Annotated in this window: 55 protein-coding genes (1 of these 55 only partly in view); 25 read left to right on the top strand and 30 right to left on the bottom strand. The window is 72.9% G+C overall.

The genetic code is table 11. The features are described 5' to 3' along the window. Positions 1-1,037 carry the 5' portion of an LLM class flavin-dependent oxidoreductase gene (locus AB0K17_RS00275; RefSeq protein WP_365965198.1) on the bottom strand. 1 nt of this gene lie to the left of the window's left edge, so 1,037 of the gene's 1,038 nt are visible here — the first part of the coding sequence; it begins with the start codon at positions 1,035-1,037; only part of the stop codon is in view: it crosses the left edge, with 2 bases visible at positions 1-2. A gap of 207 nt (positions 1,038-1,244) precedes the next feature. Here AB0K17_RS00275 and AB0K17_RS00270 point away from each other — a divergent pair, with 207 nt between their 5' ends. Next, positions 1,245-1,577, top strand: a complete 333-nt coding sequence (locus tag AB0K17_RS00270) for an ATP/GTP-binding protein (protein ID WP_365965197.1) — start codon at positions 1,245-1,247, stop codon at positions 1,575-1,577. Position 1,578: 1 nt separating this feature from the next. On the opposite strand, the gene AB0K17_RS00265 is transcribed toward AB0K17_RS00270, so the two are convergent. The 7 genes from AB0K17_RS00265 to mce all read right to left on the bottom strand — a co-directional run bounded on the left by AB0K17_RS00265 (position 1,579) and on the right by mce (position 12,562). Continuing rightward, positions 1,579-2,832 carry an ABC transporter permease gene (locus AB0K17_RS00265; RefSeq protein WP_365981653.1) on the bottom strand — a complete coding sequence of 418 codons (1,254 nt, stop codon included), beginning with the start codon at positions 2,830-2,832 and terminating at the stop codon, positions 1,579-1,581. Next, on the bottom strand, positions 2,829-4,034 hold the full coding sequence (locus AB0K17_RS00260; RefSeq protein ID WP_365981652.1) for an ABC transporter ATP-binding protein: 1,206 nt from the start codon (positions 4,032-4,034) through the stop codon (positions 2,829-2,831). The genes AB0K17_RS00265 and AB0K17_RS00260 overlap by 4 nt, the downstream gene beginning before the upstream one ends. Positions 4,035-4,144: 110 nt before the next feature. After that, entirely contained in the window at positions 4,145-4,915 is a 771-nt protein-coding gene (locus tag AB0K17_RS00255) for an ABC transporter permease (protein ID WP_365965353.1), read from the bottom strand. Between the two features lie 2 nt (positions 4,916-4,917). Further along, complete coding sequence (locus AB0K17_RS00250) at positions 4,918-5,898, bottom strand: ATP-binding cassette domain-containing protein (RefSeq protein ID WP_365981650.1); 981 nt, start codon at positions 5,896-5,898, stop codon at positions 4,918-4,920. A gap of 101 nt (positions 5,899-5,999) precedes the next feature. After that, positions 6,000-6,938: a cellulose-binding protein gene (locus AB0K17_RS00245; protein WP_344437353.1), complete on the bottom strand. Its 939-nt coding sequence runs from the start codon at positions 6,936-6,938 to the stop codon at positions 6,000-6,002. A 123-nt stretch (positions 6,939-7,061) separates the two neighbouring features. Then, a complete protein-coding gene (scy, locus tag AB0K17_RS00240; RefSeq protein WP_365981649.1) occupies positions 7,062-11,960 on the bottom strand; it encodes a polarized growth protein Scy in 4,899 nt (1,632 codons plus the stop codon). Between the two features lie 161 nt (positions 11,961-12,121). Next, entirely contained in the window at positions 12,122-12,562 is a 441-nt protein-coding gene (mce, locus tag AB0K17_RS00235; protein ID WP_365965192.1) for a methylmalonyl-CoA epimerase, read from the bottom strand. A 139-nt stretch (positions 12,563-12,701) separates the two neighbouring features. Here mce and AB0K17_RS00230 point away from each other — a divergent pair, with 139 nt between their 5' ends. Continuing rightward, positions 12,702-13,913, top strand: a complete 1,212-nt coding sequence (locus tag AB0K17_RS00230; protein WP_365965191.1) for an acetyl-CoA C-acetyltransferase — start codon at positions 12,702-12,704, stop codon at positions 13,911-13,913. A 23-nt stretch (positions 13,914-13,936) separates the two neighbouring features. Continuing rightward, on the top strand, positions 13,937-14,896 hold the full coding sequence (gene meaB, locus AB0K17_RS00225; protein WP_365965190.1) for a methylmalonyl Co-A mutase-associated GTPase MeaB: 960 nt from the start codon (positions 13,937-13,939) through the stop codon (positions 14,894-14,896). Between the two features lie 102 nt (positions 14,897-14,998). Here the strand turns inward: meaB and AB0K17_RS00220 are convergent, their stop codons facing one another. Continuing rightward, a complete protein-coding gene (locus AB0K17_RS00220) occupies positions 14,999-15,484 on the bottom strand; it encodes a ricin-type beta-trefoil lectin domain protein (protein WP_365965189.1) in 486 nt (161 codons plus the stop codon). Positions 15,485-15,923: 439 nt separating this feature from the next. Here AB0K17_RS00220 and AB0K17_RS00215 point away from each other — a divergent pair, with 439 nt between their 5' ends. From AB0K17_RS00215 to AB0K17_RS00205, 3 genes are all read left to right on the top strand, one after another. Next, positions 15,924-16,835, top strand: a complete 912-nt coding sequence (locus AB0K17_RS00215) for a hypothetical protein (protein WP_365981648.1) — start codon at positions 15,924-15,926, stop codon at positions 16,833-16,835. 147 nt (positions 16,836-16,982) lie between these two features. Next, positions 16,983-17,279, top strand: a complete 297-nt coding sequence (locus AB0K17_RS00210) for a hypothetical protein (RefSeq protein WP_365965186.1) — start codon at positions 16,983-16,985, stop codon at positions 17,277-17,279. A gap of 151 nt (positions 17,280-17,430) precedes the next feature. Continuing rightward, positions 17,431-17,799 (top strand): helix-turn-helix transcriptional regulator, encoded by a 369-nt coding sequence (locus AB0K17_RS00205; protein WP_365981646.1) that lies wholly within the window; start codon positions 17,431-17,433, stop codon positions 17,797-17,799. A 549-nt stretch (positions 17,800-18,348) separates the two neighbouring features. On the opposite strand, the gene AB0K17_RS00200 is transcribed toward AB0K17_RS00205, so the two are convergent. The 3 genes from AB0K17_RS00200 to AB0K17_RS00190 all read right to left on the bottom strand — a co-directional run bounded on the left by AB0K17_RS00200 (position 18,349) and on the right by AB0K17_RS00190 (position 20,112). Continuing rightward, positions 18,349-18,618: a DUF397 domain-containing protein gene (locus AB0K17_RS00200; protein WP_365981644.1), complete on the bottom strand. Its 270-nt coding sequence runs from the start codon at positions 18,616-18,618 to the stop codon at positions 18,349-18,351. After that, positions 18,615-19,427 carry a helix-turn-helix transcriptional regulator gene (locus AB0K17_RS00195; RefSeq protein ID WP_365981643.1) on the bottom strand — a complete coding sequence of 271 codons (813 nt, stop codon included), beginning with the start codon at positions 19,425-19,427 and terminating at the stop codon, positions 18,615-18,617. Before AB0K17_RS00195 ends, AB0K17_RS00200 begins: the two co-directional genes overlap by 4 nt. 124 nt (positions 19,428-19,551) lie before the next feature. Continuing rightward, positions 19,552-20,112 carry a helix-turn-helix domain-containing protein gene (locus AB0K17_RS00190; protein WP_365981642.1) on the bottom strand — a complete coding sequence of 187 codons (561 nt, stop codon included), beginning with the start codon at positions 20,110-20,112 and terminating at the stop codon, positions 19,552-19,554. 58 nt (positions 20,113-20,170) lie between these two features. Between AB0K17_RS00190 and AB0K17_RS00185 the strand changes: the two genes are divergently transcribed. After that, positions 20,171-20,656, top strand: a complete 486-nt coding sequence (locus tag AB0K17_RS00185) for an SRPBCC family protein (protein ID WP_365981641.1) — start codon at positions 20,171-20,173, stop codon at positions 20,654-20,656. A 57-nt stretch (positions 20,657-20,713) separates the two neighbouring features. Here AB0K17_RS00185 and AB0K17_RS00180 read toward each other — a convergent pair whose 3' ends face one another. From AB0K17_RS00180 to AB0K17_RS00165, 4 genes are all read right to left on the bottom strand, one after another. Continuing rightward, entirely contained in the window at positions 20,714-21,187 is a 474-nt protein-coding gene (locus AB0K17_RS00180; protein WP_365965179.1) for a MarR family transcriptional regulator, read from the bottom strand. A gap of 85 nt (positions 21,188-21,272) precedes the next feature. Beyond that, a complete protein-coding gene (locus AB0K17_RS00175) occupies positions 21,273-22,040 on the bottom strand; it encodes an AIM24 family protein (RefSeq protein WP_365965178.1) in 768 nt (255 codons plus the stop codon). Beyond that, entirely contained in the window at positions 22,040-22,690 is a 651-nt protein-coding gene (locus AB0K17_RS00170) for an AIM24 family protein (RefSeq protein ID WP_344437372.1), read from the bottom strand. The genes AB0K17_RS00175 and AB0K17_RS00170 overlap by 1 nt, the downstream gene beginning before the upstream one ends. Next, positions 22,690-23,283, bottom strand: coding sequence for an AIM24 family protein (locus AB0K17_RS00165; protein ID WP_365965352.1), 594 nt, complete (start codon positions 23,281-23,283; stop codon positions 22,690-22,692). Before AB0K17_RS00165 ends, AB0K17_RS00170 begins: the two co-directional genes overlap by 1 nt. Before the next feature lie 225 nt (positions 23,284-23,508). Here AB0K17_RS00165 and AB0K17_RS00160 point away from each other — a divergent pair, with 225 nt between their 5' ends. The 3 genes from AB0K17_RS00160 (at position 23,509) to AB0K17_RS00150 (ending at position 25,169) form a co-directional block, all read left to right on the top strand. Next, positions 23,509-23,853, top strand: coding sequence for a DUF3817 domain-containing protein (locus tag AB0K17_RS00160; RefSeq protein ID WP_365965177.1), 345 nt, complete (start codon positions 23,509-23,511; stop codon positions 23,851-23,853). Beyond that, the gene (locus AB0K17_RS00155) at positions 23,850-24,146 is read left to right on the top strand and encodes an MTH1187 family thiamine-binding protein (protein ID WP_365965176.1); all 297 of its coding nucleotides are present in this window, start codon (positions 23,850-23,852) and stop codon (positions 24,144-24,146) included. Before AB0K17_RS00160 ends, AB0K17_RS00155 begins: the two co-directional genes overlap by 4 nt. A gap of 354 nt (positions 24,147-24,500) precedes the next feature. Continuing rightward, a complete protein-coding gene (locus tag AB0K17_RS00150) occupies positions 24,501-25,169 on the top strand; it encodes a hypothetical protein (RefSeq protein WP_365981640.1) in 669 nt (222 codons plus the stop codon). Here AB0K17_RS00150 and AB0K17_RS00145 read toward each other — a convergent pair. Both AB0K17_RS00145 and AB0K17_RS00140 read right to left on the bottom strand, forming a co-directional pair. Next, on the bottom strand, positions 25,154-27,979 hold the full coding sequence (locus AB0K17_RS00145) for a tetratricopeptide repeat protein (protein WP_365981639.1): 2,826 nt from the start codon (positions 27,977-27,979) through the stop codon (positions 25,154-25,156). The two genes, AB0K17_RS00150 and AB0K17_RS00145, sit on opposite strands and share 16 nt — an antisense overlap. After that, the gene (locus AB0K17_RS00140; RefSeq protein ID WP_365981638.1) at positions 27,976-28,395 is read right to left on the bottom strand and encodes a hypothetical protein; all 420 of its coding nucleotides are present in this window, start codon (positions 28,393-28,395) and stop codon (positions 27,976-27,978) included. The genes AB0K17_RS00145 and AB0K17_RS00140 overlap by 4 nt, the downstream gene beginning before the upstream one ends. Before the next feature lie 143 nt (positions 28,396-28,538). Here AB0K17_RS00140 and AB0K17_RS00135 point away from each other — a divergent pair, with 143 nt between their 5' ends. From AB0K17_RS00135 to AB0K17_RS00115, 5 genes are all read left to right on the top strand, one after another. Beyond that, positions 28,539-29,759 carry an MFS transporter gene (locus AB0K17_RS00135; RefSeq protein ID WP_365981637.1) on the top strand — a complete coding sequence of 407 codons (1,221 nt, stop codon included), beginning with the start codon at positions 28,539-28,541 and terminating at the stop codon, positions 29,757-29,759. A gap of 28 nt (positions 29,760-29,787) precedes the next feature. Then, complete coding sequence (locus tag AB0K17_RS00130) at positions 29,788-30,123, top strand: hypothetical protein (protein WP_365969751.1); 336 nt, start codon at positions 29,788-29,790, stop codon at positions 30,121-30,123. Positions 30,124-30,178: 55 nt separating this feature from the next. Beyond that, complete coding sequence (locus tag AB0K17_RS00125; RefSeq protein WP_365981636.1) at positions 30,179-30,694, top strand: MarR family transcriptional regulator; 516 nt, start codon at positions 30,179-30,181, stop codon at positions 30,692-30,694. Between the two features lie 43 nt (positions 30,695-30,737). Next, positions 30,738-31,073, top strand: a complete 336-nt coding sequence (locus AB0K17_RS00120) for a DUF3817 domain-containing protein (protein ID WP_365969752.1) — start codon at positions 30,738-30,740, stop codon at positions 31,071-31,073. A gap of 128 nt (positions 31,074-31,201) precedes the next feature. Next, complete coding sequence (locus AB0K17_RS00115; protein ID WP_365969753.1) at positions 31,202-32,902, top strand: methylmalonyl-CoA mutase family protein; 1,701 nt, start codon at positions 31,202-31,204, stop codon at positions 32,900-32,902. A gap of 106 nt (positions 32,903-33,008) precedes the next feature. On the opposite strand, the gene AB0K17_RS00110 is transcribed toward AB0K17_RS00115, so the two are convergent. Further along, complete coding sequence (locus AB0K17_RS00110; RefSeq protein WP_365969754.1) at positions 33,009-33,656, bottom strand: TetR/AcrR family transcriptional regulator; 648 nt, start codon at positions 33,654-33,656, stop codon at positions 33,009-33,011. Between the two features lie 235 nt (positions 33,657-33,891). Between AB0K17_RS00110 and AB0K17_RS00105 the strand changes: the two genes are divergently transcribed. From AB0K17_RS00105 to AB0K17_RS00090, 4 genes are all read left to right on the top strand, one after another. Next, a complete protein-coding gene (locus AB0K17_RS00105; RefSeq protein WP_365969755.1) occupies positions 33,892-34,863 on the top strand; it encodes a tetratricopeptide repeat protein in 972 nt (323 codons plus the stop codon). A 575-nt stretch (positions 34,864-35,438) separates the two neighbouring features. After that, positions 35,439-36,083 carry a DUF6230 family protein gene (locus AB0K17_RS00100; RefSeq protein WP_365981635.1) on the top strand — a complete coding sequence of 215 codons (645 nt, stop codon included), beginning with the start codon at positions 35,439-35,441 and terminating at the stop codon, positions 36,081-36,083. A 110-nt stretch (positions 36,084-36,193) separates the two neighbouring features. After that, complete coding sequence (locus AB0K17_RS00095) at positions 36,194-36,649, top strand: DUF6114 domain-containing protein (RefSeq protein ID WP_365969757.1); 456 nt, start codon at positions 36,194-36,196, stop codon at positions 36,647-36,649. After that, the gene (locus AB0K17_RS00090) at positions 36,639-37,883 is read left to right on the top strand and encodes a hypothetical protein (protein WP_365981634.1); all 1,245 of its coding nucleotides are present in this window, start codon (positions 36,639-36,641) and stop codon (positions 37,881-37,883) included. The genes AB0K17_RS00095 and AB0K17_RS00090 overlap by 11 nt, the downstream gene beginning before the upstream one ends. A 56-nt stretch (positions 37,884-37,939) precedes the next feature. Here the strand turns inward: AB0K17_RS00090 and pyk are convergent, their stop codons facing one another. The 3 genes from pyk to pta all read right to left on the bottom strand — a co-directional run bounded on the left by pyk (position 37,940) and on the right by pta (position 42,843). Next, positions 37,940-39,367 (bottom strand): pyruvate kinase, encoded by a 1,428-nt coding sequence (gene pyk, locus AB0K17_RS00085; RefSeq protein ID WP_344435688.1) that lies wholly within the window; start codon positions 39,365-39,367, stop codon positions 37,940-37,942. A gap of 84 nt (positions 39,368-39,451) precedes the next feature. Beyond that, on the bottom strand, positions 39,452-40,663 hold the full coding sequence (locus AB0K17_RS00080) for an acetate kinase (RefSeq protein ID WP_365969759.1): 1,212 nt from the start codon (positions 40,661-40,663) through the stop codon (positions 39,452-39,454). An 83-nt stretch (positions 40,664-40,746) separates the two neighbouring features. Further along, positions 40,747-42,843, bottom strand: a complete 2,097-nt coding sequence (gene pta / locus AB0K17_RS00075; protein WP_365981633.1) for a phosphate acetyltransferase — start codon at positions 42,841-42,843, stop codon at positions 40,747-40,749. A gap of 221 nt (positions 42,844-43,064) precedes the next feature. Between pta and AB0K17_RS00070 the strand changes: the two genes are divergently transcribed. Then, positions 43,065-44,090, top strand: coding sequence for an ATP-dependent 6-phosphofructokinase (locus tag AB0K17_RS00070; protein WP_365969761.1), 1,026 nt, complete (start codon positions 43,065-43,067; stop codon positions 44,088-44,090). A 228-nt stretch (positions 44,091-44,318) separates the two neighbouring features. Here AB0K17_RS00070 and AB0K17_RS00065 read toward each other — a convergent pair whose 3' ends face one another. From AB0K17_RS00065 to AB0K17_RS00040, 6 genes are all read right to left on the bottom strand, one after another. Then, positions 44,319-46,853, bottom strand: coding sequence for an FtsX-like permease family protein (locus AB0K17_RS00065; RefSeq protein ID WP_365981632.1), 2,535 nt, complete (start codon positions 46,851-46,853; stop codon positions 44,319-44,321). Between the two features lie 40 nt (positions 46,854-46,893). Further along, positions 46,894-47,676, bottom strand: coding sequence for an ABC transporter ATP-binding protein (locus tag AB0K17_RS00060; protein WP_365969763.1), 783 nt, complete (start codon positions 47,674-47,676; stop codon positions 46,894-46,896). A gap of 194 nt (positions 47,677-47,870) precedes the next feature. Then, positions 47,871-48,725: a carbohydrate ABC transporter permease gene (locus tag AB0K17_RS00055; RefSeq protein ID WP_365981631.1), complete on the bottom strand. Its 855-nt coding sequence runs from the start codon at positions 48,723-48,725 to the stop codon at positions 47,871-47,873. Positions 48,726-48,797: 72 nt separating this feature from the next. Continuing rightward, positions 48,798-49,589, bottom strand: coding sequence for a hypothetical protein (locus tag AB0K17_RS00050; RefSeq protein ID WP_365981630.1), 792 nt, complete (start codon positions 49,587-49,589; stop codon positions 48,798-48,800). Positions 49,590-49,633: 44 nt separating this feature from the next. After that, complete coding sequence (locus AB0K17_RS00045; RefSeq protein WP_365969766.1) at positions 49,634-50,053, bottom strand: CBS domain-containing protein; 420 nt, start codon at positions 50,051-50,053, stop codon at positions 49,634-49,636. Position 50,054: 1 nt separating this feature from the next. Next, the gene (locus AB0K17_RS00040) at positions 50,055-50,477 is read right to left on the bottom strand and encodes a CBS domain-containing protein (RefSeq protein ID WP_365969767.1); all 423 of its coding nucleotides are present in this window, start codon (positions 50,475-50,477) and stop codon (positions 50,055-50,057) included. A 196-nt stretch (positions 50,478-50,673) separates the two neighbouring features. Here AB0K17_RS00040 and AB0K17_RS00035 point away from each other — a divergent pair, with 196 nt between their 5' ends. Continuing rightward, on the top strand, positions 50,674-51,462 hold the full coding sequence (locus AB0K17_RS00035; protein WP_365969768.1) for a VOC family protein: 789 nt from the start codon (positions 50,674-50,676) through the stop codon (positions 51,460-51,462). A gap of 9 nt (positions 51,463-51,471) precedes the next feature. Here the strand turns inward: AB0K17_RS00035 and AB0K17_RS00030 are convergent, their stop codons facing one another. Together AB0K17_RS00030 and AB0K17_RS00025 are read right to left on the bottom strand one after the other, a co-directional pair. Further along, the gene (locus AB0K17_RS00030; RefSeq protein WP_365981629.1) at positions 51,472-51,675 is read right to left on the bottom strand and encodes a hypothetical protein; all 204 of its coding nucleotides are present in this window, start codon (positions 51,673-51,675) and stop codon (positions 51,472-51,474) included. Then, on the bottom strand, positions 51,675-52,490 hold the full coding sequence (locus AB0K17_RS00025; RefSeq protein ID WP_365981628.1) for a MerR family transcriptional regulator: 816 nt from the start codon (positions 52,488-52,490) through the stop codon (positions 51,675-51,677). Before AB0K17_RS00025 ends, AB0K17_RS00030 begins: the two co-directional genes overlap by 1 nt. Positions 52,491-52,516: 26 nt before the next feature. Between AB0K17_RS00025 and AB0K17_RS00020 the strand changes: the two genes are divergently transcribed. From AB0K17_RS00020 to AB0K17_RS00005, 4 genes are all read left to right on the top strand, one after another. After that, complete coding sequence (locus tag AB0K17_RS00020; protein WP_365981627.1) at positions 52,517-52,795, top strand: hypothetical protein; 279 nt, start codon at positions 52,517-52,519, stop codon at positions 52,793-52,795. An 88-nt stretch (positions 52,796-52,883) separates the two neighbouring features. After that, positions 52,884-53,201, top strand: coding sequence for a hypothetical protein (locus AB0K17_RS00015; RefSeq protein WP_365969772.1), 318 nt, complete (start codon positions 52,884-52,886; stop codon positions 53,199-53,201). 283 nt (positions 53,202-53,484) lie between these two features. Then, the gene (locus AB0K17_RS00010) at positions 53,485-53,964 is read left to right on the top strand and encodes a GNAT family N-acetyltransferase (RefSeq protein WP_365981626.1); all 480 of its coding nucleotides are present in this window, start codon (positions 53,485-53,487) and stop codon (positions 53,962-53,964) included. 37 nt (positions 53,965-54,001) lie between these two features. Next, positions 54,002-54,547, top strand: a complete 546-nt coding sequence (locus tag AB0K17_RS00005) for an HXXEE domain-containing protein (protein ID WP_365981625.1) — start codon at positions 54,002-54,004, stop codon at positions 54,545-54,547. Positions 54,548-54,666 lie beyond the last annotated feature (119 nt).

Genomic DNA, 54,666 nt, shown 5'->3' with positions numbered 1-54,666 from the left:
CAGCCGAGCAGGGGCAGCACCTCGGCGCCGAGCCGGCGCAGGTTTTCCTCGGTGGCCGTGAGGTCGCCCGAGCCCTCGGCGAGCAGGGCGAACCGGTTGATGCCCGTGCGCTCGGCGGTCGCCGCCAGCCGGTCCGCGCACATCCGGGGGGAGCCGACGGGGTGCAGGTCGCAGAGCAGCTCCGTGTAGGCGTGGGGATCGCGCATCCGGCGCTCCCTGCCGTCGACCGTCACATGGGCCGCGAGACCCTGCTGCAGCCACCCCGGCATCGCCTTCATCAGCGTCTCGGCCGCCTCCTGCCGCCGGTCCGCGATCTGCACCACCCCGGCCGCCACATGGCCGGCCGTCGCCACCTCCTGCGGTGAACGGCCCGCCTCCCGTGCACACTTGCGCCACAGGGCCACCATCTCGCCCTTCTCCTCGTCCGTGCTGTGCATGCCGAGCAGCATCGGCAGCCCGTGCCGGGCGGCCAGCCGGACGCTCCCGGGGGAGGTGCAGGCGACGACCAGACCGGGGCGCACGGGCTCGCCGGCCGCGTCCAGCAGGTCGTCGGGGCGCGGCACGACGGGCACCTCGCGGAAGGCGAACCGCTCGCCGGAGCCGCCGACACGCGGCTCCCGCAGCCAGCGCATCAGCAATTCGAGGGATTCCGGGAAGCCCTCCTCGAACGCCTCCAGGCCCGCGTTGAACACCTCCAGATCCACCCACGGGCCGCCGCGCCCCACCCCCAGGGTGAACCTGCCGCCCGACATCAGGTGCAGCAGCGCCGCCTGTTCGCCCAGCGCCACCGGGTGCGTCGTGGTCAGCACGCTCACGGCCGTCCCGACGTGCAACGTCCGGGTGCGGCCGAGCAGCAGCGCCGCCAGCGTCACCGCCGACGGGCACACCCCGTACGGCACGAAGTGGTGCTCCGCCAGCCAGACCGCGTCCAGCCCGGCCTCCTCGGCGACCTCCGCCGTGCGCACCGCCCGGTGCAGGGCCTCCGCATGCCCCTGCCCCGGGAACTGTGCCGCCAGGACGAAAGCTCCAACGCGCATCGCTCTTGTCCCTCCTGGCGACCGACGCGGGGATGAGTCCCCCCGAGGCAATAACGGCCGACACGTGCCAAAGGTACGGGTGCGCATGAAGTTTTCATGATGATCGGACGGTAAGCGTCATACCGGCGGGAGGAAGCCGGAAGGAGCGGTGCGGCCCGCCGCGTAGGCTGGTCCCGACCCCCGGTCCCGACCCTTCGAGGTGCCCCTGTGTCCCCGCGCCGAAACCGCCCGCGAGGCGGTGCCGACAAGCAAGCCGCCCTGCCGCGCGACCTCGACGGCGAGCGCTACGGCCTGGAGCGCACCGAGAGCTGGCAGGGCGAGGAGTGGGCCGTGCGCACCATCGGCGGCGGCGCGGCCGCCAAGCACTACCGCTGCCCCGGCTGCGACCAGGAGATCCCGCCCGGAGTGCCGCACCTGGTGATCTGGCCGCGCTTCGGCGGCGGCGTCGAGGACCGGCGGCACTGGCACAAGTCCTGCTGGAACGCACGAGACCGCCGGAGCGCCAGGCTCCAGCGGTCTCGCAACGCCCCTCGCTACTGACTCAGGCGTCCCGCTTGAGCAGCGCGGCGTAGGCGCCGCCCAGCGAGACCGCGGCCGCGATGGCCACGATGAGCACCGGCATCCAGCCGATGGGACCGTCCGCGGTGAAGTCCTGCGGACCGGAGTCCGGCACGTACAGGCCGATCAACTGCACCGGCACCGAGTACTCGATGAGCGCCTCGCGCACGTCCATCAGGCTCTCGCTGTACATGAACATCGCCATGACGTACGGCAGCAGGATCACGCCCAGCATGCTCGTGATCGCCCCCGCGGAGTGCCGCACGAGCGCACCGATGCCCAACGCCACGAGGCCGAGCGCCGCCATGAACAGGCTCACCCCGACCGTCGCACGCAACCAGTCGGCCACCGTGGGCTGCACCTCGATGCGGTCCGAGAGCACCGCCGAGTGGAGCGCGGCCACGACGGACGTGCTGACGAGGGTCACCACGAACGTGAGCGAGGCGAAGACGATCGCCTTGGCCGTCAGCACCCGCGCCCGGTCCGGGCAGGCGGTCAGCGTCGTACGGATCAGGCCCGTGCCGTACTCGACGGAGATCGCGAACACGCCGAGCGTGATCACACAGATCGTCGCCAGCAGCACGCCGTACATGCCGAACAGCGGCAGCGGCGTCCGGCTGACGGAGGTGTCGGCACCGCCGAGGACGGTGGCGATGAGCCCACCGATGCCGATGATCAGCGCGATCATGACGCCCAGCGTCCACATCGTCGACCGCACGGACCGGATCTTCGTCCACTCGGCGAGCAGCGCGTCGGCGAGCGTCGCCTTCCGCACGGGAATGGGCGACACGTAGCCGCCTCCGGCGGCGGGAGCCTGACCGGGCCAGTAGCCCGGGGCGGCGGCCCCTTGGGCCGGGTGCCCGTAGCCGGCCGGCGCCGGCACCGGCGCCTGCGGCACGGCCGCCGCGGGGGCCTGCGGCGCGGCTCCCGCCGGGGCCTGCGGCGCGGCTCCTGCCGGTGCGTTCGTGGCCGCCGCGGGGGCCTGCGCGGCGGGGCCGGCGGCAGCCCGGGCGTGGGCGGGCACCCCGGCGTCCGGCGCGGCCGCCTGCGGCGGGGCCAGCGGGTACTCGGGGGCGTCTGCCGGCTGAGCCGGGGACTGCGGCTGCGCCGCTGCTCCCGCCGGCGGGTTCGCGGGCGCCTGCGGCGCCGTCGCCGGTGGGGTGGCCGTCGGCCGGTCCTCGGGCGGCGTGGGGTTCGGCTGGCCCTGCGGGACGGGCTGCGGGGGCGGGGTGGTCATCGTGCGTCCTCGCTGTCGCGCTTGGTCAGGTCGGGGGCGGGCGCCGCCGGGGCCGGAGCGGCCGCGGCCGCGGCCGGGGCGCCCGGTGCCGCCGGCGCTCCGTACGGCGCCGCCGCGCCCGCCGGGGTGCCGTACGCCGCCTGTGCCGCGCCCTGCGCGTACGGGTTCGGGCGTTCGCCCGGCAGGACCGGGTAGGCCGTTTCCGCCCAGCCCGCTTGGACGGGGGTCGGGGGCTGCCAGGCCCCCGGGGCGGGGGGCGGGGGCAGGAAGCCCGAGCGCTGGTCCGTCGTCGAGCGGTAGTCGACCGCGCCCTGCGTCATGCGCATGTACGCCTCCTCCAGGGAGGCCTGGTGCGGGGAGAGCTCCCACAGCCGGACGTCCGCCCCGTGGGCGACGTCGCTGATGCGCGGCAGGGGCAGGCCGGTGACGCGTAGGGCGCCGTCCGGCTCGGGCAGGACGTGCGCGCCGGCCTCGACGAGGGCACCGGTGAGCTTGTCGCGGGCCTGCGGCTCGTCGTCGGGCGTGCGGACGCGCGCGAAGTCGGCGGAGTTCGCGGAGATGAAGTCCTTGACGCTCATGTCGGCCATGAGCTGGCCGCGCCCGATGACGATGAGGTGGTCGGCGGTCAGCGCCATCTCGCTCATCAGGTGGGAGGAGACGAAGACGGTGCGGCCCTCGGCGGCGAGCCGCTTCATGAGGTTGCGCACCCACAGGATGCCCTCGGGGTCGAGTCCGTTGACGGGCTCGTCGAAGAGCAGCACCTGGGGGTCGCCGAGCAGGGCGGCGGCGATGCCCAGGCGCTGGCCCATGCCGAGGGAGAAGCCCTTGGTGCGGCGCTTGGCGACGTCCTGCAGGCCGACCACGCCGAGGACCTCGTCGACGCGGCGGGCGGGGATGCCGGAGAGCTGGGCGAGGGAGAGCAGGTGGTGGCGGGCGCTGCGGCCGCCGTGGACGGCCTTGGCGTCGAGGAGGGCGCCGACCTGGCGGGGCGCGTTGGGCAGCTTGTGGAAGGGGTGGCCACTGATGGTGACGCGGCCCGCGGTGGGGTTGTCCAGGCCCAGGATCATGCGCATGGTCGTCGACTTGCCGGACCCGTTGGGGCCCAGGAAGCCGGTGACCGCGCCTGGCCGTACCTGGAAGGTCAGGTTGTGCACGGCCGTCTTGGCGCCGTAGCGCTTCGTCAGGCCGACTGCCTCGATCATCTCCGCCCCTCGCGAGCTTCGAGCGTACGTGCGTGGAGGAGGCAAAAAGCCCCTAAAGGTTAGGAGGGTAGTCGAGAGGTTGACGGTTCCCGGTGCGGGTGGGGCGGGGGTCACGCGTCGCGGGTGCGCAGGACCGCGTACCCGCCGGCCAGTGCGGCCACCACCCACAGCACCATGATCGTGAAGCCGCCCCAGGGCCCGTAGGGCGCGTCGCTGCCGGTGGTGACGACCTGCATGACCTTCTGGCCGGCCTGGTCGGGCAGGTACTGGCCGACCTTCCGGGTGGCGGAGACGTTGCCGAGGATCGCCGAGATGAGGAAGAAGAAGGGCATGAGGATGCCCAGGGCCAGCATGGGGCTGCGCAGCATGGTGGCGACGCCCATGGAGAAGACGGCGATGAGGGTCATGTAGAGGCCGCCGCCGATGACGGCGCGCAGGACGCCCGCCTCTCCGAGGGAGGTGCTGTGTGCGCCGAGCATCGCCTGGCCTGCGAAGAATGCGGCGAAACTCGTGATCATTGCGATGACCAGGGCCAGCAGCCCGGCAATAACGATCTTGCAGAAGAGGAAAATGCCCCGCTGGGGCACGGCGGCCAGCGACGGGCGGATCATTCCGGTGCTGTATTCGTTGGAAACGACCAGCACCCCGAAAACGATCAATGCGAGCTGGCCGAGTCCCATGCCGGCGAAACTCGTGAACGTCGGATCGAAACGGATCTTGTCGCGGACCGGCATGTCCTCGAAGTTCCGGTTGGTCAATGCGCTGATGAGCAGGGAAAGGGCGACGGTGACCACGATCGCGACGCCCAGGGTCCACACCGTCGACCGCACCGATTTGATCTTCGTCCATTCCGAGCGGAGGACCCGGCCCACGACCGCCATGGTCACGATCCCTTCCTGCGCCAGTCCGCGCCCCATGCGTCCGGCCGCGGTGCATCGCCCGGCGCCGCCGCCCGGTGGTTCTCGTGGGCGTGGTACTCCACCGCCTGCGCCGTCAGCCGCATGAACGCCTCCTCCAGGGAGGCCGACTGGGAGCTGAGCTCGTGCAGCACGATCTGGTGGCGCGCGGCCAGCTCGCCCAGGTGCGCCGCGTCCTCGCCCTCGACCTCCAGCACGCCGTCGGCCGCCGGGACGTGGTCGATGCCCGCCCCGTGCAGCACCTCCCGCAGCCGCTCGTGGTCCGGGGAGCGCATGCGCACGTACGACCGGGAGTTCTCCCGGATGAAGCCGGTCATGCTGGTGTCGGCCAGCAGCTTCCCCTGGCCGATGACGATGAGGTGCTCGGCGGTCAGCGCCATCTCGCTCATCAGGTGCGAGGAGACGAAGACCGTACGGCCCTGGCCCGCCAGGTCCTTCATCAGGTTGCGGATCCAGTGGATGCCCTCGGGGTCGAGCCCGTTGACCGGCTCGTCGAACATCAGGATCCGCGGATCGCCCAGCAGCGCGGCGGCGATGCCCAGGCGCTGGCCCATGCCCAGCGAGAAGCCCTTGGTGCGCTTGCGCGCCACCGACGTCAGGCCCACGGTGTCGAGCACCTCGGCCACCCGGGCCCGCGGGATGCCGTTGGACTGCGCCAGGCACAGCAGGTGGTTGCGCGCGCTGCGACCGCCGTGCACGGCCTTGGCGTCGAGCAGGGAGCCCACCGTCTTCAGCGGGTCGTGCAGCTGCCGGTAGTGCCGGCCGTCGATGCGGACCGTTCCACCGGTCGGGTGGTCCAGGCCGAGCATCATCCGCATCGTCGTGGACTTGCCGGCACCGTTGGGCCCCAGGAAGCCGGTGACGACGCCCGGGCGCACGGTGAACGTGAGCCGGTCCACGGCGCGCACATCGCCGTAGTCCTTCGTCAGCCCCTCGACCTCGATCACTCGGCCACGGTAAGGGCGCCCGCGATGTCCCGCCACCGGGCGAAAAACCGCGGAACGCCCACCACCGGTTCCCCGGTCGAGCGACCGACCGGACATGCCCTCTAGCGGCTCTGCTGGGCCGGGACGCCGCGCGTGATCGGCTCGTCGTCGCCCGGCACCCCGGCCGCGGCCACCGCCGCGCCGGTCAGCGTGGCCAGCATCTCGCGGACGTTGGTCAGCTGGGCGTTGATGCTGTCGCGGCGGTTGGTCAGCGCCGCCAGCTCCCGCTCGGACTCGCTGCGGATGCGGTCCGCCTTGGCATTGGCGTCGGCCACGATGTCCTCGGCCTGGCGCTGGGCCGTCTCCACCGTCTGGCGGGCCCGCCGCTCGGCGTCCGTGCGCAGCTTCTCCGCCTCCAGGCGCAGCTGCTCGGCACGGTGCTCGATCTCCGCCAGCCGCTTCTCGGCCTTGGCCTGGCGGGAGGCGAGGTCGCGCTCGGACTGCTCACGGCGCTTGGCGAGGTTGGTCTCGAAGTCCGCGGCGGCCTGCGCGGCCTTGGCGCGGGTCTCCTCGAAGAGGGCGTCGGCCTCCTCGCGCTTGGACTGGGCGTCCTTCTGCGCCTCGGCCCGCAGCGTGGCCGCGTCGCCCTTGGCCTTCTCGATGATCCGGGCGCCCTCGTCCTCCGCCTTGGCCTTGCGGTCGGCGGCGAAGGCCTCGGCGTCGTTGCGCACCTGCTGGGCGGCCGACTCGGCCAGCTCCCGGTGCTGCTCGGCGGCCCGCCGGGCCTCCTCGCGCAGGTCCTTGGCCTCCTCCTCGGCCAGCCGGAGGATCTTCTCGACCCGGGCGCCGAGCCCCGCGTACGACGGCTCCGCGTCATTGATCTGCGCCTGGGCGTTCTGCGTTTCGAGGTGGAGCTCCTCGATGCGCTTTTCCAGGGAGGTGATCCGGGCCAGCGCGCTGTCACGGTCCGCTACGAGCTTGGCAATGCGGTCGTCCACCTGGCCGCGGTCGTATCCACGCCGCACCAACTCGAAGCCGAAGGGAGAGGAAGTGTCGCTCATGGGGTTCCTGTCATTGGAGACCGGTGAGGTGTTGAGGAAATCCTAGGGGCGTGAGCGGCGCGTCATGGAGCAGATGGATAAGGACAGTTGGGGAATCTGGAAAATGACCCCTCGATTGAGTGGCTACTTCCGATCGTGCTTGCCACCCGAACGAGTTGCGCCGGCACCCACGGCCGCCTTCACCCCGCCGTCCTTCGAGCCGCCCGCCCCCGGGGACTCAAATGATTCCAACGCCTCCAACACCTCCTGGACACGGGAAATCTCCGCCTGAATGTCCTCGCGCCGGCGAACCAGCACCTCCAACTCCCGCTTGGCTTCCTCCAGAAGCCGGTCCGCCTCCGCCTGAGCCTCGGTGCGCAGGCGATCGGCCTCGCGTACGGCGGCGGACTTCTTCTGCTCCGCCTCCTTGATCAGCCCGTCCGCCTTCTTCACGGCGGTGATCCGCACCTTGCTGGCCTCGCTGTTGGCGTCCGAGATCAGCTTCTCGGCCTTCGCCTCCGCCTCCGCCAGCTGCTCGGTGGCCGCCGCGACGAGCTTGTCGCAGCGCTCACCGGCCGACGCCATCGCCTCGGCCGCCTCCGCCCGGGCCCGCTCGTGCAGCTCCTCCACATCGGTCTCGATGCGCGAGCGCAGCTCCTCGGCCCGCTCCCTTATCGCGGTGGCGTCCCCACGCGCCTCGGCCAGCAGCGTGTCGGCGTCCGTACGCGCCTGCTCCACCAGCTCGTTGCCGCGGCCGGTGGCCTCCTGGACGATCCGCTCGGCCTCCTTGCGGGCCGCGCCCACCATGGCGTCGGCCTGCTCCTCGGCCGCCGCGGCGGCCCGCACGGCCTCCTCCTGGGCCCGGGCGACCAGCGCGTCCGCCTGCTCGGCGGCCTCCGCCCGGCGCTGCGCCGCGGCGTCCCGCGCGGCGTCGAGCGTCGCCTCGCCCTCGGCCCGCGCCTCCGCGCGCAGCCGCTCGGCCTCCAGCACCGCATCGGCCTTGATCTTCGCCGAGTCGGCGCGCGTGCTGTTGGCGTTCTCCTGCGCCTCCGCGAGCGCCTGCGCCGCCTCCGTGGCCATCCGCTCGGCCTCGGCCGCGGCCTCGGCCACCAGGGCGTCCGCCTGCTCGGCGGCCTCCGCCCGGCGGGCACCGGCCGCCTCCCGCGCCTCGTCGAGCACCCGGTTCGCCTCGGCCCGGGCGCCCTCCAGCGCCGCCTCGGCGTCCGCGCGCAGCCGCTCGGCCTGCTCGGTCGCCTCGGTCAGGGCACGCTCGGCCTGCTCGGCGGCCTCCGCCCGGTGCGCCTCGGCGGCCCGGCGGGCCTCCTCGGCCGCCGCGGCGGCCTGCTCGGCCATCCGCTCCGCCTCGGCCGTGGCCTCGGCGACGAGCTCGTCCGCCTGCTCGGCGGCCTCCGCCCGGCGGGCGTTCGCCGCCTCGCGGGCCTTGTCGAGGATGCGGTCGGCGTCGTCCTGCGCGGACGAGGTCAGTTCCGCCGCCTCGTTGATGATGCGCTCGGCCTCGGCCCGGCCCTCGGAACGGATCCTGTTGGCGTCGTCGCGGGCCTCCGCCCGGGTGCGCGCCGCGTCCTGCTCCGCCGACGCCAGCGCGTCGGAGGCGTCCGTGCGCATCTGCTGCGCCCGCGCGGACGCGTCCGCGACCAGCCGCTCCGCCTCCGCGGTCGCCTTCGCGACCAGCGCGTCGGCCTTCTCCTCCGCCTTCGTCTTCTTCTCGGCCGCCTCCGCCGTCAGCCGCTCCGCCTCCGCGGCGGCACCGGCGATCAGGGCGTCCGCCTGCTCGGCGGCCTCCGCCCGGCGGGCACCCGCGGCCTCGCGGGCCTCGTCGACCGTACGGGCCGCCTCGAGACGCAGCCGCTCGGCATCCGCCTCGGCCTCCGCCCGGTGGGCCTCGGCCGCCCGGCGGGCCTCCTCCTCGAAGCGCGCCGCCTCCTGGCGGGCCGCCTCGACCATCTCGGCCGCATCCGCGATCAGCCGGTCCGCGTCCGCCGACGCCTCGGCCCGGTGCGCCTCGGCCGCCTCGCGGGCCTCCTCGACGTTGCGGGCGGCCTGCTCGGCCATCCGCTCGGCCTCGCTCGTCGCCTCGGCGATGAGCTCGTCCGCCTGCTGGGCCGCCTCCGTACGCCGGGCGTTGGCCGCCTCGCGGGCCTCGTCGACCGTACGGGCCGCATCGAGACGCAGCCGCTCGGCCTCCGCCTCCGCCTCGGCACGGTGCGCCGCGGCGGCCTCCTTGGCCTGCTCCTCGAAGCGGGCCGCCTCCGCCTTCGCGGTCTCCGTCAGCTCCGTCGCCTCCGCGACGATGCGCTCGGCCTCGCCCGTCGCCTCGGCGATGAGCTCGTCCGCCTGCTGGGCCGCCTCCGAACGGCGCGCATTGGCCGCCTCCCGGGCCTCCTGGAGCGCCCGAGCGGCCTCGTCGGAGAGCCGCTCGGCCTCGGCCCGCGCCTCGGCGACCGTACGCTCCGCCAGCTCACGGGCCTCGTCGAGGGCCGCCGTGGCCTCCGAACGCGTCCGGGCGGCGTCCTCGTCGGCCCGCTCGCGCTCCGCGTACGCCTCGGCCCGCACCCGGTCCGCCTCGATCTGGGCGTCGGTGACGGTGCGTTCGGCATTGTGCTCGGCCGCCGACCGCAGGCCCGCGATCTCCTCCTCGGCCTCCTCGCGCAGCCCGGCCACCGACTCGCGCACCTGCTGCGCGGTCTGCTCGGCGGCAGCCACGAGCTCGCTCGCCCGCGCCTCCGCCTCCTCGACCAGGCGCCGGCCCTCCTCCTGCGCCTCGGCGACCCGCTTGCGCGCCGACGCCAGCAGCTCCTCGCTCTGCTCGTGCGCCGCCGCACGCTCCGCCTGCGCCTGCGCCCGGGCACCGGACAGCAGCTCCTCGGCCTCCCGGCGGCGCCGGGCGGCCTCCTCCTGGGCGGCGGTCAGCGCCTCCGCGGCCTCGGCGGCCGTGCGCTCGGCAACGGCGTTCGCCTCCGCGCGCACCCGGTCGGCGCTCTCCTGCGCCTCCGTGCGCAGCCGCTCGGCCTCGGCCTCGGCCTCCTCGCGCAGCCGCGTACCGGCGGCCTCGCCCTCGGTCCGCGCCCGCGCCGCCTCCTCGGCCGCCTCGGTGCGCAGCCGCTCCGCCTCGTCCTCCGCCTGCGCCTGCAGGGTGCGCGCCCGCTCGGCGGCCTCCGTGCGCAGCCGCTCGCTCTCCTCGGCCGCCTCCTTGCGCAGCCGCTCGGCCTCCGCACGGGCCTCGCGCAGCGCCGTCTCGGCCGCCTCCACGCGCTCCGCGGCCTCGGTGCGCAGCCGCTCCAGCTCCGCCGCGGCCTCCTCGGCGCGCGCCTGCGCGGCCCGCTCGGCCTCCTCGCGCAGCGCCCGCGCGGCCTCCTCGGCCTCCGTCCGTACGCGCTCGGCGTCGCCGGCGGCCTCGGTGGCCGTCTCCTCGGCCTCCGTACGCGCCCGCTCCAGGGCCTCCTCCGCCTGCTTGCGCAAGGCGGCGGCCCGCTCGGCGGCCTCGGTGCGCACCCGCTCGGACTCGGCCGTGGCCCCCGAGCGGGTCTCCTCCGCGTCCGCCTTTGCCTTGACCAGCAGCTCCTCGGCGGTCTTCGCCGCCTCCTCGATCTGCTGCAGCGCCTCGCGCCGCGCCTCCTCACGGATGCGCTCGCCCTCGGCCACCGCCTCGGCCCGCAGCTGCTCGGCCTCGCCGCGCAGCCGGCGCGCCTCCTCCTGCAGCTCGACGGTGCGCGCCCGGTACTCGGCGGTGTCGTCCTTCGCCTCGCCCTTGAGCTGCTCGGCGGTGTCGGCGGCCTCGGCCCGCAGCCGCTCGGCCTCGGCCTCGGCCTCCTTGCGGATGCGCTCGGACTCCTCGGCCGCCGCCTTGCGCGCCGCCCGGGCGTCCTCCGTGGCCTTCGCCAGCACCTCCTCGGCCGTGCGGGCGGCCTGCGCCAGGGCGGCCGCCGAATCCTCGGCGGCGGCGCTGCGCGCCTTCTCGGCGGCCTCGGCCACCAGGCGCTCGGCCTCCGCGGCGGCGTCCGCCCGCAGCTGCTCGGCCTCGGCCTTGAGGGCCTCGGCCTCCTTGGTGGCCTCGCTCACCAGGCGGGCGATCTCCGCCCGCGCCGTACGGGTGCGCTGCTCGTTGTCCGTCTCGGCGGCCGCAAGGCGCCGGGTCGCGGCCTCCTTGGCCTCCGTGACCAGCTTCTCGGCTTCCGCGCGCGCCTCGCGCAGGGCGGTGTCCGCCTCCTGCATGCGCGTCTCGGCCGCCCGCGTCAGCTCCGTCGCCGTGCTGCGGGCCTGTTCGGTCTCCGTCGTGGTGGCCATCCGCAGCCGCTCGGCGTGGTCGGTGGCCTCCTGCGCCTGCGCGGAGGCGGCCGCCAGCAGCCGCTCGGCATCCGTACGGGCCCGGCGCAGGATCGCTTCGGCTTCCGTCCGGGCCTCCTCCGCGGCGGCCCCCAGCCGGCTGCTGGCCTGCTCGGTCAGCCGCTGTGCCTCCGCCCGGGCGGCCGCGAGGGCGGCCTCGGACTCGGCGCGGGACTCCTCCAGCAGCCGCCGGGCCTGCGCCTCGGTGCGCGCCCGCAGCTGCTCGGCCCAGGCGACGTTCTCGTTGACGTGCGACTCGACGGTGCGGCGGCGCTCGTTGAGCTCCTCGTCCAGGCGCTGGCGCCGGGCGACCGCCTCGGCGTGCAGCTCGGCCTCCATGCGGGCCTGCCGCTCGGCCTGCTCCTGCAGCAACCGCTGCGTCTGCGCCCGCGCCTCGCGCAGCTCGCGCTCGGCGTCGCTGCGCAGCTGCTCGGCCTGGATCTGCGCATTGCGCAGCAGCTGCTCGGCCTGGTAACCGATGTCCGCCGAGTCGTAGGCGGGACGGTGGGCGAGCTGACGGCGCGCCTCGTGGAGCTTGGCGCGCAGGACCTCGACCTGGTAGCCGAGGTCATCGGCATGCTGGACCGCCTTCTCCCGCTCCGTCTTCAGCCGCTCCATCTCGGCCTCGAACTGCGAGAGATGGTCGAGTTCAGCCCGTTGACTCTCCTGGCGCTCGTAGCCCCGCACAGTGCGGTCCATCCGTCCCCTGGTCGCATCGGCGGCCGGCCCCGTACTGCGTCGGTGGTGGAACCCGGAGCCCGCCCTTCCGAAGAAATGGTGTCAGATCATCGGTACAGCCCGGTCCGGGACCCTGGGGGCCCCGGCCGAACCTGCACTCTACCGGCCGGGGGAGGGCGCGGTCAGTGCTCCGCGGTCGCGGCAGCCGCCGAGGTGACCAGTTCCGTCAGCACGCCGTGACAGTCCTTGGGGTGCAGGAAGGTGATGCGCGAATCCATCGAACCCCGGCGCGGCTCGTCGTACAGCACCCGCACGCCCTTGCCCCGGATCGCTGCCGCGTCCCCGTCGACGTCCGCCGTGCCGAACGCGATGTGGTGAACGCCCTCGCCGTTCTTCGCCAGCCACTTGCCCACCGGGGAGTCCTCCCGGATCGGCTCCAGCAGCTGCAGGTAGGAGGCACCGCCGTCGTCGGTGCCGTTGATCCTCAACATGGCCTCGCGGACACCCTGCTCCTCGTTGACCTCGGTGTGGAACACCTCGAAGCCGTACGTGGCACGGTAGAACTCGACGGTGGCGTCGAGGTCGGAGCAGGCGATCCCGATGTGGTCGATGCGCGTCAGCATGGCTTCAGTGCACCGCTGCCGGTGCGGTTACGCAACGTGCGCGCGATCACACCGTCGGGCCGGTGACCGCCGGGTGACCGCTCAGTACATTGACGGGAACCGTCGTTAACATCCCTCTCCGCTCGAAGGGGCAGCGCCCATGTCAGGAACGAACGGAAATTCCGGTACGACCTCCGTCATCGTCTCGGGCGCCCGTACGCCCATGGGCCGCCTGATGGGCTCCCTGCGCAGCTTCTCCGGGGCCGAGCTGGGCGCCTTCGCCATCAAGGCCGCCCTCGACCGGGCCGGGATAGGGGGTGACCAGGTCCAGTACGTGATCATGGGCCAGGTGCTGCAGGCCGGCGCCGGGCAGATCCCCGCCCGCCAGGCCGCCGTCAAGGCCGGCATCCCCATGTCCGTCCCGGCCCTGACCATCAACAAGGTCTGCCTCTCGGGCCTGGACGCCATCGCCCTGGCCGACCAGCTCATCCGCGCGGGCGAGTTCGACATCGTCGTCGCCGGCGGGCAGGAGTCGATGACGAACGCCCCGCACCTGCTGCCCAAGTCCCGCGAGGGCTACAAGTACGGCGCCGTCGAGATGCTCGACGCCATGGCCCACGACGGGCTCACCGACTCCTTCGAGAACATCGCCATGGGTGAATCGACGGAGAAGCACAACACCCGTCTGGGTATCCGCCGCCCCGAGCAGGACGAGTTCGCCGCCCTGTCCCACCAGCGGGCCGCCGCCGCCCAGAAGAACGGCCTGTTCGAGGCCGAGATCACCCCCGTCGAGATCCCCCAGCGCAAGGGCGACCCCGTCCTGTTCAGCAAGGACGAGGGAATCCGCCCCGAGACCACCGCCGAGGGCCTGGGCAAGCTGCGCCCCGCCTTCGCCAAGGACGGCACCATCACCGCCGGCACCTCCTCGCAGATCTCCGACGGCGCCGCCGCCGTGGTCGTGATGAGCAAGGCCAGGGCCGAGGAGCTGGGCCTGGCCTGGATCGCCGAGATCGGCGCCCACGGCAACGTCGCCGGCCCCGACAACTCCCTGCAGTCCCAGCCGTCCAACGCCATCCGGCACGCACTGGGCAAGGAGGGCATCGGCGTCGAGGACCTCGACCTGATCGAGATCAACGAGGCGTTCGCGGCCGTTGCGGTGCAGTCCATGAAGGATCTGGGCGTATCCCCTGAAAAGGTGAACGTCAACGGCGGAGCCATCGCGCTCGGCCACCCGATCGGCATGTCCGGCGCCCGCATCGTGCTGCACCTCGCCCTCGAACTGAAGCGGCGCGGCGGCGGCACCGGCGCCGCGGCCCTGTGCGGCGGCGGTGGCCAGGGCGACGCCCTGATCATCCGCGTGCCCGGCAACTGACCCCCCTCGCGACAGGAGCAGCCATGGTGGACGTCCCCGCACTGGTCGAACAGGCGCGTGAGGGCCGCCCGCGCGCGGTGGCCCGCCTGATCTCCCTGGTGGAGGGGGCGTCCCCGCAGCTGCGCGAGGTCATGGCGGCGCTCGCGCCGCTGACCGGCGGCGCCTACGTGGTGGGCCTGACCGGCTCGCCGGGCGTCGGCAAGTCCACGTCCACGTCCGCCCTGGTCAGCGCGTACCGCCGGATGGGCAAGCGGGTCGGCGTCCTCGCCGTCGACCCCTCCTCGCCCTTCTCCGGCGGCGCGCTGCTCGGCGACCGCGTACGGATGTCCGAACACGCCTCCGACCCCGGCGTCTACATCCGCTCCATGGCCACCCGCGGCCACCTCGGCGGCCTCGCCTGGGCCGCCCCCCAGGCCATCCGCGTCCTGGACGCGGCCGGCTGCGACGTGGTCCTCGTCGAGACGGTCGGCGTCGGGCAGTCGGAGGTCGAGATCGCCTCCCAGGCCGACACCTCCGTCGTGCTGCTCGCCCCCGGCATGGGCGACGGCATCCAGGCCGCCAAGGCCGGCATCCTCGAGATCGGCGACGTGTACGTCGTGAACAAGGCCGACCGCGACGGGGCCGACGCCACCGCCCGCGAGCTCAACCACATGCTCGGCCTGGGCGAGGCCCGGGGCCCCGGCGACTGGCGACCCCCCATCGTCAAGACCGTCGCGGCGCGCGGCGAGGGCACCGACGAGGTCGTCGAGGCGCTCGACAAGCACCGCGCCTGGATGGAGGAGCGGGGCGTCCTCGCCGAGCGGCGCTTGCGCCGCGCGGCCCACGAGGTCGAGACGATCGCCGTCACGGCTTTGCGGGAGCGCATCGGCGACCTGCGCGGCGACCGCCGGCTGGCGGCGCTCGCGGACCGCGTCGTGGGCGGCACCCTCGACCCGTACGCGGCGGCGGACGAATTGGTTGCGGGTCTGACCGAGCGGGTATAGGCCATGCGAAATGAGCCCGGCGAATTCCGGTCGCCGGGCTCATTTCCTTGCTCGTTTCTTCGCTCGTTTCATTGCTCGCCGGGGTTACTTCATGTACCGGGGTTACTTCATGTAAAGGCCCCAGGTCTGGGCGGCCCGCCCCGAGCCCCTGGCCTCGATCGTCACCGGCTGGTCGAGCCCGTGCGCCTGGAGCACCTCACCGCGGAACTTGCGGCTCTCGATGGGTGTGGTGTCCGCCCGGGTGTCCAGCAGCCAGCGCTGGGCGAGGTTCCCGCTGTTGCACGGGCTCTGCGTGATCTTCTGCCCGCGTCCGGTGGCCGCGAGGCACTTGCCGAAGTGCGTGCCGCGGATCGTGTACGACCCGTCGTCCAGCTGCGTCAGCTGGAACACCTGCCAGCCGTGCCGGGCGTCGCGGGTGAGGACGTCGTACCCCGCGTACTCGTCCAGGTTGGTGTCGTCGCTGTAGACCTGGATCGACGTGCTGATCGGCGCCTTGACGGCGGCGTCCGCCGCGGCGGGCACGGCGGCCAGGCCCGTCAGGGTGCCGGCGGCGGCGAGGGCGAGGGCGAGCTTCCGGCTTCCGGTCATGCCGTTTTCCCCTTCCATGGATTTTCGTGGGTCGGGCTCTACGACGTTCGGAAAGCTATGTGCTGAGGAGGGAGGGGAACCAGAGCGGTTCGGGACATATGCCGGGTAAAAGGTCCGGATTTCAACTCGCCCTGTATTGCCGCGGATCGGGCCATGGCGGCAAGCACGGGAACCGGCCGCTCGGGAAATGGCCTCATCGTGGGGATGCGGCCTGCGGGAAGGGGGCGCTCGGTGCGTCCTGCGGCACGCAGGGCGCCGCATTTCCGGCCATCGCGATCGCGAAGACGACGGCTGACGCCGTCCCGTTCGGGCGGTGGGGGCGGCTGGCCGATGTCAATCCCCGTTCCGGGGGGTGTCCGGGCGCTTCGGGTGACAGCTAGGGTCGCGCCCGACAGGCACCAGCCACAGTGCGACAGCAGTGGAAAGGCGGGCCGGAGAGATGAAGAGCCGAAGAGAGGTCTTACGCGCCGCGAGCGCGGTCGCCGGAGCAGCCGCGATCGGCACCCTGGGCGCAGGCAGGGCAACGGCGGTCGGCACACGCGCCGCCACCTTCACCGACGCCTCGGGTCTGGCGACCGTGTCCGTCTTCGCCCACACCGGAAGCCCCGCACGGCAGTACTGGATCGACAAGACCACCACCGTCGGCGACGGCGACATGATCGCCATCGGCGGCGGTGCCACCGCGACGGACGCCAACCCCGGCGCCCTGCTCACCGCCTCCTACCCGACCGGCGACCTGTGGGGCTGGACCGTCAGCTCCAAGGACCACCTCCAGGTGCACTACCACCAGCTCACCTCGTACGTGATCGGACTGAAGATCGCCGGCATGAGCCGCGACCAGCTCGCGCGGGCGGTCCTCGTCACCCCCGCCGACAGCGGCGCCGAACCGTGGCCCACGGCCGAAGCACGCATCTGGTCCAACAACCACGTCCTCGTGGGCGGCGGCTTCCGCGTGGACTGGCACGGCGCCGGCAACCTCGCCACCTCCTCCTTCCCGTCCTCCGACAGCACCTGGCAGGCCCGCTCCAAGGACCACGGCCAGTCCGACCCCTCCAGCATCCGCTCCTACGCCATCGCCCTCCCGCGGTACCTGCCCGTCGGCCGCGTCGACGTCGCCCGCATCCCCGTCGACGGCGGCCCCGACGCCCACCCCCAGGCCACCGCCACCCTGCCCACCGGCTACGCCCTGACCGGCGGAGGCGGCGACGTGCACTGGAGCGGCGCCGGCAACCTGCTGTGGCGCCTGGAACCGTCGCGCTGGGCCGCGAGCTTCACGGCGGCCTCCAAGGACCACGTGTGGTCCAGCCCCGCCACCATCACCGCATGGGCGCTCGGCATCCGCATCGTCTGACGCCGCCCCGCACGCCGTCCGAAGTCCGGACCCACCCGCGCGGATTTCGGCCACCACCCCGCTCCCGCACGCCCGGGGCGCTGAACTTCCGCCGACGGGGTTCCGCTCCCACCATCGGGTGCAGATGTCTGGAGAGAGGGAACCCCCATGAAAACGCGGACCTTCCGCCTGGCACCGGCGGTGGCGGCGGCCACCGCGGTGCTCCTGACCGCCACGGCGGGGGCGGCCGTAGCGGCACCGTCGGATGAGTCCCCGAGCGCAAGCACCAGCGCCAGCGCTTCCCCGATCGACGGCTGGACCAAGCGCGGCCATTACGACGACGAAAAAGCCTGTGTGGAGGCGGGCAAGAAGGGCCAGGGCCACGGCGACTGGCACGAGTACCAGTGCAAGCGCGAATACGACAACGACCACTACCGCTACTACTGGTGGCTGTACACCCACTGAGGAGCGCGGCGAGCCGTGGCCCCCGGGCGGCTGCCCGGGGGGCACGGCGGGCTGTTGGGGGGCTGGGATCCTTGGCTCGGCGTCGCGCCGTATGTGCGAGACGGATCACGGACCTGCCGAGCACACGTATGAACGGATCCGGGGAGAGCTCATGAACCACTCCCAGTGGAAGACCCGCCGCACGAGGAAGCTCCTGGGTGAGGTGGCGGACGAGTCCCCCGCCTACACCGAGGCGGGGCACGCGTTCGCCCTTGGCCAGGCGGTGTACGACCGCCGCAGCGCGCTCGGCCTGTCGCAGAGCGAGCTGGCACGGCGGGCCGGAATAACCCAGCCGCAGATCTCCGACATCGAGGGCGGCGACTCCCTGCCGACCCTCGCGCTGCTCACTCGCCTGGCCAAGGCGCTCGACGCGTCGTTGACCATCGACCTGGACGGCGACACGTCGGCCTTCGTCTTCACGCCCCACGGCGGGCCGGAGCCCGGTGAGGAATCCCCGCGGGGGCGCTCGTCCGCCGCGTGAGGGCTTCCGCCCCCGCCGTCGTACGGGTGCACTCCGCTTCGCTGCGCGCGGTGGGTTCGGAGTGTGCGCTGCGCCGCTGCGCGGCTTGGGGGGCGGAGGGCCGGGCTGCGCCCTGGGGCCCACCCGCTGCGCGGCCGGAAGGTCGAGCCCCGGATGGTGAGGGTGCGCAGAATCGTTTGCCTGGCGGAGTTGGCCCGCCGCTGCGCGGCTTGAGGGTGCTTGCCGCGTAGTGGCAGCGTTTCCCTTCCTCGTGGGCCAGCCGCTCCGCTTCGCTGCGCTGCCAGGAGGTTCGAACGGGTGGCAGGCACCGCCTTGGCAGCGGGAATCCTCGCGTGGGCGCTTCCCATGGTGAGGGGTAGTGCTGCCAGTGCGGGTTGGACCTTCGAGCCGCGCAGCGGCGGGCCTCACTCCGCCAGACAAACAGCTCGGGGCACCGATTGCCCTGCCGGGCTCGACCATCCGGCCGCGCAGCGGGTGGGCTCAAGGGCGCAGCCCGCCCCTCCGCCCCCAAGTAAGCGAAGCGTCGCAGCGCACACTCCGCATCCGCTCTCACCCAGCGCAGCGAAGCGGAGCGGTCCCCGCCGCTGCCGCCCCGGCGACGAACGCCGCCCACGCGGCGGCGGGTATGGAGAGCTGCGGCCCGCCGCGCCATTTGGAGTCACGGATGTGGACGGTGCGGGGGGTGGTGGCGACTTCGACGCAGGCGCTGCCATCACCCTGGCTGTAACTGGACTTCGCCCAGGAGAGAGCGACTTCGACGCAGGCTGTTCCTTCACCGCCGCTGTAGCCGGACTTGAACCATATCTCGCGAGTTCTCATAGTTCCTCCGCCACTCGCGCAATGAGCCGGGCTGACTCGTTGGTGTTGAGAGCGTGCATGCGGATCATGGCATGGCGCTTCACGAGGGCGCTCACCCTGTCCACATCCGCGTGCAGCAGGCCGGTGTGCTGGCCCTCTTCGTAGCCGTAGAGCTTGTGGTCGCTGGTCTCTAGGACCACGAACTGTCCGCCGAGACCAGGGTGAACGCCTTGCCCCAGGGGGAGCACCTGCACGGAGACATGGCGAAGTTCACCGATCTTGAGCAGGTGACTGAGCTGCTCCTTCATCACCGACGGGCCGCCCACCAAGCTGCGCAGTGCGGCCTCGTGGACGACAAAACTGAGCAGCACCGTTTCCTTCTCCAGCACGCTCTGCCGCTGCAGTCGAGCATTGACGCGCGCCTGAACCGTGTCCAGGTCTGCCGGAGGGCAGTGTCCGGTCATCAGCGCGCGAGCGTAGCCCTCGGTCTGCAGCAGGCCCGGCACGAGCAGTGCCTCGTACCAGTGCACGGCGATCGCTTCGGCCTCGATCTGCATGAACTCGCGCGAGCGATTGGCGAACCGCTCCGGTTCGAGATAGGCCAGCGCCGCCCGCAACTTCCCCCGCGCCCCGCACATGTCGTCGGCGACCTCCAGGAGCCGCTGAGTCGGGCGCCGGCGCCCCTGTTCCATCGAGCTCACCGTCTCGCACCCGTACCCCGCCTCCTGGGCCAGCTGCTCGCGGCTGATGCCGGCCTCCGTGCGCCAGAGCTTCACTTGGTTGCCGCACAGTCGCCAGGCCATCGGTGGCTGAGAGGTCTCACTCGTCACGGCCCCACCCCTTCCCTCCGCACTCATGTCCGTAGCAACGGACCGTACGGCGGGCAAGGCACCCGCGCGCCGGAAGCGGCAGGAGGTTCTCACCTCCGGGTGAAAAAACGGGAGGTTTCCGCTGTCAGGACGTCCGCCCCAGCAGTGCCGTCGCCGACTCCGCCGCCAACGCCTCCGCGTGCGCGGGGAGCGGTTGGCCCGCGCGCAGGTGGCGGCGGACCACCGCCAGGGGGAGGTCGACCAGGGCGAGGGTCGCGCGGTCGAGGGCCTTCGGCCCGTCGCCTGCCAGGGCCGCCAGCGCTGCGCGGATGCGGGCGTTGCCCTCGTCCGCGCGGTGTACGTACTCCTGCGGCCAGTCGGTGCGGCCGAAGTCCTGGGGGCCGTACAGCAGGAGGGTCGCCTCCTCGGGGTGGGTGCGGCTCCAGGCGACCACGTGGCGGGCCGCCGCGGCCGGTGATTGCTCCAGGGCCCGGAAGTAGCCGTGCTGGAAGCGTTCGACCGTGCGCAGCCATACCTCGGCCAGGAGCACGGTGCGGCTGGGGAAGCGGTGGTAGACCGAGCCGCTCGGTGCGCCCACGGCCTTGGCGACCGCCGACATGGTCACCGCCGCCGGGCCCGAGGTTGCCGCGAGGTGCACGGCGGCGTCCAGGAGCTGGTCGGTGTCGAAGCGGGGTGGTCTCGGCATGAATTGGAGAGTACTCTCCAATGTATTGGAGAGATGTCTCCAAAACGGGGAGGTTGCCATGGGTGGCGTCTACAACGTGCACGAGCGCTCGCTCGACGCGAAACCGGCCGAGGTCGGAGCGCTCATCGACGGTCTCGCGAGCGAGAACGACAGGCTCTGGCCGGGCGCGCCCTGGCCGCCGATGCGGTTGGACCGGCCGCTGGGGGTGGGGGCCAGGGGCGGGCACGGTCCGGTGCGCTACAGCGTGGCCGCCTACGTGCCGTCCGTCTGGGTGCGGTTCGCCTTCGAGGGGCCGCGTGGTTTCGACGGCTTCCACGAGTTCGCCGTCTTCGGCGACGCGGACGGCCGGACGCGGCTGCGGCACACCCTCGCCAGGGGGTCCCGCGGGTCCGCCCGGCTGACCTGGCCCCTGTTCTGGCGGTGGCTGCACGACGCGTGCGTCGAGGAGAGCCTGGACCGCGCCGAGCGTGCGCTCACCGGCTCGGTCGCCCGGCCGGCGCGCAGGAGCCCGTACGTACGCGTACTGCTCCGCCTGCTCCACTGAAAAACGCCTCGCCCGCGCCGCACAACGGGGGTGTGCGGCGCGGGCGAGGGCCGGAGGTCACTTGGTGCGCGTGGTGCGCAGGTGGGTGGCCACCGGCAGGAGGGAGGTGTGCAGTGCTTTCAGTTCCTCCGGTGACATCAGGTCGATGAAGTGCTCACGCACGGAGGCGACATGGTGGGGCGCCACCTTGCGCATGGTCTCCCAGCCGAGGTCGGTCAGGACGGCGAACAGGCCGCGCCGGTCGGACTCGCAGTTGACGCGGCGGACCAGGCCCGCGTTCTCCATGCGGGTGATCTGGTGGGAGAGGCGACTCTTGGACTGCAGGGTCGCGGTCGCGAGGTCGCTCATCCGCATCCGGTGGTCTTTCGACTCCGACAGGTTGACCAGGATCTCGTAGTCGTTGTTGGTGAGGCCGAAGGGCTGCAGATCGCGTTCGAGCTGGTGCATCAGCAGCCGGCTCACCTCCAGGTGGGCACGCCAGGCGGCCTGCTCCTCGTCGGTGAGCCAGCGGGTGCCGTTCTCGGTGTCCATAGATGGATTCTACCTAAAGGAAGTTGAAAGATTAACTAACATTAAAGGTCATGCGTTCGACCCGTCACACTCCGCAGGGTACCGCTCACAGCCCGAAGCGGCGCTGGAGGTCGCCGAGCTGGCCCGGCAATCGGGGGGTCATTGGCTGATTCCCGGGGCTTGCGTGCGGCACGCCGGCCTGCTCCGGCGGTCCCTCCCCGGTGGCGATCTCCTCCATCAGTTGTTCGGTGGACTGCAGCAGTACCGTGCCCGCGCCCACGAACTCGAACTGGTGCTCCTCGCCCGAGGCGCCCCCCAGGCCGGTCAGCCGGCGCACCCCGCCCATGACCCCCCGCAAGTACTGGTGGTCGTAGTGGTGGCAGGGGGACGGGCAGTCGGCCCAGCCCACCAGCGCCTGCGGGTCGACGCGGATGGGCGGCTCGGCGAAGACGACCGGCCCGTTCGAGGCCGCGACGAACTTGCCCGTGCCGATCAACGTCAGGAAGCCCGGGATGATGGACTGCTTGAGCGCGAGCGACGGCTCGAAGGCGAGCAGGTTGCCGGAGCGGACGGTGAGGTTGCCGTCCTCCAGGTCGTAGGAGTTGACGTCGAAGCCGCGGTCGGCCAGCAGCATCCGCCCCTGCCCCTCGGCGACCACCCAGTCCGCGGCGTGCAGCGGGGAGTGGAAGCTGCCGGCGATCAGCCGGTCGAGGGGGCCGTGGCCGATGCCGTGGAAGTCGATGCGCCCGTAGTACGCGATCATCTTCCCCTTCTGCAGGAACCACTGCCCCTTGAGGTCGACGCAGAAGGCGTACGGGTTGACGTTGTCGTTGGCCGGGAGCGTGGTGGCGTCGTGGACGACGGGACCGTTCATCACAGCTTCTCCTCCGACGCCTGGACGTAGACGGTGCCGGTGCCGGACAGCTCCAGCCGGAACGCCTCGCCGCTGCCGCGGCCGACGACTTCGCGCCAGCCGAGGGCGGTGGTGAGCTTGTTGCGTACGTCGCCGCGGTGGGCGACGTACGCCTGCGGGTCGACGACGACCGGCCGCTGCGGGCCGATCGGCAGCTCGATGAAGCCGCCGTGGGCCATCACGGCGACCGCGCCGTGCCCCTTGAGGGTGGTGGTGAACAGACCCTGCCCGGTGACCTGGCCGCGCACCATGCCCATCACGCCGCCCTGGGAACCCATGAACATCGTCCCCTGCTGCAGCGTGCCGTCGAAGGCCAGCAGCCGGTCGGCCTCGACGTAGAGCGTGTCACCGGTCAGGTCGATGACGTGCACGTGGTGACCGCCGTGACCGAACATCACCGTGCCGTTGCCCTCGACCGTCATCAAAGGCGTGGCCTCGTTCGCGATGCGGCGGCCGATCATCCCCATGACCCCGCCCGCGCCGCCGGTGATGCTGGGGGTGAAGGACACCTCGCCCTTGTAGGCGAGCATGGCCCCGCGCTGGCTGAACAGCCGCTGCCCGGGGACGACACTGGCCTCGACCATGCGCGAGTTCAGGAGCCGGAACGGCATTACAGCTGCCCCCCGATCGTGTTGCGCTCGCTCGGCTGCACGTAGACGAGCCCGTCGCCCTCGAAGCGGATCTGGAACGCCTCGCCCGAACCCTCGCCGATGAAGGTGCGGAAGTTCACCCCCGACTGGAAGTGCTGACGCAGCCGGCCGGTGTGCGCGATGTACGCGCCCGGGTCGACCTGCAGCGGCATCTGCGGGGTGACGCGCAGCACGATGGCGGTGCCGTCGGAGAGGATCGCGGCCTGGCCCGAGCCCTCGACGGTCGTGGTGAACAGACCGTTGCCCTGGGAGGCGCCGCGCAGCCCGGTGAAGGTGGTGCCGGTGCGCAGCGAGGAGTCCGTGCACAGGAGGTTGCTCGCCTCGACGTACAGCGTCTCGCCGCGCAGCGTCACAAGGTTGATCTCGCTCGCCCGGTCGGCGAAGTAGCAGGTGCCGTGCCCCTTCACCTCCATGACTTCCATCTGTTCGCCGGTGAGCCGACGGGTGACCATGCCGCGCAGGCCGTCACCGCCGCCGGTCATCTTCTTGAACGTCATCTCGCCCTCGTACGCGACCATCGACCCGTTCTTGGCCTTGACCGCGTCGCCGGTCATGTCGACGGCGAGGACCTTGCTCCCGTGGAGCCGAAACTGAGCCACGCCTGCAGACGCTAGCGGCAGGACATACCCCGCGAACAGGCCCCTAGACGCCCCTAGGCGTCCCTAGGCCCTGGAATGGACCCGAATGCTGTGATCGACGGTGGGCCTGCAACAATGGGGGAGCTTGTGAATGCTGTCACAAGCTGTGACCGCTCCGCCACGCGACCGAAGGTGTGCCCCGTGGACCTCAAGACAGCCTCCGCCCTGCGCCGGCTCCGCCTGGTCTCCGCCCCGGAGGCCGTTTCCTTCATCCTCCTGCTCATCTGCTCCGCCCTGAAGCGGACCACGGACTTCAACGCCGTGCCCGCCATGGGCGCCATCCACGGCATCCTCTTCATCCTCTACGTCCTCTTCCTGGCCGACGCCTGGAACAAGACCAAGTGGCCCCTGAAGACCGGTGCCCTCTACTTCGTCCTCTCGGTCCTGCCGACCGGCGGCTTCTTCGCCGACCGGATGCTGCGCCGCGAGGCCGAAGCCAGCGTGATCGCCGCCCGCGCCCGCAAGGAAGGCGTGGTCAACGCATGATCGTCGCCTTCTCCGTCACCCCGATCGGGGTCGGCGAGGACGTCGGCGAGTACGTCGCCGAAGCGGTGCGCGTCGTCCGCGCCTCCGGCCTGCCGAACCGCACGGACGCGATGTTCACCTCCCTGGAGGGCAACTGGGACGAGGTCATGGACGTCGTCAAGCGCGCCGTGGCCGCCGTCGAGGCCCGCTGCGGCCGCGTCTCCCTCGTCCTCAAGGCCGACATCCGCCCCGGCGTCACGAACGGCCTGACCACCAAGGTCGAAACGGTCGAGCGCCACCTCTCCGCCCCGTAGGGGGGCGGCCACCGACGGCCCGCAGCCGACGCACCACCTCGGCGCCCCGTAAGGGGCGGCCGCCGATGGCCCGCAGTCGACGCGCCACCTCGGCGCCCCGTAGGGGCGCGGGGAACTGCGCGATCGGCCACCGACGGCCCGCAGTCGACGTGCCGCCCCGGGCCCGGGCGCGGCACGGTACCCCCTCTGCGGGCGCGTCGTGGCTCGTCGCGCAGTTCCCCGCGCCCCTACGGGGCACAGCCACGCGCCCCTGGCAGGGCGCGGCAGACGCTTGCCGTAGAAGCCTGTGTTCCGGCCGGGGCCGGTGGGATTCTGGCCCCGGGCCCGTACAGCACGGGGCGGGGGAGGCCGGGGATGGACGCAGAGCTCGTCGTGCGCGTGGTGCTGACCGGCGCCGCCGTGATCGTGCTCCTCGCCCTGCCGAGGGCCTTCCGCTCCGCCTTCACCCCGCCGCACCGCCTGCCGAAGGCCGCCTTCCTGGCGGCCATGGTCGGAGTGTGCCTGTGGACGGCCCACGGCCAGGGCCCCGGCTGGTTCGTCCCGGCGCTCTACGTGGACCTGGGCATCAGCGCCGTATGGACGCTCCTCGCGCCGTTCGCCGGCCGGCGCCGGGCCCGCCCCGCCGATCCGCTGCAGCTGAGCCACACCCTCCAGCGGGCCGCCCGCCACGACGGCCCCCAGTGGATCGGGCTGTACGTCGCCTTCACCGGGTCGCTCTTCGTCATCGTCGCGCAGCCGGAGTTCCGGCAGTCCGCCTTCACCCTCGATGGCCTCGGCTGCCCGCTGTGCTTCGTCGAGGACCAGCTGCGCCGCATCCTGGGCGACGACACTCCGGCGGTCGCCGCGTACCGCGCCCACCTGCAGGCAGGCAGCAACCGGCACGTGGTGCTCCGGCGGGACGCCTCCGGTGCGCCCTGGGAGGTGAAGATGCTCGCCAAGGACGCCTACCGGCGGCCGCCCCGCACCCCGTCGTGCCCCGTCCACGGCCCGCTGACAAAGACCTCGCCTCAGCGACGGGCCTGATCCGGCCGAACCACCCACGCCCGCAGCTGCCGGATCTGTTCGAGCAGGGCGCCGCCCTGGGCCGGATTGCCGGCGGCCGCCCGCCGGGCAAGGGCTTCCGCCTCCTCCAGGGCCACCAGGGCGCCCGCCACGTCACCGGCCGCTCCCGCCTTCGTCTCGGCCAGCAGGCCCAGCGCCAGGGCGAGTTCGACCCCCATGGCCGCCGGATCGGCCCCGGCGGCCTCGCGGAGCAGGCCGACGGCCTCCTCGCCCGCGGCCAGCGCCTCCCGGTGCCGCCCCAGCTCGTTGAGCCGGCTGCCGTACGTGCCGAGCGCCGCGCCGAGTTCCGCCCGGTGCACGGGGCTCTCACGGGCCAGCTCGCGCCACAGGCGTACCGCCTCCTGCGCCGCCCGGAGGCCGCCGTGCGCGTCCCCGGCCAGGTGCACGTTGAGGTTGGCCAGGGCCCGGGCCAGCTCGGGCCGGAAGTACGCGGGGTTGCCCTGCGCCAGCTGCCGCAGCAGGGCCACGGCCTCCTCGCTCGCCCGCGCCGCCCCCTTGAAGTCGCCGGCGGCGGCCCGGCGGCGGCCCAGATTGTTCAACTGCAGGGCCAGGAACGGCCGGTGCCGCACCGGATCCTTGCGGGAGAGCCTGTGCAGCAGGCGTACCGCCTCCTGCGTGACACGCAGCGCCTCCTCGTGCCGGAAGAGGCGGCCCAGCAGGATGCCGTGCTCGCTGAGCACGGCGGCCAGCCGGTGGCCGCTCCGCCGGGGGTCGGAGCGGGCCAGCGCGCGGTAGAGCCGTACGGCCTCCTGCGACGGCTGCAGCGCCTCCTGGTGGCGTCCCAGGCGCAGCAGGGCGTTGGTGAGGCCGGCCAGCGCCCCTGCGAGGGGCGCCGCGGCGCCCGAGGCGAACAGGCGGTCCTGCTGGGCCGTACGGACGAGCCCCACGGCCTCCTGCGCCGCCGCCAGTGCCTCCTCGCCGTGCCCGAGCCCGGCCAGGGACGAGCCGAGGTTCACCAACGAGAAGGAGAGCCACACGACGACGTATGCCGCGTCCCTGTGCTGCTGGAGGTCCTCGATGCCCTGCCGCAGGCGCTCCCGCCGCAGGACCAGGGCCGGTACCGCCGCCAGACGCCGTACGAGCCCGGTCCGTGGCGGCGGGGGCGGCAGGGGGCGGGCCGCGGCCAGGTCCCGGTACAGGCGCACGGCCTCCTCGTTGGCCTCCACCGCCTCCTGGTACAGGCCGGCCGCCAGCAGGCGCCCGCCCAGGCCGAACCACAGCAGCGCCCGGGCGAGCGGGTCCGGCGTGCGCTCCAGCCGGCAGGCGGTCAGGCGCCGGGTCACCGCGGCGATGCCCGGTGCCAGGTCGGTGACGTCCAGCTCCGGGAAGCACGAGGCGACGGCCTCCAGCACGTCGAGGCCCGCGTCCGGCACGGCCGCCAGGTCGCTCAGGGCGGAACTGCCCGCGGCCACCGCCAGCTCCGGCGTCCTCACCAGCACCGGGAACAGGTACCCCGGGCCCAGGTGCGGCCAGCGCAGCGCCGCCGCGGCCAGGAACCCGACGGCGCGCGGCACCCACGCCGGCGGCGGGTCGTCCCCGTCGGCACCCAGGAGCTGCGAGGCCGTCGCCGGGGCCCACTCCTGGGCGGGATGGTCGGCCGTGTGACCGGGGAAGGCCAGCGCGAGGAAGTCCTCGGCGAGCCGGTCCGGGGCGAGCGGCTCCAGGACGGTGTCGCGGCCCGGGTCGGCGGGCGGGTAGCAGACCGCGTGATCGGCGAGGATCCGTTGCGGAGGCGGCCGGTCCAGGCCCTGCGCCGCCAGCACCGCCGCACCGGCCGGGCGGCCGACCGCCCCGGTCAGCGCCGCGGTGAACACCGCCCGGTGCATCACCGCCGGCGGGGTGCGGAAGGCCCGCCCGGCCGGGTCGAGCTCGTGGGTGCCGTCGCCGTGCAGCCGGGCCCAGTGCAGCTGCTCCCGGTCCAGGAGGTAGCCCGTCAGGCCCGCCACGTCCCGCGGCGGACGGCGCCCGGCGCGGTGCGCGTCGACGGCGACGAGGGCGGCCATGTGCACGGCCAGCGTCAGCCCGTACTCCGCATCCTCCAACGGCCCCGGCGGCGGCGCGGCCGCCCCCGGATCCGCGAGGCCGTACCGGGCCGCGAAGCCCGCCCGCGCCACCGCGAACATCTCCCTGCGCTGCCCCGACCCCTCCACCAGCGGCGCCAGCGCCTGGCTCGACAGGTGCGGCTGGTGCCCGGTCAGCGCGGCGCGCAGCGGCGGCCAGGGATCGAGCGTACGGGCCAGCAGGAGCACCCGGGCCGGTAGGCCGGGGCGGTGCAGCAGCGCATTGCTCAGCAGCCACGTCAGATGCGACTGCGGCCAGCGGTCGGCGTAGTCGACGACCAGGAGCACCCCGGCGAAGCCGTCCGGCCGCAGGTCCTCGCTCCGGCCGGGCGTCAGCACCGAACCCGGCCCGTGCGTGGCCGTCACCGCCTTCCAGCCCGCGGCGAGCGACGCGTCGGCGAAACGGTGCGCCAGGCGCGTCTTGCCCTGGCCGCCCGGCGCGTGCAGCCACCGCACGGCCAGCCGCGGCCCGCTCTCCCGCCACCGGGTCAGCTCCCGCAACTCGTCCGCCCGGCCGGTGAAGCCGACCACGGCGAAACGGGCGTCCAGCATCCTGCTGGGCAGCTCCGCCAGCCACTCGCCGTCCGCCTCCGGGGCGGGCCGGTGGTTGTGCAGGACGTACACCGGCAGACCGTCACCGAAGACGTGGAGGTCCGCGCCGATCACGCCATGGGCGTACCCGGCGGCGACGGTGATGTTCTGCTCGATCACGACCCGCCGGGCCCGGCTTCATGAATGACGATGTTGCCGTTGACGACGGCGTTGGCCCGGCCGCTGTCGCGGACGTCGACGTTCTGCACCGCCGTCCACTGCGGCCGCGCGGACCGTTCCGCCGCCACCCACGCCCGCACCTCCGCCGCCGCCTCGGGGTGCCGGCGCACCAGCGCCGCCAGCTGGAACTCCCACGGCGCCACCAGGCTCCGGCGCGCGGCTTCGGTGTCCTCGGCCTGCCCGACGAGCTCCGCCCCGGACGCCAACTGCGCCTCCAGTGCGGCCCTTTCCGCCAGCTCCCCCCGCCGGAACAACCGCACGAACCCCGCCCGGGCCGCCTCCCACCCGTCGGTCGCCATGGCCGCCACCAAGGCCCCCGCCCCCGCCGAGGCCAGCTCCGCCATCTCTTCCACCACGGTGTCCCCCCTTGCTCGTTCGCTTCGTTGGGGCGAGTGTGCACGGCCGTGCGGGTGCGTGTCGCGGGTTCTGCGTGTTCCCGCCGGGAGGGCCGTACGAAAACCGGTGGAGGCGGCGGGGCGCCGCGGACAAGCTGTCCCGCATGTCCACGACCTCAACTGCCCCTTCCCCCAAGGGCCGCGCCCGCTATCGCGCCGTTTTCGGCGTCCGTGAGTTCCGGTTCGTCTTTGCCGCGCACGTGGTGTCGTTGCTGGGGCTGGTGGTGGGGGAGATCGCGCTGTCGGTGCTGGTGTACCGGGTCACCGGGTCGCCCGCGCTCAGTGCGCTCGCCTTTGCGCTCGGGTTCCTGCCGTACGTCGTGGGCGGGACGCTGCTCGCCGGGGTCGCCGACCGGTATCCCGCCCGGCGGGTGCTCGTCGTGTGCGATCTGTTGTGTGCCGCCGGGGCCGCCGGCATGGCCGTGCCGGGGCAGCCCGTGGCGGTGTTGCTGGTGTTGCGGTGCATGAATGCTGCCGTCGCGCCGGTGTTCAGCGGGGCGCGCGCCGCCACGCTCGGGGACGTCCTGGGCGACGGGGACCTCTTCGTCCTCGGCCGGTCGCTCCTGCGCGTCGTCTCCCAAGGGGCGCAGCTCGTCGGTTTCGCCGTCGGCGGGGTGCTCATCGCGCTCGCCTCGCCGCGGGCGGTGCTGGGGGTGGCCGCGGCCGGGTTCGTGGGGTCCGCCCTGCTGCTGCGCTTCGGTACGCGCCGCCGGCCGGCGCGGGCGCGGGACGGGGGCGCGCTGCTGGCCGCGTCGCTGTCGGGGGTGCGGGAGGTCCTCGCCCACCGCCGGGTGCGGGCGCTGCTGTTGTTCTTCTGGCTGCCGTCCTTCTTCCTCGTCGTCCCCGAGTCGCTGGCCGCCCCCTACGCGGACGTGCTCGGCGCCGGTGCGACGGGCACCGGGCTGCTGATGTGCGGGATGCCGGTCGGGGCGATCGCCGGCGAGGTGCTCGCCGGGGCGCTGCTCACTCCCCGGCAGCGGGAGCGGATCGCGCTGCCGGTGGCGGCGGTGGCGCTGCTGCCGTTCCTGGCGTACGCCCTGCGGCCCTCGCTCGGCTGGTCCCTGGTCGCCGTGGCGGTGGCCGGGGCCGGGTCGGCGTACACGCTCGGCGCGGACCAGTGGTTCATCGCCGCGGTGCCGCAGGAGCTGCGCGGCCAGGCGATGACGGTGCTGGCGGCCGGGACGATGACCATCCAGGGTCTGGGCATGGCGTTGGCCGGGCTGCTCGCCGAGTTCCTGCCGGTGGTCGCGGTCGTCGCCGGGGCCGGGGCGGTGGGGACCCTGGTCGTGGGGGGTGTGGTGCGGGAGGTCGTACGATCTCGCTGATCAGGCGACCAGGGAGGCGGTTCTCGCAGTGTTCGGTAGCGGGCGGAAGAACTTCGACCCCGGCGTCATCGTCCTGCGCGACGCGCAGGCCGTCGCCGAGGCCATCGATGCGGCGCTGGCCGCCGCGGGGCCCGAGGAGCGGCCGGGGCTGGAGCGGGCTGCCGCGCTCGTGGCGGCGCACGCGGCGCGGCCGGAGCGGGAGGTGCGCGCGGAGTGGACGCGCGGCATCCTCGACGCCGCGGGCGTCGATCCGCGCACGCACGAGGTGCATGCCGTGCGGGCGCTGCGCAAGGCGGAGCCGGGGCTGAGTCTGAAGGCGGCGGTGGTGCTCGTCAGGGAGGCGGCGGAAGCCTGCGAACAGTAGTCCCGAATTCCGAGACGGCCCCGGTCGTCGGGGGGCCGCCGGGTACGCTCGGAGCGTGCCGAAGCCGCTCAGCCTCCCCTTCGATCCCATCGCCCGCGCCGACGAGCTGTGGAAGCAGCGGTGGGGTTCGGTGCCGTCCATGGGGGCGATCACGTCGGTCATGCGCGCCCATCAGATCCTGCTGGGTCAGGTGGACGCGGTCGTCAAGCCGTACGGGCTGACGTTCGCGCGCTACGAGGCGCTGGTGCTGCTGACGTTCTCCAAGGCGGGCGAGCTGCCGATGTCGAAGATCGGCGAGCGGCTGATGGTGCACCCGACGTCGGTGACCAACACCGTCGACCGGCTGGTCGCGCAGGGGCTGGTCGCCAAGCGCCCCAACCCCAACGACGGCCGCGGCACGCTGGCCAGCATCACGGACAAGGGCCGGGAGGTCGTGGAGGCGGCCACGCGCGACCTGATGGCGATGGACTTCGGCCTGAGCGCGTACGACGCGGAGGAGTGCGGGCGGATCTTCGAGATGCTGCGGCCCCTGCGGGTGGCCGCGGGGGATTTCACCGAGCCGGAGGAGTAGGGCGGCGAAGATCGCCCCGGATCGCACCGTTACGCTCGTGGGCATGAAACAAAGCGTGCTGACCCGCTACCGCGTGATGGCCTACGTCACCGGTGTGCTGCTGGTCCTCCTGACGATCGGCATGATCGCCAAATACGGGCTGGACATGGACGTCTCGGGTCCGGTCCGCGTCATCGCCATCGCCCACGGCTGGCTGTTCGTCGTCTACCTGGTCTTCGCCTTCGACATGGCCTCGAAGGCCAAGTGGTCGTTCGGCCGACTGGTGTGGACGCTGGTCGCGGGCACGATCCCGCTGGCCGCGTTCTTCGTCGAGCGCAAGGCGACGCGCGACCTGGAGCCGCTGGTCGCGGCGCAGGCCGCGGATCCCGTACAGGCCTGACGCCCGCTGCCTCGCAGCGCAACGCCCCGGACGACGACCCTTGTCTCCGGGGCGTTCGTGCGCGAGAATTTAGTAGGACGTCCTAGTAAATCTGGCGGGGCAGGGCACGAGAGGCGGACGACACGACCATGGACGCAGCAGCCATCGAGGCCGGGCGCAGCCGCTGGCAGGCGCGGTTCGACGCCGCGCGCACGCGCGACGCCGACTTCACCACCCTCTCCGGTGCCGAGGTCGAGCCCGTCTACGGCCCGCGCCCCGGCGACGTCTACGAGGGCTTCGAGCGGATCGGCTGGCCCGGGGAGTACCCCTTCACCCGCGGCCTGTACGCGGCCGGCTACCGCGGCCGCACCTGGACCATCCGGCAGTTCGCCGGTTTCGGCAACGCCGAGCAGACCAACGAGCGCTACAAGATGATCCTGGGCAACGGCGGCGGCGGGCTGTCCGTGGCCTTCGACATGCCCACCCTCATGGGGCGCGACTCCGACGACCCGCGCTCGCTGGGCGAGGTCGGCCACTGCGGCGTGGCGATCGACTCCGCCGCCGACATGGAGGTCCTCTTCAAGGACATCCCGCTCGGCGACGTCACCACCTCCATGACGATCAGCGGCCCGGCCGTCCCGGCCTTCTGCATGTACCTCGTCGCCGCCGAGCGCCAGGGCGTCGACACCTCCGTCCTCAACGGCACGCTGCAGACGGACATCTTCAAGGAGTACATCGCGCAGAAGGAGTGGCTCTTCCAGCCCGAGCCACACCTGCGCCTGATCGGCGACCTGATGGAGCACTGCACGCGCCACATCCCCGCCTACAAGCCGCTGTCCGTCTCCGGCTACCACATCCGCGAGGCGGGGGCCACGGCCGCGCAGGAGCTCGCGTACACCCTCGCCGACGGCTTCGGCTACGTCGAGCTGGGGCTCTCCCGCGGCCTGGACGTCGACGCCTTCGCGCCCGGCCTGTCCTTCTTCTTCGACGCCCACGTCGACTTCTTCGAGGAGATCGCCAAGTTCCGTGCGGCCCGCCGGATCTGGGCGCGCTGGATGAAGGAGGTGTACGGCGCGAAGACGGACAAGGCCCAGTGGCTGCGCTTCCACACCCAGACCGCCGGTGTCTCCCTCACCGCCCAGCAGCCGTACAACAACGTGGTGCGCACCGCCGTGGAGGCCCTCGCCGCGGTCCTCGGCGGAACGAACTCGCTGCACACCAACGCCCTCGACGAGACCCTGGCCCTGCCCAGCGAGCAGGCCGCCGAGATCGCCCTGCGCACCCAGCAGGTGCTGATGGAGGAGACCGGGGTCACCAATGTCGCCGATCCGCTGGGCGGCTCCTGGTACGTCGAGCAGCTCACCGACCGCATCGAGGCCGACGCCGAGAAGATCTTCGACCAGATCAAGGAGCGCGGCCTGCGCGCCCACCCCGACGGCCGGCACCCCATCGGCCCCATCACCTCGGGCATCCTGCGCGGCATCGAGGACGGCTGGTTCACCGGCGAGATCGCCGAGAGCGCCTTCCGCTACCAGCAGGCCCTGGAGAAGGGGGCCAAGCGCGTCGTCGGCGTCAACTGCCACCACGGTTCGGTCACCGGCGACCTGGAGATCCTGCGCGTGAGCCACGAGGTCGAGCGCGAGCAGGTGCGCGTGCTGGCCGACCGCAAGGCCCACCGGGACGACGCCCGGGTCCGCGCGGCCCTGGAGGCCATGCTCACCGCCGCCCGCGACGGCTCCAACATGATCGAGCCGATGCTGGAGGCGGTCCGGGCCGAGGCCACCCTCGGCGAGATCTGCGGTGTCCTGCGCGAGGAGTGGGGCACGTACACCGAGCCCGCCGGCTTCTGAGCCGTACGCCTGAGCCGTACGTCCTGATCGACGCCCCCTGCAGCGCCCGGCGCCAGGGGGCGTCGTCGATTTCCGGCCAACCGCGGGATGCGGCGGGCGTACGGGATCAGGCGCCGCCGGCCGCTGCGGCGAGGCCGCCCACCAGGAGGGCGGCGAAGCCGCGGGCCCATGCGGCGTCCACGGGTTCGGCGCTGACGAGCGTCCGGTGGACGACGGCGCCCGCGATGACATCGAAGATCAGGTCGGCGGTGCGGGCCGCCCCGGCCGGGTCGGGCTCCAAGGGCAGTTCCCCGCGGGCCTGGGCGCGCTCGCGGCCGAGGAGCACCAGAGCCTTCTGCCGGTCGACGATGGCGGAGCGGATGCGCTCGCGCAGCGCGTCGTCGCGCGTGGACTCGGCCACCACGGCCATCAGGGCGGTCTTGGTCTCCGGCCGCTCCAGCAGGGCCGCGAACTGCAGCACCACGCCCTCGATGTCGGCCAGCAGGCAGCCGCGGTCGGGCAGCTCCAGGTGCTCGTCGAACAGCGCCGCCACCGCGTCCACGACCAGCTCGTTCTTGCCCGCCCAGCGGCGGTAGAGGGTGGTCTTGGCGACTTTGGCGCGGGCCGCGACGTCACCCATGGTCAGCTTTCCCCAGCCGAGCTCGACCAGCGCCTCGCGCGTCGCGCCGAGGATCGCGCGGTCGGCCTCCGTGCTGCGCGGCCGGCCCGTGCGGCCGCCGGCGCGGCGCGGCGCGGGGGAGGGGGCTGAGCTCATGAACGACGACCTTACCGCCCAGTAGCCCGTCTGGTCCGGACCTCACCCCCGGAGGTGTGAGGCAGATCACCGGTGGCGGGGGTCCCCCGCGAGGGCCGTCCAGTTACGCTACGGCTCGTAGCGTAAGGGAGCGACAACCACGGCGCCGAGTGGGGACCCGGCGTCAATCCAGCCCCCGGCGTTTTTCTGCTTCACCGTTTTCCGCTTCACCGTGCCGAGGGGGGAGGATGGGCCCATGCAGCCACGGAACATGTCCATGAGTGGAGTGGTCGACCTCGCCGCGGTGAAGGCGGCCGGGGAGGCGAAGAAGAAGGCCGAGCAGGCGCGTGCCGAGGCCGAGCGCCGCGGCGGCGGCGCGCCCGCCGCCGGTGCGGGCGCCCTCGTCTTCGACGCCACCGAGGCCGGGTTCGAGCAGGAGGTCCTGCAGCGCTCCGCCGAGGTGCCCGTCGTCATCCAGTTCTGGGCCGAATGGTGCCAGCCGTGCAAGCAGCTGATGCCGGTCCTGGAGCGGCTCGCCGCCGAGTACGCGGGCCGGTTCGTCCTGGCCAAGGTCGACGTCGAGGCCAACCAGCTGCTGGCCCAGCAGTTCGGTATCCAGTCCGTCCCGGCGGTCTTCGCGGTGGTGGCCGGCCAGGCCCTGCCGCTCTTCCAGGGCGCCCTGCCCGACACGCAGATCCGCCCGGTGCTGGACCAGCTGGTCCAGGTCGCCGAGGAGCGCTTCGGCATCGTCGGCGGCGCCCCGGGAGCGGACGAGGGCGAGGCCTACGCGGCGCCGACGGCCCCCGCCGGCCCGTACGACAGCGCCCTGAGCGCCGCCCACGAGGCGCTGGACGCGGGCGACCTGGGCGGTGCGGTGCGGGCGTACGAGAACGTGCTCTCCGACGACCCGGCCAACGCGGAGGCCAGGCTGGGCCTGGCCCAGGCGCAGCTGCTGCAGCGCGTGCAGGGCGTGGACGCCCAGCAGGTGCGCAAGGCGGCGGCCGACGCCCCGGGCGATGTGCAGGCGCAGATCGCCGCGGCCGACCTGGACCTGGTCGGCGGGCACGTCGAGGACGCCTTCGGGCGGCTGATCGACACGATCCGGCGGACGGCGGGCGAGGACCGCGAGGCGGCCCGGGTGCGGCTGCTGGAGCTGTTCGAGGTGATCGGTCCGGACGACCCGCGGGTGACGGCGGCGCGCACCGCGCTCTCGCGCGCGCTGTTCTGATGCCGCTCGTCCAGGTGTTCCGCGGGGCACCTCGCGTGCCCCAGGCGGCACAGTCGCCGCGCTTTACCAAAACTTGGTAAACGGTCGGTCTGTTACTGCGAGTAGGAGGAACCCGGGCTTTCGCCCGGGTTCTTCTGCTTTCCTCCCCCGATGCGCGTGCACGCTCCGAGACGCTCCGGCCCCCGGTCGATGCCGGCCGGTCTCCCGGCGGTTATCCGTCCGTTACTCGCGAGTAATCAACCCCTTGTGCCCCGGGCCCGAATGGACCACGATCGCCCCAGCCCGGTCCATCCCCCACGGATGGGTCCCCACCGGGCGGGCCGGCGGGACGTGCCCGGCGGTCGATGGGACAGGGGGGTCCCTGCCGCGCAACGGCAGGGCCTGTCCCGGCGGTTGCGCGAAGGCGTGGCCAACGTGGTTGTCGCTCGGGGGTGAACGCCGGTGTGTGTCGGGCGCGGTTGGCGCCGCATCGTGCGACGGCGCTCTTCTTCCCGAGGACGTAGCTCTTCTCCCACTTCCGGGTGCGGGTCTCTGCGAGGCCGGCCCGGGGTGTACGTCCGAGAAGGAGGAAAGTCGTGAAGTCCCTAACTCGCGGTGGGACCAGATGGCGCCGGTTCGCGGTCGTCATGGTGCCCAGCGTCGCGGCGTCGGCCGCGATAGGCGTGGCGATCGCGCAGGGTGCGCTGGCGGCGTCGTTCAGCGTGTCGGGCCAGCAGTTCCAGGTGACAGCGGAGCGGCTGGAGGGCACCGGATTCGTCCAGTACGGAGCCATGGACGAGACCGGCAAGGGCCGGCAGCCGGTGGCGGTGGTGGGGCTCGACTCCGCCAAGATCACCAGCCTGTGCCAGGCGGTCACCGTGCCCACCCCGTTCGGCAGCGTGTCCATGGTGCTGAAGGCCGGCACGGGCGCCAAGGACGACGGCAGCAAGGTGCAGGCCACCAAGCTCTTCATCGACGCCAACGACCTGCAGGCCGACGCCCGGTTCGATGAGGTCGACATCGGCGTCTCGGTGGACGCCACCACCAAGGGCCCCGGCCCGGCCAAGCCGGGCGAGAACGGCCGCGGCGCCTATGTGCCGGGCTCCTTCGCCCAGCAGGCCAAGTCGGTGGAGTTCAACCACGTCGACCAGAAGGCGTGGGCGACCTCCGCCGGCACCTTCACCCTGCCGGGTCTGAAGATGAACGTCAGCATGGGCGACACGGCCTGCCCGAAGAGCTGACGCGCGCCGGAACCGGACGGGTACGGGTGGGCGGATGCGCGCGCTCCCGTGCCCGTGACCGGCACGACCCCCCTCGCACCACCGATTCGCCAGTCCTAGGAGCTGTATCCATGAGCGCCGACACGCGACCACGGCTGATCGTCTCTCTCGGCCGCACCCGCCGTTCGTTCTGGGACTGGCGGGGCCACCGCCCCTTCTGGGGCGGGCTCTTGTGCATCCTGGCCGGGGTCCCGATCATGTACATCCCGTACCAGACCATGACGCTCGGCGACCTGCACATCCGGCTGGCCACCACCGCCGGCGCCGGTTCGCTGATCATCGGCGTGCTCCTGATCGTGCTCGGACTGACCATGTGGTTCCAGCCGCAGTCGCGCGTCTTCGCCGGAGTCGCCGCGATCCTGCTGGCACTGGTCTCCCTGGTCGTCTCCAACTTCGGGGCGTTCCTGCTGGGATTCCTGCTGGCCCTGATCGGCGGCGGACTGGGCGTGTCCTGGGTGCCGGCGAAGAAGCCGCAGCCCGTGGCGGCGGCGGGGGCACAGCCCGACGGGGGTCCGCGTGGCGACTGACGAGGAGCGCCCCGTGGCGGGGCCCCGGCACGCGGCACCGAGAAAGCCGCTGCTGGCCCGGCTGCACATGCCGGCCGGCAAGGCCATCGCGCTCGCGGCGATGCCGAGCGCGGTCCTGATGGGCATCGGGCTCACGCCGACCCTGGCGCAGGCGAAGCCCGTCGCCCCGGCGAATCCTTTCGGCGAGGCGGGTTGCGTCACGGCGCCGGACAAGGCACCGGAGCCGACGCCGACGCAGTCGGCGAAGGCGGCGTCGGAGCCGGACCCGGAGCCGTCCGGGACGGCGGAACCGTCCGCGGGGACGGCGCAGCCGGGCCCGACGGCGAGCGCCAAGCCGGCGCCGGCGCCGAGCGCGAAACCGGACGCCGAACCGGCGCCTCCTCCTGCAGCCTCCAGACCCACGCCCACGCCGTCGCCCTCGTCCTCGCCCTCGAAGGCGAAGAACCCGCTGGACCCGCTCGGGCTCGGTGACGTGCTGGGCGGCATCCTGACCGGACGGAAGGCCGAGCCGCCCAGGCCCGCGCCCTCGACGGCCGTCCCGTCCGCCCCGTCCGTGCCGGCGCCGGCGGTCAAGCCGCCGGTGGCACCGTCGCCGTCGGCCACGCTCTCGGCCAAGGCCGGCCCCAAGGTGTCGGCCACGCCCGGGGCGACGCCCGCCCCCGGGGCGACGGCACCCTCGCCGGAGGCGTCCGGCTCGCCCTCGCCGCAGGCGTCCGGCACGGCCTCCGCCGGTCCGGACAAGCCGTTGCCGCCCTGCCCGCCCGGCACCGTCGTCGACGAGAACGAGCACCGCGCCTTCCCCCACCAGCCCTGGTACCTGGAGGCGAGCACGCTCACCCTGCACGGGCTGACCTACGAGGGCGTCAAGCAGATCACCATGGTGAACGGGGAGAAGAAGGCCGTGCTGAAGTTCACGGCGGACTCGCTCGACATCAAGGACCTGCACCAGATCGTCAACAACCAGGGCATGCAGTACCACGTGGCCGGGATCGGGACGACCTCGACGGTTGGCAGCGGGCGGATCACGATGTACACGGAGGAGCTCAAGGGCAACCTGCTCGGGCTCATCCCCTCGACGCAGTCGCCTTCCAGCCCGCCGCCGCTGATCCCCGGGGTGAAGCTGCCGGTTCCGATCTTCTTCACCAATGTGAAGATCCGTCAGGCCGGCCAGTACGGCGGAACGCTGCACATCCCCAACCTGCACCAGTACCTGACGCCGGGCACGTACCCGTAGGAACAGCACGACGGCCGCCACCCCCCGACGGGGATGGCGGCCGTTCGCGCGTCGTGTCAGCGGGTCTCGCCGCCGAGGTGGTGGACACGCACCATGTTGGTGGTGCCCGGGACGCCGGGCGGGGAGCCGGCGGTGATGATCATGACGTCGCCCTCGTTGTAGCGGTGCAGCTTCAGCAGCTCCGCGTCGACCAGGTCGACCATCGCGTCGGTGTTGTCCACGTGCGGGACGACGAACGTCTCGACGCCCCAGCTCAGGGCGAGCTGGTTGCGGGTCGCGGCGTCCGTGGTGAAGGCCAGGATCGGCTGGGCCGCACGGTAGCGGGACAGGCGGCGGGCCGTGTCGCCGGACTTGGTGAACGCCACCAGCGCCTTGCCGCCGAGGAAGTCGGCGATCTCGCAGGCGGCGCGGGCCACCGAGCCGCCCTGGGTGCGCGGCTTCTTGCCCGGCACCAGCGGCTGCAGGCCCTTGGAGAGCAGCTCCTGCTCGGCGGCCTCGACGATGCGGGACATCGTCTTGACCGTCTCGATCGGGTAGGCGCCGACCGACGACTCGGCCGAGAGCATGACCGCGTCCGCGCCGTCCAGGATCGCGTTGGCGACGTCGGAGGCCTCGGCACGGGTCGGCCGGGAGTTGGTGATCATCGACTCCATCATCTGGGTCGCGACGATCACCGGCTTGGCGTTGCGGCGGCACATCTCGATCAGGCGCTTCTGCACCAGCGGGACGCGCTCCAGCGGGTACTCCACCGCGAGGTCGCCACGGGCCACCATCACACCGTCGAAGGCCATGACGACCTCCTGCATGTTCTCGACGGCCTGCGGCTTCTCGACCTTGGCGATGACCGGGACGCGGCGGCCGACCTCGTCCATGACGCGGTGGACGTCCTGGACGTCCTTGGCGTCGCGGACGAAGGACAGGGCGACCATGTCGCAGCCCATCGCGAGCGCGAACTTCAGGTCCTCGACGTCCTTCTCGGACAGCGCCGGGACGTTCACCGCCGCGCCGGGCAGGTTGATGCCCTTGTGGTCGGAGATGACGCCGCCCTCGATGACGATCGTCCGCACCCGCGGGCCGTCGACCTCGGTGACGCGCAGCTCGACGTTGCCGTCGTTGATCAGGACCTGGTCGCCCTTGGCGACGTCGCCCGGCAGGCCCTTGTAGGTGGTGCCGCAGATCGTCCTGTCACCGGGGACGTCCTCGGTGGTGATGACGAACTCGTCGCCGCGCACGAGCTCGACCGGACCGTCCGCGAAGGTCTCCAGGCGGATCTTCGGGCCCTGCAGGTCGGCGAGGACGCCGACCGCGCGCCCGGTCTCCTCGCTGGCCTTGCGGAGGCGGTGGTACCGCTCCTCGTGCTCCGCGTGGGACCCGTGGCTCATGTTGAAGCGGGCCACGTTCATGCCGGCCTCGATCAGCGTCTTCAGCTGGTCGTAGGAGTCGACGGCGGGGCCCAGGGTGCAGACGATTTTGGAACGGCGCATGGGGCAGATCCTATCGGTTTGTTTCGGAGCGGAATATTCGAGCTGTGGGAACGACCAAGATCGGATCCGGCCGTTCCGCATCACCTAGGCGCTGACCAGCGCGTACGTCTGAGCGGCGATCTCCAGCTCCTCGTCCGTGGGGACGACGGCCACCGCGACCCGCGCGTACTCGGGCGAGATCAGCCGCGCCTCGCCGGAGCGGATGCCGTTCAGGCCCGCGTCCACGACCAGACCCAGCTCCTCCAGGCCCGCCACGGCGGCCTCGCGCACGGGCGCCGCGTTCTCGCCCACGCCGGCCGTGAAGGCCACGGCGTCGACCCTGCCCAGGACGGCGTAGTAGGCGCCGATGTACTTCTTCAGCCGGTGCACGTAGATGTCGAAGGCGAGCTGCGCCTGCTCGTCGCCCTCGTCGATGCGCCGGCGGATCTCGCGCATGTCGTTGTCGCCGCACAGTCCGATCAGACCGCTCTTCTTGTTCAGGAGCGAGTCGATCTCGTCGATGGACATGCCGGCGTTGCGCGCCAGGTGGAAGATCACCGCCGGGTCGAGGTCACCGGAGCGGGTACCCATGACCAGGCCCTCCAGCGGGGTCAGGCCCATGGAGGTGTCGACGCAGCGGCCGCCGCGCACGGCGGAGGCGGAGGCGCCGTTGCCCAGGTGCAGGACGATGACGTTGACCTCTTCAGGGGCCTTGCCCAGCAGCTCGGCGGTCCTGCGCGAGACGTACGCGTGCGAGGTGCCGTGGAAGCCGTAGCGGCGCACGCGGTGGGCGTCGGCGGTCTCGACGTCGAGGGCGTAGCGGGCGGCGGCCTCCGGCATCGTCGTGTGGAAGGCGGTGTCGAAGACGGCGACCTGCGGCAGGTCCGGGCGCAGGTTCCGGGCGGTGCGGATGCCGGTGATGTTGGCCGGGTTGTGCAGCGGGGCGACCGGGATCAGGCGCTCGATCTCGGCGACGACCTCGTCGGTGATCAGGGTGGGCTCGGTGAACTGGCTGCCGCCGTGCACCACGCGGTGGCCGATGGCGGCGAGCTCCGGGGAGTCCAGGCCCAGACCGTCGGCGGCCAGCTCCTCGGCGACGGCGTCCAGGGCGGCGGCGTGGTCGGCGATGGGCGCGACGCGCTCGCGCTTGTCGCCGCCGGTCGCCAGCGGGGTGTGCGCCAGCCGCGAGGTCTCCTCGCCGATGCGCTCGACGAGACCGGCGGCCAGGCGGGCCCCGTCGGCCATGTCGAGCAGCTGGTACTTGACGGAGGACGAGCCGGAGTTGAGGACGAGGACGCGGGTGGCGGTGGAAGTCATGGGGCTTTCCGGTAGCGGGTGATCAAGGGGGGAGGGGCAGCCGTGGGGCCGGGGCTCGGGTCCCGGCCCCACGGCCGGACTGCTTACGGTTCCGTGCGCTCGCTGCGCTGCTCGCCCTGCGCCTGGATGGCGGTGATGGCGACGGTGTTGACGATGTCCTGCACCAGCGCGCCGCGCGAGAGGTCGTTCACGGGCTTGCGCAGGCCCTGCAGGACGGGGCCGACCGCGACCGCGCCGGCCGAGCGCTGCACGGCCTTGTAGGTGTTGTTGCCCGTGTTGAGGTCGGGGAACACCAGGACGGTGGCCTTGCCCGCCACCTGCGAGCCGGGCAGCTTGGTCGCGGCGACGCGGGCGTCGACGGCGGCGTCGTACTGGATCGGGCCCTCGACCAGCAGCTCCGGGCGGCGCTCGCGCACCAGCTCGGTGGCCTTGCGGACCTTGTCGACGTCGGCGCCGGAACCGGAGGTGCCGGTCGAGTACGACAGCATCGCCACGCGCGGCTCGACGCCGAACTGCTTGGCGGTCTCGGCGGACTGGATGGCGATGTCCGCGAGCTGCTCGGCGTTCGGGTCGGGGTTGACCGCGCAGTCGCCGTAGACGAGCACCCGGTCGGCCAGGCACATGAAGAAGACCGAGGAGACGATCTGGGCGCCCGGCGCGGTCTTGATGATCTCGAAGGCCGGCCGGATGGTGGCGGCCGTGGAGTGCACGGCGCCGGAGACCATGCCGTCGGCCAGGCCCTCCTGGACCATCAGGGTGCCGAAGTACGACACGTCGGCGACGACGTCGTGCGCCAGCTCCACGGTCATGCCCTTGTGGGCGCGGGCCTTGGCGTAGATCTCGGCGAAGCGGTCGCGCAGCGGGGAGGTCTGCGGGTCGATGATCTGGGCGGCGGCCAGGTCGATGCCCAGCTCGGCGCCCCGCTTGCGCACGGCGTCCTCCTCGCCGAGCAGGATCAGGTCGCACACGTCGCGGCGCAGCAGCACGTCGGCCGCGCGCAGCACACGCTCCTCGGTGCCCTCGGGCAGCACGACCCGGCGGCGGGCGGAGCGGGAGCGCTCGATCAGCTCGTGCTCGAACATCATCGGCGTGACGCGCTCGGAGCGGGCCACCGAGATGCGCTGGGTGAGCGCGGCGGTGTCCACGTGCCGCTCGAACAGGCCGAGGGCGGTCTCGGCCTTGCGCGGCGAGGACGCCTCCAGCTTGCCCTCGATCGCGAAGAGCTCCGCGGCGGTGGGGAAGGAGCCACCGGGCACGGAGACCACCGGGGTGCCGGGCGCCAGGCGGCCGGCCAGGGCCAGGATGTCCGGGCCCGGGCGCTCGTCCAGGGTCAGCAGCACACCGGCGATGGACGGGGCGCCGGCGCTGTGCGCGGCCAGCGCGCCGACGATCAGATCCACGCGGTCGCCGGGGGTGACCACCAGGCAGCCCTCGGTCAGGGCGGGCAGGAAGACCGGCAGCATGGCGCCGCCGAAGACGAAGTCCTTGGCGTCGCGCGAGAGCCCCGCGTCGTCGCCGAGGAGCACCTCGGCGCCCAGCTTGTCCACGATCTGGCGCACGGTCGGCGCGGAGAGCGAGGAGTCCTCCGGCAGCGCGTAGCAGGGCACCGGCAGGCTCGCCGAGAGCTGGGCGGCGATCTCCTCGCGGTCGGCCGGGGCGATGCGGTTGACCACCAGGGCGACGACGTCGCAGCCCAGCGAGTGGTACGCCCGGTAGGCGTTGCGGGCTTCGGCGCGCACCGACTCCGCCGACTGCTCCTGGCCGCCGACCACAGTGATCACCGAGGCGGCGAACTCGTTGGCCAGGCGGGCGTTGAGGGCCAGCTCGTCGGGCAGGGTGGTGCCGGCGAAGTCGGTGCCGAGCACGAGGACGTACTCGTAGTCGCGGGCGACCGCGTGGAAGCGGTCGACCAGCCGGGAGACCAGCTCCTCGGTGCCGCGCTCGGCCTGCAGCGCGGCGGCCTCGGCGTAGGTCAGGCCGACCACGCTGTCGGCCGGCTGCGTCAGCCGGTAGCGCGAGCGCAGCAGGTCGAAGAGGCGGTCCGGCCCGTCGCCGTGGAAGAGGGGGCGGAAGACGCCCACCTTGTCGACATGCCGGGTCAGCAGCTCCATGACCCCCAGCTCGATGACCTGGCGCCCGTCGCCCCGGTCGGTCCCGGTCACGTACACGCTGCGCGTCACGCGTGCTCTCCTTGATCCTTCGCCGTGTTCACCTGGTGCGGGCCGTTCCGCCCGCCCCGAAGAAATACCCGTTAGGGTGGTCTTGCCCTCTTGACAATACCTGTGCCTGTGGTTAAGGCGCGCGTCAGGAGTCCGGCGGTGGGAGTGAGACAGGCCCGCCCGGCCCGTGAAACAATCGGTCCGGCTCACAGGTACCAGTAGCGAGCAGGAGACACAGCACGATGCGCATCGGAGTCCTCACCGCGGGCGGCGACTGCCCCGGTCTGAACGCCGTCATCCGCTCGGTGGTGCACCGGGCCGTCGTCGGCCACGGTGACGAGGTCATCGGTTTCGAAGACGGCTTCAAGGGACTGCTCGACGGCCGCCACCGCAAGCTCGACCTGGAGGCCGTCAGCGGCATCCTGGCCCGCGGCGGCACCATCCTCGGCTCCTCGCGCCTGGAGCGCGCCCGGCTGCGCGAGGCGTGCGAGAGCTCCAAGGAGCTCGCCCGCGAATACGGCATCGACGTCCTCATCCCCATCGGCGGCGAAGGCACGCTGACCGCCGCCCGGATGCTCTCGGACGCGGGCCTGCCCGTGGTCGGCGTTCCCAAGACCATCGACAACGACATCTCCTCCACGGACCGCACCTTCGGCTTCGACACCGCCGTCGGCGTCGCCACCGAGGCCATCGACCGCCTGAAGACCACGGCCGAGTCCCACCAGCGGGTGATGGTCGTCGAGGTCATGGGCCGCCACGCCGGATGGATCGCGCTGGAGTCCGGCATGGCCGGCGGCGCGCACGGCATCTGCCTGCCCGAGCGTCCCTTCGACCCCGCCGACCTGGTGAAGATGGTGGAGGAGCGCTTCGCCCGCGGCAAGAAGTTCGCCGTCATCTGCGTCGCCGAGGGCGCCCACCCCGCCGACGGGACGATGGACTACAAGAAGGGCGCCATAGACCAGTTCGGTCACGAGCGCTTCGCCGGCATCGGCACCAAGCTCGCCGGCGAGCTCGAGCGCCGCCTGGGCAAGGAGGCCCGCCCGGTCATCCTCGGCCACGTCCAGCGCGGCGGCACCCCCACCGCGTACGACCGCGTCCTCGCCACCCGCTTCGGCTGGCACGCCGTCGAGGCCGCGCACCGCGGCGAGTTCGGCAAGATGACCGCGCTCAAGGGCACCGACATCCACATGGTGCCGCTCGCGGACGCGATCACCGAGCTCAAGCGCGTCCCGGAGAACCGCATGGACGAGGCGGAGTCGGTCTTCTAGGCCCTCGCCCACGCTCCCGCGCCGTGCGCGCGTGAGGGCCCCCGCCCGACACTGTCGGGCGGGGGCCCTCGTGTACGGCGCCCCGTCAGGGGCGCGGGGAACTGCGCGATCAACCACGATGCGCCCGCAGGTGAGGTGCTGTGCCCGGGCCCCGGGGTGGTGTCTTCGGCTGCGGGCCGCCGGTGGCCGATCGCGCAGTTCCCCGCGCCCCTGACGGGGCGCCCCGGCTCACTGAGTCCCGATCGCCTCCAGGGCGTCCAGCTTTGCCGCCCGGCGGGCCGGCCAGACCGCGGCCAGTACCCCGACCGCCAGCGCCAGCAGCAGGAAGACCGCGATCCGCGCCCACGGCACGACCATCTCGTACTGCGGGAAGGACGAGCGCAGCAGGTGGCCGCCGGACCAGGCCAGGAAGACACCGGCCGCCACGCCCAGCACCGCGCCGAACATCGCGATCATCACGGACTCCAGCCGCACCATCCGCTTGACCTCGCGCCGGTCCAGGCCGATGGCGCGCAGCATTCCGATCTCCCGCGTCCGCTCGAAGACGGACATGGCGAGGGTGTTGACGACGCCGATGACGGCGATGACCACGGCCATGCCGAGCAGTCCGTACATCAGGTAGAGGACGTCGTCGATGCTCCCGGCGTCGGAGCGGCGCAGGTCGTCCTGGCTCTGGACCTTGATGACCGGGTTCTTGCCGAGCGTCTCCTTGATCTGCCCGGCGAGGTCCTTCGCCTTGCCCGGGGCGGCCTTCACCAGCACCTGGTCGTCGCGCGCCTTGTCCTGGTGGGGGTCGACGAGGGCGGGGGTGGACAGGACCGAGGACAGGATGTTGTTGTCCTTGTAGACGGCGACGACGCGCGGGGCGGCCTTCTTGCCGTCGTAGAACTCCATCGGCAGCGTGGATCCCACCGTCAGACGTCCCTTGGCCGCGAATTCGTCCGAGACGGCGACGGCGGACGTGCCGTGCACGTCGGCGAGCGAGCCGCTGACGACGGTCACGTCGACCACCTTGCCGAGCTGCCGGACGTCCGTTCCGGTGACCGACCCCGGGCGCTGCTCGTACTGGAAACCGGTCGTCCGCAGTGGCACGGCCGCCGCGACACCGGGCTGCCCGGCGAGCGTCCGGCCGATCTCGGGGGAGAGGCCCAGGTGGCCGGCGGAGCTGACCTTGTAGTCGGCCGTCATGTCCGGCTCGCCCATGGTCGACATGCCCCGGTCCGCCGAGACGGCGCCCACGGTCAGGCCGGTGATCAGCGTGAGGCCGATCATCAGCGCGGAGGCGGTGGCGGCGGTGCGGCGCGGGTTGCGCAGGGCGTTCTCCCGGGCGAGCTTGCCGCTGATGCCGGCGAGGCGGATCGCGAGGCGGCCGAAGAGCCGCACGACCGGGCGGGAGAGCAGCGGGGCCAGGACGATCAGTCCGGTGAGGGTGAGGGCCGAGCCCGCCATCGCGTAGTTGATGCCGCTGCTGTCCTTGAACCTCGTGACGTACAGCATGAGGCCCACGCCCAGGGCGGTGAGCGCCGCACCGATGGAGTTGCGCAGGACCAGGCCACGGGGGGCCGGCGCCGCCTCGACGGAGGCCAGCGCCTCGACGGGGGCGATCCGGGCGGCCTTGCGGGACGGCAGCCAGGCGGCGAGCACGGTCACCACGACGCCCACCCCGAGGGCGGACAGCACGGCCGACGGCTCGATCACCAGCGGGCCGTCGGGCAGGCTCCCGCCGGTCAGGTTGAGCACCGGGTGCAGACCCTTGGCGACGCCGAGGCCGAGGACGAAGCCCAGCGCGGAGGCGACCAGGCCCAGCAGCCCCGCCTCGATCAGCACCGAGCGCACGACCTGACGGCGGGTGGCGCCCACGGCGCGCAGCAGCGCGATCTCACGGGTGCGCTGGGCGATCAGCATGGTGAAGGTGTTGGCGATGATGAAGACGCCGACGAAGAGGGAGATGCCCGCGAAGACCAGCAGGGTCTTGCGGATGGAGCGCGTCTGCTCGTCGACCATCTTCGCCTGGGAGGCGGCGAGCTGCTTGCCGCTCGTGGCCTCGAAGGACTTCGGCAGCGTCTCGCGGACCTTCGCGGTGAGCGCGCCCTGGTCGGTGCCGGGGGTCGCGGAGACGACGAGCTCGCTGTACTCGCCGGGCTTGCCGAAGAGCCTCTGCGCGGTTTCGGTGTCGAAGAGCGCCAGGCCCGCGCCTGCGCTCACGCGGGGGTTGTCGGTGCGGACGACGCCGACGAGCTTCTTGGTCATGACCGGGCCGTCGACGGCCATCCGCACGGTGCCGCCGAGCGTGACGCCGAGCTTCCCGGCGGTCTTCACATCCAGGGCGATCTCGTCCCCGGCGGCCGGGCCGCGGCCCTTGACCAGCGGATAGCGGCTGTCCTTGCCGTCCTTGCCGGGGACGAAGTTGGCGCCGTCGCTGCCCCATTCGCCGCCGACGGGGTCGCCGTGCCGGTCCGCGATCATCGGCAGGCCGGTGACGGAGGGTCGTACGGAGGCCACGCCCGGCAGGGCGGCGATCCGCTGCACCATCCGGGCATCGAGGACGCCCTGGTCGTCGGCGTCGGTGCGGGGGCCGCCCGCGGTCACGGAGACGGCGACGTCGTCGAGGCTCTTGGCCATCCGGTTGCGGTAGGCGCTGCCCACCGAGTCGCTGAAGATCAGGGTGCCGGTGACGAAGGCGGTGCCGAGCAGCACCGCCAGGGCGGTCATCATCAGCCGGGTCTTGTGCGCGAGGAGATTGCGCAGGGCGGTACGGAACACGTGGGGTCCTGGGTGTGGTGGGAGGGGGACGGCGGTCGGCTCAGCTCGTACGGCCCTTGGCGTCGAACAGACGCATCCGGTTGAGGACGGAGTCGGCCGTGGGCCCGTGCATGTCGTCGACGATGCGGCCGTCGGCGAGGAAGACGACGCGGTCGGCGTAGGAGGCGGCGACCGGGTCGTGCGTGACCATGACCACCGTCTGCCGCAGGGCACGCGTCGACTCCTGCAGGAAACCGAGGAGTTCGGCGCCGGAGCGCGAGTCGAGGTTGCCGGTGGGCTCGTCGGCGAAGACGATCTCCGGCCGCGAGGTCAGCGCCCGCGCCACGGCCACGCGCTGCTGCTGCCCGCCCGACAACTGGCTCGGCCGGTGCCCCAGCCGCCCGGACAGCCCCAGCGTCTCCACGATCCGCTGCATCCACTCGGCATCCGGCCGGCGGCCCGCGATGCTCAGGGGCAGCGTGATGTTCTCCAGCGCGGTCAGTGTCGGCAGCAGGTTGAACGCCTGGAAGACGAACCCCACCCGGTCCCGGCGCAGCCGGGTCAGCTGCCGGTCGTTCAGGCTGCTCAACTCGACGTCCCCGATCCGTACGGACCCGGACGAGACGGTGTCCAGCCCGGCCATGCAGTGCATCAGCGTGGACTTGCCCGACCCCGAGGGCCCCATGATCGCGGTGAACTCGCCCTGCCGGAACTCCACCGAGACCGCGTCCAGGGCGGTGACCCGCGTCTCCCCCTGCCCGTAGACCTTGCACAACCCCTCGGCGCGGGCGGCAACAGTGGGGGTGGATGCGGGGGGAGCTGGACGGGCAGCCGCGTACGACACGGGTCTCCTCCGGGGAGTGGGGCCTGGGAACCGGGAATCGCTGGAATCAGCGATTCCAATTCTTGGCCCGCCCCCCGGCCCGGACGTCAGCCCTCGGGCCGGAATCCCCCGTCACCCTGCGGGACCGTGGCACCGGCGCGACGTAGCACTTCAGATGTACGGCATCCTCCCCAGGAGCCACGCGAGGACCCGCATCACCCCTTCACCGCACCCCCCAGCGCGAAGCCGCCGCCCAGGCGGCGGGCGATGAGGGCGTAGAGGAGGACGACGGGGGTGGAGTACAGCACGGAGAAGGCCGCCAGCTGGCCGTAGGCCACCTGACCGTAGTTGCCGAAGAACGTGAAGATGCTGACCGACGCCGGGAGCCGGTCCGGCGTGAGCAGGAGCATGAAGGGCACGAAGAAGTTGCCCCACATCATGATGAAGCAGTAGATCGTCACCACCGCCAGCCCGGGGCCCATCAGCGGCAGGACCACCCGCACCAGCGCCTGGGCGCGGCTCGCGCCGTCCGTCCAGGCGGCCTCCTCCAGCATCACCGGCACGCCGTCCATGAAGTTCTTCATCAGCCAGATCGCGAAGGGCAGTTGGGCGGTGGCCAGGAAGAGCGCGGTGCCGTGGAGGGTGTCGATCAGGTCGATGCGCACGAAGAGCCCGTACACCGGCACCATCACCGCCGTGATCGGCAGACACGTCGCGAACAGCACCCCCAGCAGGTACGGCCGCGCCAGACGCGAGAGGTAACGGGAGAGCGGGTACGCGGCGAGGGCGGCGCACACGACCGTCACCGCGGTCGCCCCACCGCACAGCAGCACGCTGTTGAGCATGGGGCGGAAGGTGATCTCGTCGGTCAGGACGGCCGAGAAGTTCTCCACGGTCGGCTCCGAGGGCACCCGGACCCGAAGCCCCGCCCCGGCGTCCACGGAGGCGAGCAGCAGCCACAACAGCGGCACGGCGAAGGCGGCGAAGAGCACGAGCAGCCCGGCATCGGCCGCCAGCCGCTGCCGGACGGGACGCGAGAGGCGGTGGCGGCGGACGGGCAGCGGACGCATGGCACCTCCGGGCGCGGCGAGCGCGTACGTCCGGCAGGCTAGCGCGGGCCGGGCCCGCGCAGGAGGGCGCCGTCACTCCGCAGGGGGTGGTGCCGGCCGGGCGGCGGCCCGGGCCTGGATCACCGCGGCGGTCGCGGTGACGCACCCGCCGACGGCGGTGAGCAGGCCGCCGAGGGCGGTGAGGAGGGCGACGGTGTCGGACGGCCCGGGGGCCTGGCCGCCGGTCGTGCCCGTGCCGGCGCCGACGCCGGCACCCGCGTTCGGGTTGGCGGGCATCTGCTCCGGCGGTGCGGCGGTGGCGGGTGCGGACGGAGCGTCGGGCGTGCCCCGCGGGGGCGTCGCCGGAGCGGGCGAGCCGGCCGGCGGGGTCCCCTGCGGCGGGCGGGAGCCCTGCGGAGGGGAACCGACGGGCGACAGCTGCAGCACCACCCCCAAGCCCGCCAGCAGAACGACCACCAGGCCGGCCCACCCGAGGGTGCGCGGGCGGCGCGACGCCAAGGGCGCGTGGGGCGGGCGGGGCCGCCCCGGGCCGCCACCCGCGGGCACGGGCGCTCCGGACTGCCGCGGCGGCACCGATGGCCGCGGCGGGACCGATAGCGGCGCCGGCCCGAGCGGCGCCGGCCGCTCCGGCCGCCGCTGCGGCCCGCCGCCGTCCGCGCCGATCCGGCGCCACGGCAGCAGCGTGGCCGCCGCCAGGCACACCGCCGCGCCCGCCGTCCACCCCAGTGCCCGTACGGAACCGCCCGCCACCAGCACCAGGACCAGCGCCCCGCAGCACGCGGCCGCACCGGCCCCGGCCAGCACGCGCCCCCGGCGCAGGCGCCGTTCCGCGCGGCGCACGCCCGCCCCGCCCTCGCTCGCCATGGCGCCAGGCTAGGCGCCCCGGGGGCCGACCGGCAGGGCAATCGTCAGGGTGCGGCGGCGTAGATGTGGCTCGCGAACTCGGCGACGCGGTCGTCGGACAGGTTCCGGGCCACGTCCGCCTCGCTGATCATGCCGACCAGTTGTTTGTGGTCGATGACCGGCAGGCGCCGGATGCGGTGGGTCTCCATCTCGTGCAGTACGGCGTCGACGTCCGCGTCGGCGTCGATCCAGCGCGGAGTGCCCTCGCACAGGTCGCCGGCCGTGACCTTCGTCGGGTCACGGCCGCGGGCCACGCACTTGACCACGATGTCGCGGTCGGTGACGATCCCGCACAGCTTGCCGTTCGGGTCGCTGACGGGCAGGGCCCCCACGCCGATCAGGTCCATGACCTGGGCTGCCCGGGACAGCGTCTCGTCGCGCGTGATCCACTGGGCGCCCTTGTGCATGATGTCCCTGGCCTTCATGTCAGCTTCCCCGGGCGTAGACCATTTCCGCGAACTCGGCGATCTGGTCGTCCGTGAGGTGCTGGGCCAGGTCCGCCTCGCTGATCATGCCGACGAGCCTCTTGTTCTCGATGACCGGCAGCCGCTTGATGCGGTGGTTCTCCATCTCGTGCAGGACGTCCTCCACGTCGGCGTTGGCGTCGATCCAGCGCGGGGTGCCCTCGCAGAGCTCGGCCGCCTGACAGCGGGAGGCGTCGAGGCCCTCGGCCACGCACTTCACGGTGATGTCGCGGTCGGTGATGATCCCGCACAGCCGTTCGTTCTCGTCGGCCACGGGGAGCGCGCCGACGTTGAGGTCCTTCATCAGCTGGGAGGCGCGCAGCACGGTGTCGGTCTTCTTTATCCACTGGGCGCCCGGGTGCATGATTTCCTTGGCTGTCGTCATGATCTGCTCCTGATCGGGAACGCGAATCACTCTTCTGCCAGCACTCTCATCGTGCGCCTCGGTCGCGCGCCCTGCGATCCGAGAGCTACTCCGTTCGAGTGAGGGCTTGGGCGGGCGCGCGTCGGTGCCCGGTGCCAGACTGATACGGGTACGGGCGGGGACAACCGGCGGAACCCGTGGAAGGGAGCGCATCACCATGCTCACCACCGACTTCGTCACCGGAGCTCCCACCTGGCTCGACCTCGGCAGCCCCGACACGGCCGCGGCCGCCGCCTTCTACGGCACGGTCTTCGGCTGGGAGACGCAGTCCGCCGGTCCGGACGCCGGGGGTTACGCGTTCTTCAAGAAGGACGGCAGCACCGTCGCCGCCGTCGGCCCCCTCACCGAGGAAGGCGCCGAAACGGCCTGGACGGTCTACTTCCAGACCCCCGACGCCGACGCCACGACGAAGGCCGTCGAGCAGGGCGGCGGCCGCGTGCGCGTCGCGCCCTTCGACGTGATGGGCGCCGGCCGCATGGCCTGCCTGACCGACCCCGGCGGCGCCGACTTCTCCCTGTGGCAGCCGGCCGCCGTCCAGGGCCTGGAGAAGGCGTCGGAGGCCGGCGCCCTGTGCTGGGCCGAGCTGCACACCGGCGACCCCACGGCCGCCAAGGCCTTCTACCGCGGCATCTTCGGCTGGCGCTCCGAGGACCTGAAGGTCCCCGGCATGACCTACACCGTGCTGGCGACCGCCGAGGGCGACCAGCAGCAGGCCGCCTTCGGCGGCGTGGTGCCGCTGCGCGAGGAATCGGAGAAGCCGCGCTGGCTGCCGTACTTCGCCGTCGAGGACGTCGACACGGTCGTGCGGGTGACGCAGGGCGCGGGCGGTGCGGTGCTGATGCCCGCCTCCGACGTCCCCGACGTCGGCCGCATGGCGTGGCTGGCCGACGGCCAGGGCGCCCCCTTCGCCGTCATCAAGCCGAACCCGCCGGTGCAGGCGGCCTGAGCGCGCCGCTCAGCCGGCGCCGGGCCCGGGACGCCGCCGGTCGCGGCCGAGGCGCAGGTAGCCGACGGCGGCGTACGCGGCGACGGCCACGGGCACGGACCACACGATCGCCCACGGGGCCACGCCGACCGAGGCCAGGGCGGCGCAGAACGGCAGGGTCATGAGCAGGGGCAGCGCCGGGGCGAGGGCGGCGGTGATGTCCAGGCGGTTCATCACGGGGTTCCTTCCGTTGCTTCCGTTGCTTCCGGGTGACGGGATGCGTCCAGGTACGAGGCGAGGTCGCGCCAGGCGTCCGCGGGTGCCTGCGGATCGCCGGAGACGGCCGCCGGGTCGTCCCGCCAGGCGGCGCGCACCCCGGCGGAGACACGGCGGTCGCCACCCGTGAACAGCGCGCCCAGTTCGTCCATGCGCGCCACCAGCTTGCGCACGCGCGGATCGGCCGGTGCGACGCCCGCCGTGCGCAACTCCTGTGCGCGCCGGTAGAGCTGCGGCCACTCGACGTGCAGCAGGTAGTGCGCGGCGGGCCCGGCGGCCGCGGCGCCCGCCCGCAGCACCGCCCGGCCGTCGGCGTCCAGGTGCCGGCGCAGCACCGCCTCCGCCTCCGTGCCGCCGCCGGCCGCCCGCAGCGCCTCCAGCAGGTCGCCGGGTGTCGGCAGGCCGCCCTTCGCGCCGTCGCGGTCCTCGTCGGACAGCCCGGCCTCCAGCCGCCGAAGGCGCCCGCGCAGCGTGTCGAGGGCGGCGATCCGCCCCTCGACCTCCGCGAGGTGGTCGCGGACGAGCCGTAGGGGGTCGACCCCGGCGTCGAGGCACGCCGCGATGGACTCCAGCCCCAGCCCGAGGCTGCGCAGCGCCAGCACCTGGTAGAGGCGGACCAGGTCGTCCTCCGTGTACTCCCGGTGGCCGCCCGCTGTGCGCAGGGAGGGGCTGAGCAGTCCGATGGTGTCCCAGTGATGCAGCGTACGGACGGTCAGCCCGCTCGCCTCCGCGAGCCGGCCGACCTTCCAGGGTGGGGAAGCGGTCGAGGTCATGCCGTCACCATGCATCCTGACGCGGCGTGAGGTTCAAGTCGGGGCCGCCCATGGCGCGGGTGCTGCTGCTTGTGCCGGCGGTGTCGTCGTTCGGCGGGAGCCGGGGGATCGGGGGCAGCGCCACCGTCCGCTTCTCCCCGGGCCTGGCCCTGCGACCGCGGCACGCGAGGATCAGCGGCACCGCGGCGTACACGTGTGCGGGCGGTGACCCGGCCGTGAAGTGGGGCTCGCTGAACGTGCCGGACTGCGCCACGGACAAGGGCGTCGAAGTGGTCGACGGGCCCTCCACCCTGCTGTTCACCTGACCCTCACCGGTTTTCGACCGTTTCCTTCGAAACGGCTCGACCGTTGGTCCGGGTGTCGGTAGCCCTCGTCGCTCACGAAGGACAGAAGATGCGTCTTTGCCGTTCGCTCGCCGTCGTACTCGGCGGGCTCGCTCTCGTCACGACCACCACCGCGGGTACGGCGACCGCCGCGAGCGGGACGTTCGCCTGGGTGGGGCCCAAGAACAAGGCGTACTCCATCCAGAACCCGCCCGACAACAAGTGCTTCGACATGGGCCAGGAGGCCCGCGGCGCGCAGAACGCGACCAAGGGGCCCGTCGTCGTCTACAGCGACAAGCGGTGCAAGGGATCCGCGACACGGCTCGCACCGGGGCAGTCCGCGCCGAGCGGTGCGCACTTCGCCAGCGTCGTCTTCAACCCGCGCTAGGCCGGGTCCGGCGGATCGTCGTCACGCAGCCACCACGGCGCCCCGTAGGGGCGCGGGGCAGCGCTGATCTGCGGCTGCCGCCGCGTGGGCGCGACAAGCCACGACGCGCCCGCAGACGGAGTGCCGGGGTGGCGCCTCGACTGCGGGCCGCCGGGTGGCCGATCGCGCAGTTCCCCGCGCCCCTTACGGGGCGCTGCACGATCCGCCGGACAGGCCCTGGCAGCCGGGCCGCCACCCGGTAAATCGGGTGCGCCGCGCCGCCGTCCGTGCAACAGTCCGCGCCGTGACGATCGACGACGTGGTGTTCCGGCGCGCCCGGGACTCCGATGCGGCCCCCATGGCCGACGTGTGGCTGAGGTCCTTCGCCACGGCGTTGCCGGACGTGCGGCGCGTGCACGACGACGACGCCGTACGGCAGTGGTTCCGGCATGTCGTGGTGCCGCAGGGCGAGGCCTGGGTGGCGGAGGCCGCGGGTGAGGTCCTCGGGCTGCTGGTGCTGCAGGGGTCCGAGCTGGAGCAGCTGTACCTGGATCCGCGCCGGCGCGGCCGGGGGCTGGGCGACCGGTTCGTCGACCTGGCCAAGCAGCAGCGGCCGCAGGGCCTGGAGCTGTGGACCTTCCAGTGCAACGGGCCCGCGCGGCGGTTCTACGAGCGGCACGGCTTCGTCGCGACCGAGCGCACCGACGGGCGGCGCAACGAGGAGCGCGAGCCGGATGTCCGCTACGTATGGCCGGCGCCCGCGTCGCCGCCCGTGCCGGCCTGACGCCGAGGACACCGAGGACACCGAGGAGAAGCAGCCGATGGACCGCACACCCGACGAGGAAGCCCGCGACGCCATACCCGCGGCCGTCTACTGGGGGCTGTTCGCCGCCTGGGCGGCCAACGATCCGGAGGAGCTCCTCACCATGGCCCCCTGGTCCAAGAGGGCCGTCCCCCGCCTGGCGGCCCGCTTCCCGCGCGTGCCCCGGCGGGTGTGGTCGCGGGTGGAGGTCACCCAGCCGCAGGTGAACGTCGCGATCGGGCTGATGGCGCTGCTCATCGCGGCGGCCGCGGCGGACGGCGCGCGCACCCGGGGGCGCAGTGCCTTCTTCCGTACGGTTCTGACGGGCTTCGGCCTGCACGGCCTGGTGCACATGGGGCAGTCCGCCGCCTACCGGGGCTACACGCCGGGGGTGGCGACGTCCCCGACGGTCGTCGTGCCCTACAGCGTCTGGGCCCTGGCCCGGCTGCGCCGGGCCGGTGTGCCGGCCGGCTCCCCGGCCCTGGGGCTCGCCCTGCTGCCGGTGGCGGCGGGCGCGGCGCAAGCCTTGGGCGGCCGCATCGCCCGCCGGCGGAGCGCCCCGTGACGAAGGTCCGCCGGACCGGCCCTGGGGCGTGTCCGGCGGATCATGCAGTGCCCCGTAAGGGGCGCGGGGCGGTGTCGATGTGCGGCTGCCGCCGCGTGGGCGCGATCGGCCGGCGACGG

It is taken from the genome of Streptomyces sp. NPDC049585 (genome assembly GCF_040675615.1).
Lineage (GTDB): Bacteria > Actinomycetota > Actinomycetes > Streptomycetales > Streptomycetaceae > Streptomyces > Streptomyces luteosporeus.
The sequence above is the reverse complement of the archived record's forward strand: the minus strand, read 5'-3'. Positions and strand labels throughout refer to the sequence as shown.

Coding starts and splice junctions, on each gene's coding strand:
- AB0K17_RS00265 (WP_365981653.1), bottom strand. CDS start 2,832: ATGACCACCCCGCCCCCGCAGCCCGTCCCGCAGGGCCAGCCGAACCCC.
- AB0K17_RS00260 (WP_365981652.1), bottom strand. CDS start 4,034: ATGATCGAGGCAGTCGGCCTGACGAAGCGCTACGGCGCCAAGACGGCC.
- AB0K17_RS00255 (WP_365965353.1), bottom strand. CDS start 4,915: ATGGCGGTCGTGGGCCGGGTCCTCCGCTCGGAATGGACGAAGATCAAA.
- AB0K17_RS00245 (WP_344437353.1), bottom strand. CDS start 6,938: ATGAGCGACACTTCCTCTCCCTTCGGCTTCGAGTTGGTGCGGCGTGGA.
- scy (WP_365981649.1), bottom strand. CDS start 11,960: ATGGACCGCACTGTGCGGGGCTACGAGCGCCAGGAGAGTCAACGGGCT.
- mce (WP_365965192.1), bottom strand. CDS start 12,562: ATGCTGACGCGCATCGACCACATCGGGATCGCCTGCTCCGACCTCGAC.
- AB0K17_RS00230 (WP_365965191.1), top strand. CDS start 12,702: ATGTCAGGAACGAACGGAAATTCCGGTACGACCTCCGTCATCGTCTCG.
- meaB (WP_365965190.1), top strand. CDS start 13,937: ATGGTGGACGTCCCCGCACTGGTCGAACAGGCGCGTGAGGGCCGCCCG.
- AB0K17_RS00220 (WP_365965189.1), bottom strand. CDS start 15,484: ATGACCGGAAGCCGGAAGCTCGCCCTCGCCCTCGCCGCCGCCGGCACC.
- AB0K17_RS00215 (WP_365981648.1), top strand. CDS start 15,924: ATGAAGAGCCGAAGAGAGGTCTTACGCGCCGCGAGCGCGGTCGCCGGA.
- AB0K17_RS00210 (WP_365965186.1), top strand. CDS start 16,983: ATGAAAACGCGGACCTTCCGCCTGGCACCGGCGGTGGCGGCGGCCACC.
- AB0K17_RS00205 (WP_365981646.1), top strand. CDS start 17,431: ATGAACCACTCCCAGTGGAAGACCCGCCGCACGAGGAAGCTCCTGGGT.
- AB0K17_RS00200 (WP_365981644.1), bottom strand. CDS start 18,618: ATGAGAACTCGCGAGATATGGTTCAAGTCCGGCTACAGCGGCGGTGAA.
- AB0K17_RS00190 (WP_365981642.1), bottom strand. CDS start 20,112: ATGCCGAGACCACCCCGCTTCGACACCGACCAGCTCCTGGACGCCGCC.
- AB0K17_RS00185 (WP_365981641.1), top strand. CDS start 20,171: ATGGGTGGCGTCTACAACGTGCACGAGCGCTCGCTCGACGCGAAACCG.
- AB0K17_RS00180 (WP_365965179.1), bottom strand. CDS start 21,187: ATGGACACCGAGAACGGCACCCGCTGGCTCACCGACGAGGAGCAGGCC.
- AB0K17_RS00175 (WP_365965178.1), bottom strand. CDS start 22,040: ATGAACGGTCCCGTCGTCCACGACGCCACCACGCTCCCGGCCAACGAC.
- AB0K17_RS00170 (WP_344437372.1), bottom strand. CDS start 22,690: ATGCCGTTCCGGCTCCTGAACTCGCGCATGGTCGAGGCCAGTGTCGTC.
- AB0K17_RS00165 (WP_365965352.1), bottom strand. CDS start 23,283: ATGACCGGCGACGCGGTCAAGGCCAAGAACGGGTCGATGGTCGCGTAC.
- AB0K17_RS00155 (WP_365965176.1), top strand. CDS start 23,850: ATGATCGTCGCCTTCTCCGTCACCCCGATCGGGGTCGGCGAGGACGTC.
- AB0K17_RS00150 (WP_365981640.1), top strand. CDS start 24,501: ATGGACGCAGAGCTCGTCGTGCGCGTGGTGCTGACCGGCGCCGCCGTG.
- AB0K17_RS00135 (WP_365981637.1), top strand. CDS start 28,539: ATGTCCACGACCTCAACTGCCCCTTCCCCCAAGGGCCGCGCCCGCTAT.
- AB0K17_RS00120 (WP_365969752.1), top strand. CDS start 30,738: ATGAAACAAAGCGTGCTGACCCGCTACCGCGTGATGGCCTACGTCACC.
- AB0K17_RS00115 (WP_365969753.1), top strand. CDS start 31,202: ATGGACGCAGCAGCCATCGAGGCCGGGCGCAGCCGCTGGCAGGCGCGG.
- AB0K17_RS00110 (WP_365969754.1), bottom strand. CDS start 33,656: ATGAGCTCAGCCCCCTCCCCCGCGCCGCGCCGCGCCGGCGGCCGCACG.
- AB0K17_RS00105 (WP_365969755.1), top strand. CDS start 33,892: ATGCAGCCACGGAACATGTCCATGAGTGGAGTGGTCGACCTCGCCGCG.
- AB0K17_RS00095 (WP_365969757.1), top strand. CDS start 36,194: ATGAGCGCCGACACGCGACCACGGCTGATCGTCTCTCTCGGCCGCACC.
- pyk (WP_344435688.1), bottom strand. CDS start 39,367: ATGCGCCGTTCCAAAATCGTCTGCACCCTGGGCCCCGCCGTCGACTCC.
- AB0K17_RS00080 (WP_365969759.1), bottom strand. CDS start 40,663: ATGACTTCCACCGCCACCCGCGTCCTCGTCCTCAACTCCGGCTCGTCC.
- AB0K17_RS00070 (WP_365969761.1), top strand. CDS start 43,065: ATGCGCATCGGAGTCCTCACCGCGGGCGGCGACTGCCCCGGTCTGAAC.
- AB0K17_RS00055 (WP_365981631.1), bottom strand. CDS start 48,725: ATGCGTCCGCTGCCCGTCCGCCGCCACCGCCTCTCGCGTCCCGTCCGG.
- AB0K17_RS00050 (WP_365981630.1), bottom strand. CDS start 49,589: ATGGCGAGCGAGGGCGGGGCGGGCGTGCGCCGCGCGGAACGGCGCCTG.
- AB0K17_RS00045 (WP_365969766.1), bottom strand. CDS start 50,053: ATGAAGGCCAGGGACATCATGCACAAGGGCGCCCAGTGGATCACGCGC.
- AB0K17_RS00040 (WP_365969767.1), bottom strand. CDS start 50,477: ATGACGACAGCCAAGGAAATCATGCACCCGGGCGCCCAGTGGATAAAG.
- AB0K17_RS00035 (WP_365969768.1), top strand. CDS start 50,674: ATGCTCACCACCGACTTCGTCACCGGAGCTCCCACCTGGCTCGACCTC.
- AB0K17_RS00030 (WP_365981629.1), bottom strand. CDS start 51,675: ATGAACCGCCTGGACATCACCGCCGCCCTCGCCCCGGCGCTGCCCCTG.
- AB0K17_RS00025 (WP_365981628.1), bottom strand. CDS start 52,490: ATGACCTCGACCGCTTCCCCACCCTGGAAGGTCGGCCGGCTCGCGGAG.
- AB0K17_RS00015 (WP_365969772.1), top strand. CDS start 52,884: ATGCGTCTTTGCCGTTCGCTCGCCGTCGTACTCGGCGGGCTCGCTCTC.
- AB0K17_RS00005 (WP_365981625.1), top strand. CDS start 54,002: ATGGACCGCACACCCGACGAGGAAGCCCGCGACGCCATACCCGCGGCC.